The organism is Limosilactobacillus walteri (genome assembly GCF_014830205.1).
GTDB lineage: Bacteria > Bacillota > Bacilli > Lactobacillales > Lactobacillaceae > Limosilactobacillus > Limosilactobacillus walteri.
This window is the reverse complement of record NZ_QORN01000021.1, coordinates 1-54,168: the sequence shown is the minus strand read 5'-3', so window position 1 is coordinate 54,168 and position 54,168 is coordinate 1. Positions and strand designations below refer to the sequence as shown.

Sequence of the window (54,168 nt, the reverse complement as noted above, 5' to 3'; positions counted from 1 at the left end):
GCCATAAATATACCTTCTTTATTTCAGATCATGCATATCAACCATATCCATGTCATCATAAGTTTGGTTTTCACCACACATAGCCCAGATGAATGAATAGCTAGTTGTCCCTACACCACAGTGAATTGACCAACTAGGGTTTACAACTGCTTGTTCTGGTTCTAAGACAATATGCTTACTTTCATCTGGCTTACCCATAAAGTGAAAGACCCGCGTATCCTTTGAACCAAACTCACAATACATGTATGTTTCCATCCGCCGAGCGTGGGTATGACAAGGCATCGTATTCCAGCCATTACCTGGTTCAAGGACGGTGTAACCCATTTGCAGTTGACAAGTATCCATGCTTGAAGCATCAATATATTTGTAAATTGTCCGCTTATTCATATCCGTTTGACTACCCATCGGCATTGCAATAGCATCCTTAAACGGCAGCTTTTTATTTGGATAGGTCTTGTGGGCGGGAGTTGAAACAACATAGAACTTAGCAGGATCATCAGAATTATCCGATTCAAAAACCACATGTTTAGCGCCCATGCCAATATAATAGCCATCATGCTTGACAATTTTATCCTTCTTGCCGTCAATAGTCACCGATCCAGAACCACCAATATTGATAAAGCCCAATTCCCGACGTTGTAAGAAGTAATCAACACCAAGATCTTTATCAAGTTTAATTTCTAGGGGCTCACCAGCCTTGGGTGTCACACCACCAAAAATCATGCGATCATTGTAGGTGTACGTCAATAAAATATCACCCAACGAAAAAATCTTATCCATTAAAAATTCGTCCCGCAGTTCTTGTGTATCATAATGCTGAATATCCTTAGGACTATGAGCGTAACGAGTTACCATCTTAAAACTCACTTTTTCATTCCTCCGTTTCTTAATTAGAAATTTTATTTCCTTATTCACTTTTAATTATAATCTTATTGACACTTTTTGCAAGTGCTTTCATTAAATTATTTCTATTTAAGAAATTTTGTTTCTAATAAGTGTTTGAGTGCTATGATAAAAATATAGAGGTGATTACAAATGAGTATTAATATTGGAATTCGCGCCCATGATGTCAGTAAACATACCTTTAAGCATTTATTTAGCATAACTGCTAACTATGGCTTTACCAATGTTCAGTTTGCCCCGTTTAAATTCTTACCAAAAGAATTAATTACAGATAGTTCACAGTACTCCCCCGGCTTGTTAAATATAATCGATCAAAAGTTTAAGGAGGTCGGTGTTAATATTTCTGTCCTTGGTAACTATGTTAATATGATTGATTATGATCGTACTGTTCGCGAGAAGAATTTACAAAGTTACCAAAATAGCCTGATAGCAGAAAAATTCTTGCACGCGGCAGTTGTTGGCAGTGAAACTGGCAGCGTCCTTTCACCTAATGGTTATACACCACAGAACTTCACAGATTCAGCCTTATTACGCGTAATTGATTCTGTCAAACAAATAACCAGCGATGCAGAAAAATTAGGAGCATTATTTGCGATTGAACCAGGGATAAATCATCCGCTTTATGATAATTATGCGGTACGCCGAGTATTAGATGCCGTTCATAGTCCAAACTTATTCGTTATCTTCGACCTTGCCAACCTTATTTCAAGAGATAATTATAAGGATCAAAGTACTATTTTAAATGAAGCAGCACGCTTATATGGTCCGCGAATCTGCACTTTTCATTTAAAAGATATTGATTTTATTAACGGTAAAAAAGTTACAGTTCCATTTGGTTCTGGACTAATCGATGTTGAACGTTATATCCACTTTATTAATCAACTTAAACCCTATACTTTTGCAACCTTCGAGGCAACAAAAGAGGATCAACTAGATTCCGCATTAACTGCATTTCGGCAAGCAGAGAAGAAAGAAAAAACAATTATTATTTAATCCACCATAAAAAATTACCCGACAAATTTGATATTTGATGTAATCTACACACCAATATCAGAATTTATCGGGTATTATTTTTCTATTTTTTTAGCCATCGCTGTTTCAAGGACTGCACAATTTCTTTAGGCAGACGATTACGAGTAAAAATTCCCTTACGATTTTCGCCACCAATCCGAATCATTCCCGGTTCCGTTACAAAATCGGCAAAATTCCAAAGTTGTTCTCCCTGTACAAAATCAAATTTGTCAAAAATTGCGAAATTAGCCTTGTAATAGTCAACTTGGTATTCTTCAGAGTATGGCTCCCTTTGTGCCGAATGCATTCCGGCAATCGTATCAGCACCAAATTCTGTAAAGATAATCGGTTTGTCGGGAAATTTTTGGTGCCATTTCTTTAATTCAGCCGTTAGATCAGCTTGAGCTTTGCTTAAATCACCAAAGTCAATATACCAACCATAATACCGGTTTAAACAGATCACATCGACTAAATCCCCTACTAAGTCCTTGTCCGCATCAGCCGCCATAATATTTACAATCGTGACAGGACGCCGTTGCGGATCCAGTTTTTTTGCATATTCAACAATCCGCCTAAAGTACTCGTGAGCACCTTTTTCCTGACTAGCAGGCTCATTAGCTAATGACCACATAATCACACTTGGATGGTCACAATCACGATCAATCATTTCTGCTAATGCAGCTTTATGATTCTTTGCCGGGTGTAGGTCTTCCCATGTTTTACCTGCATGCACGTTATTATCAAGAGTGACCGCAAAACTTTCATATAGACCAACTGCAGGTACTTCATCAATCACTACAAACCCTAAATGATCCGCAAGACGCATCGTCTCTTCAGCGTATGGATAGTGAGATGTTCGAAATGAATTTGCACCCATCGACTTCATAATATTAAGGTCCATTACTACTTGAGGCAAATTAAGTCCGCCACCATGAGCAAGAGAATCTTCATGCCAACCAAATCCTTGGAAGTAAAACGGCTGATCATTAATGAATATTTGATGGTCTTTTACCTTAATTGTTCGCACCCCAAATTCCTTAGTATACGAATCAACTAAGTTCCCTTTATTGTAGACATTAATATTCAATCGGTAGAGATATGCAGCTAATGGTTGCCAACGATGAGTAGCCGCAATAATTAATTGACCATGCTCATTTCCGCTAGCAACTTCTTGGTCATCTTCGTCTAGAATCGTCAACTGCACACGATCATAGTCGCCATTAATTTTAATAGCGGGACTAACAGTAGTCTGATTATCAGTAACCTTATAATTGATATGAACATCGTCGATATATGTCAAAGCCGTCGTGTAAAGTTTTACTGGACGGTTAATACCAGCATAATTGAAAAAGTCAAACCGATTTTGCTGTTTGATATGCCCATCGACTGATTCTTGGTGCGCAGACGGGATAGTCGTATTATCCAGTAAATTATTAACCCGGAGCTTTAAATCGTTTCTACCAGCCTTAATGTAGGAACTGATTTCAAACTCAAATGGAGTATACCCGCCGATATGGCTGCCTACTAACTGACCATTAACATATACTTCGCAATTTTGCGTTACCGCGCCGAAATGTAAAACATTACGCTTGACAGCTTGTTCATTAGGGATGTTAAAAGTGGTCTCGTACCAAAAATAGCCCACATGGTTACGAACTTTCTTGTTAAATACCTGGTCATTAAAAGATGCAGGAACAGCAACTAGTTGAGGATTAGTTAGCTGGGTTGCTGGATCAACTTTCCCTTTTTCCACCTTAAATTTCCATAAACCCGAAAAGTCTTCTAGCGTCCGTGTCACTGTTTGTTTTGGATATAGCATTATGTGCGCCTCCTAAAATACCCGACAATTCACCACTCAGCGCTAGTTTAGCATTGATTATGTTTTTTTGTCGGGTAAGTGTTTTTATAAGGAAAAAACTTATTAAGAGAAAATACTTAATAAGTTTTACTGTAAGATATTATTTTATGTTGTAAAATCTATTTTTTATTCACCCCCTTACCCGGTGCATAATCGTCCATTAAATTAGCTGGATACGGATTTAACTTAAATTCTTCATCTTTACGTGGGGAGCTTTCATTAATTGGATTATTTGATTTATGAAGGGTTACCGTTCCATAAGCAGGAACAATAACATTTTGCCATTGGTTATTAAATCCGCTAATTGTAACAGTTGCTTTCAATGGCTTGTTCGTTGGATTATAGATATGTGCAGCAATTGATCCATCAGGTCCAATAAATGCAACTGATCCTAAGCCGCCTGTGTAACTATCTTGTGTATAGTTACTTGAACCAATTACTGTCGATCCTGGGATGATATCCTGGGTAAAATTACGTAACATGTAGTATTCAAGATTACGCTGAACTTTACCGGTTTTATGATCAATTGTTACTACTCCTCGACGTCCTGTAGAGCCAACCATATTAGGAAGCCCACGTTCATCAAGCGCTATATTCCACAGGTAAATTGAAGATAGTCCTTCTCGTACTAGCCAATTACCGATAAGTCCAAACATGATATGGGATGCATCGTCAACTGACTCTTCAAGCATACAACGACGCTCGGTCATCGCAAAATCCCATTTAGGGTTAAAACGACTTGCGTTGAATAGATTAGTATAAGGACCATCATAAGTATGGAAAGCAAAACCATCAAAAGCATTTGCTTCCTCAGGAGTAACAGAATCGCTTAGAGATTCATTAAGAACATTTAAACTACCATCCCAGAAATAAAGCTTTGTATCAGGGAATGATTGGTCTAATGCTGGACGAAGGTATTTATAGCCAAAATGAGCTAACTCTTTAATATTCCACATCATTGCTGGCCATTCAGCAGCATTAGATGGTTCATTTTGAATCGTAATGGCATAAATAGGAATACCTAGTTTTTTATATTCTGTCAAATAACGGATAAAGTATTGGGCATAGACGCCTTCAAAACGATCTTTGGTTGCATAACCATTTCCTGTAAATTCGTTGAAACGGAGATGACCACCCATTCGCATATTTCCGGTATTCTTCATCCACGCTGGTGCCGACCAAGGAGAAGCCATAATCTTAACAGCCGGATTAATCTTTAGAATTTCTTGGACAACCGGAACAATGTACTTTAAATCTTTGGTTGCATCGTTAGCCCCTGGTGTTCCCTCCCCAATTGAAAACTTGTTTAAACTTGAATCGTGTTCACCAAATGGAACGTCATCATAACTGTAGTAAGGTTGACTTGACGGTTCACATGCTCCTAATGGAATCCGAATATTTGAAAAGTTACCTTCATTAGGATCAAATAGCTCATGGAGGAGGGCACTACGTTGTTCAACACTTTGCTTCCAAATAAGTGAAGCGGCTGCATCTGTAATCGCTGCCCCAGCGCCAATCCAATTTTGCTTTTTTATTGATGGATCGATTACTATTTTGTAGCCATTGCCATTTGTCAAATGTTGTTCTGGAGTAGTCAGATGCTCTCTTTTCTGGGTTAAATCCCCAGATGTAGTAGTCCAAAACTCATTATTAAATTTAACCATTCCCGTTTCCCCCTATTTATTAATACCTTTTCCTGGCGCCCAGTCATCTTGAAGAGCTGCTGGACGAGGATTAAGTTTAAACTTCTCATCCGCTCGAGGAGAACTTGTATTAATCGAATTATTCGATTTATGAAGAGTAACTGTTCCATATGCCGGTACATCAATAGTCTGCCATTTTTCATCAAAGCCATTAATCTTAATAGTTGCTGTTAATGGCTTTGCAGTTGGGTTATAAATATGAGCAGTAATTGAGCCATTAGGACCCATGAAAGCAACGGATCCAAGGCCACCAGAATAACCATCTTGCGTATAATTGCTTGAGCCAATTACTACTGAACCAGCATCAACATCTTGGGTAAAATTACGTAACATATAATATTCCAAGTTACGTTGAACCTTACCTGTTTTATGATCAATAGTAATTACACCACGTCGTCCCGTTGATCCAGCAATGTTTGGAAGTCCTCGTTCATCTAAGGCAAGATTCCACAAGTAAATTGATGATAATCCCTGTCGTACTAGCCAATTACCAATAAGCCCAAACATGATGTGTGATGCATCGTCAACTGACTCTTCAAGCATACAACGCCGTTCAGTCATCGCTAAATCCCAGTTGGTGTTAAAACGACTCGCATTAAATAGATTGGTATAAGGTCCATCATAGGTATGGAATGCAAAACCATCAAAGGCCTTCGCTTCTTCAATTGTCATTAACTTATTAAGCGGTTCATTAAGAACGTTTAGACTACCATCCCAAAAGTAAAGTTTTGTATCAGGAAAAGCCTTATCCAGTGCTGGTCGAAGATACTTATAACCAAAGTAAGCGAGTTCCTTAATATTCCAGATCATAGCTGGCCATGCCGCTGCATTAGATGGTTCATTTTGGATTGTTAAGGCATAAATTGGAATACCCAACTTTTGATAGGCCTCGATGAATTTAATGAAGTAGTTTGCATAAACCCCTTCGAAGCGGTCCTTAGCAGCATATCCATTTCCAGTAAACTCACCAAAACGAAGGTGACCACCCATTTTCATACTACCTGTATTCTTCATCCAAGCAGGACCAGACCATGGAGAAGCAAGGACTTTAACTGCTGGATTAATTTTTAAGATTTCCTGAACTACAGGAACAACGTACTTTAAATCCTTTGTTGCATCTTTACTTCCCGGTTCACCTTCACCAATAGAAAACTTGATAAGGCTAGAGTCGTGTTCACCAAATGGAACATCATCATAGCTATAATATTCTTCTTCTGAAACTTCTCCAGATCCAAAATCACATGATCCAATTGGAATTCTAATTGCAGAAAAATTTCCTTGATTAGGATCAAACAGTTCATGTAATAAGGAATCGCGTTGCTCAGGTGATTGTTTCCAAATTAGCGAAGCAGTAGCATCAGTAACTGCAGCACCAGCACCAATCCAGTTTTGCTTACGAATTGAAGGATCAATTATGATTTTGCTGCCATTTCCAGGAGTTTTTGTCTTAATTGGAATGTCTAGTTTTTGTCGTTTTTGGGTTAAATCACCTGAAGTTGCTGTCCAAAATTCATTTTTAAAGTTCATATTACACACCTCTAACGTACACGCTTAATCGACCAAATTAAGAATCCACCAATTACTTCCATAAATACAGCAAAGATAAAAATAGATTTATATCCAAAGCCAGCAACAACAGCTGAAGCAAACATTGCCCCTAACATTTGGCCCAAAGTATTAGCAAGGTTAATTAATCCTAAATCTTTTCCTGCAGTATCAGCTGATGGCAAAACATCCATGTTTAGTGCTCCATCAACAGAGTTATATAGGCCATTACCGAAAGCTGCAATAATTGCGTACACAAACATTGCCCATGGTTTGGCAACAAATAGTGGGAATAACGCAGCGGCTCCTAATGCAAAAGTAGCTAAAACAACCGGTCCCTTAACACGTTTCATTTTATCTGCCAGTGGTCCACCAACAAGGGCGAAAATAACACCAATAATTAACATAATCATTGAGAAAATTGAAATTGAGTGTCCAGCGTCTTGTGTATTTTGACCAATATAATCAGTAAAAATATAAAGTTCAAACGTAGTAACAATCGTTGAACCAACAACCATACAGAATTTGCCGGCTAAAGCAAAGTAAAAGTCACGTGCACCTTTAGTTGGGAAAAAGAAATATTTCTTTAATGATTGCTTATTAAACTTAACTCTAGGTTCATCTAAATTACCTTTTTCTTGAATCAATAATTCATGAATAATTGCAAGAACAACGGTACAACCAGCCATAACATAAATACCGAATTTAACATTTCCCAAGAATTGAGCTGCTAGTAATGCAAAACCTTGTTGAGCAATTGTGAAACCAACACCATAAAATGTTGATACAGTTCCACGCCATTTTGGTGCTACTCGATCAGATATTTGTGGATAAATAGCTGCAGCAATTGCATTTTCCGCTGCAGCTGCAACAATCCATACGAGAATAATTCCTACGACAGAACGCATATTGGCAATAATACATAATGAAATGGCTATTGCTAATGTCCCTAATACAATGTAAGGCTTTCGTTTACCAAATCGAGTGCGGGTGACATCAGAAAACGCTCCAAAAAGCAAATTAGCAATTGCACCAGTAATAGACGCAACCGTAGCTAAAATACCTACAGCCCAAACCTTATTAGCAGGATCAATTTGACTAAATAATTGTGGAATTAAAACACTTCTCGTTGAACCAATTGGACCATACCAACAAAGCGGTGCTAAAAACATAGCAGATGAAATCATCCAAGGTAATTTAGGCTGCTCTGAGTCTTTAACTTTTGCGTTTGTAATTTCACCTATTACAGACGAAGTACCTTTTTCTTCTTTTTTATTATCATTAGAAATTTTACTATCCATAATACTCACTCCTTTTAGAAAGCGCTTTCAAATCAATGAATAAATATACTTAAAATTAATACAATAAGTAGTCCCACAACCGAATTTACTAGTTCTAATGCTCCCCACGTTTTGAAGGTGTCTTTTAAGGAAATTCCAAATGATTGTTGAAACAGTAGGAATCCTCCATCATACATTAAAGTCATTGTATTACTACCACAAGCACAGGCTAATACCATTAATACTGGACTAACATGCATAATAGTTACCATAGGAGCAACAATTCCTGCAGCTGTAATTGCAGCAACTGCTCCTTGCCCCGTTAATATCCGAATTAAAACTGTAATTAGCCAAGCTAAAATAAATGGAGACACTGGAAGTTTATCAAACATATTTACAATTATATTTCCAACTCCTGTATCAATAATTACCTCTTTCATAATTCCACCAGCTGCAATAACAAGTAGCACATTAGAGATACCTTTAATGGCCTTTGTTAGTGTATCTGTTACTTGTTTACCTGATTTACCACGAGCATAGCCAAACACTATCATTGCAACTAACACCGTGATTAACATACTAATATCTGCACTACCTATAAAAGCCATAATCTTATAGGTTATACTATTTCTACTGGTAAATGATTTAGTTATAGAAGAAATAATCATAATAATTGCTGGCATTAATGGAACAAGTAGGCTAATGCCAAAACTTGGTATTTAGCTTACTGGTTTTTTAGGTGCGGGCTTCATAACATTACCTAATGGCATTTGATCAAGTCCAGGAATAAATCGCCGAATTAAAATACCAGAACAGACTATTGAAGGAATAATTACTATAAGCCCAAAAATATAAACTTGGGCAATATCTGCATGAAAAGCTGTTACAAGTGCCATTGGACCAGGCTGAGGAGGAAAAATACTATGTCCCATAGTAGCACCAGCAATCGTTGGAATTATTAATCGCATATATGGAATTTTTGCTTCTTTAGCAATGCTTAACACTAGCGGAACTGCAATCAGGAATGCAACCTCATAAAACATAGACATTCCAAAAATCGTCCCTATTATTAAAAGAGCAACTGACAAATATTTTCTTCCCATTTTTTCAACAATTGTATCAGCAATTTGCTGTGAAGCTCCCGATTCAGTCATTAGTTGCCCAACAATTGCACCAAAAATAACAATTAATGCTAAGGTTGAGAGCACTCCTCCAATTCCTTTTTCTACTGTGGGAACAATTTTTGTGATTGGCATCCCTTCAGCAAAAGCAATAAATAACCCCGCAAGTAGTAAAGCAATAATATTATGCAACTTAAGACCAACAATCAAATATACTAGTAGTCCAATACCTACAAAAATGTAAATCAATGAAATAATATCAGCGGACATGTTTATTCACGTCTTTTCTTTGTGTCCTATTTTACCTACTTATTCTCCTTTGTAATCGCTTCCCAAAGACCATTCAAATAGGTAATTCCAAGCGCGCGGTCATATAGTCCATATCCTGGACGACCTTTTTCACCCCAAATATCACGACCATGGTCTGGACGAATGTAACCGTCAAAGCCGGTGTCATACAAGGCTTTCATGATTTCATACATATCTAATGATCCTTCTGAAGATAAGTGTGCGGACTCGTGGAAGTCGCCATTACCCATGAATTTAATATTGCGGGCATGAATAAAAGGTGCACGGTCTTTCTTAACAAATTCGCGAATAATGGCTGGAACATCGTTATTTGGATTTTCGCCAAGACTTCCAGTACAGATAGTAAAACCGTTATATTTCGATTCATGCATTTGCTCAATTTTGAGCATATCTTCCCTATTCTTATAAATCCGTGGTAAACCAAATAATGGCATTGGCGGATCATCAGGATGCATTGCCATCCGCACATCATATTTTTCACAGGTTGGAATAATTGCATCTAAGAAGTATTTTAGGTTTTCACGCAATTTCTGTTCATCAACATCCTTGTAAGCTTCAAATAGACGTTTAACTTCCGCTAACCGTTCAGGTTCCCATCCCGGAAGAACATATCCATTAGAATTCTTTTCGACCGATTTAATAATATCTTCCGGTGACCCTTCAACGTATTTATGCTGAAACGCCATGTCTGTTGAGCCGTCTGGCAACGGATAATGAAGGTCTGTCCGCACCCAGTCAAAAATTGGCATAAAGTTGTAACAAATAACCTTAATCCCGTATGCGGCTAAGTTCTTAATAGTTTCCTTATAATTTTCAATATATTTATCACGACTAGGAAGACCAATCTTAATGTCATCATGAATATTAACTGATTCAATGACTTCAAGCTTCAATCCGGCGTCTTCAACTTCTTGTTTTAATGCAGCAATTCGTTCCTTTGGCCATACCTCACCAACCGGAATATCAAATAGTGCACCAACTACTTGTGTTGTCCCTGGAATTTGGCGAATATCTGACAATTTAATGGAGTCATTATTATCGCCATACCAGCGAAATCCCATATTTTTCATTTTATTTTCCTTCTTCTAATATTTTCCTTTTTCAGTAACTGTCCGATGAATTGTTTCGCGCACAGCCCCTGGTTTGGTAATCATTTGTTTGAAGTAGTCTTCAACTTTGTCACCAAGACCGATTTCATAGAGGTCATTACCAAAAATTGACTTATTACTTAAAATTGGCTGCAATTTAGCATGTACGTCAACATCCGCATCCCCAAGCCTAATGTCTTTAACATAATCATGTAATTGTTCATATAGGGGATCTGGACTTGGGATAAATGAATTACCCTTGTCATCCACCGCCATCAGGTACCGACACCAGCCTGCAATTATCATTGGAATAAACTCAAGTTGCGCCGGATCGAGTTGTGGATCATCAACATAATGTTGAAGAGTAACCCCGTAACGAATACCAACCTTTTGCGATGTATCCGTAGCAATTCGTTGTGGTGTGTCCGGAATATTTTTATTCGGCAACCGTTTTTCAATTAACGTATCGATAAACTCTTTCGGGTTAATGATTCCGGGATCCTTAACGACTGGTAAGTCTTCCCCATAGCCAAGATTCTTAATCATCTTAAGTAAATCGGTATCCGTTGCTTCATCAGAAATAGCATGAAAATCAAGCAGACAGCCAAAAATTGCTAACGAAGTATGAAGCGGGTTCAAACAGGCAGTAACCTTCATTTGGTCAGCGTCATTAACCGTTTCGCGGTCTGTCATTAAGACGCCTGCATCTTCAAGCTTTGGCCGACCATTTGGAAAACTATCTTCAATCACGAGGTAGTGTGTTTCCTCAGTATTTCCAAACGGAGCAATATTAGTATGCTTATCTGTATGGATGATTGCAGCATCTTCAATTCCATCAGCGACAAGTTCTTTTGAGACTTCTTCTGATGGGTTTGGTGTAATGCGATCAATCATACTCCATGGGAATGATACCTGCGTCGGGTCACTGAGATACTCAACAAAAGCTTGGTCAACCAAGCCATTTTTTACCCAGCCGTTAGCAATCAATAGAACGGCCTCTTCTAATCTCTTCCCGTTTTGCGAGAAATTATCCGTGCTAACCATCGCAATCGGGAACGCGCCAGCCTTATAACGAGCTAGCAACAGGTTGGCAATAACCCCCATATTAGTAACAGCGGTGTCAGGATCATTTTTAATATCATGGTCGGCACCTTCTGTTAGGTTGCCATTCATATCCGTTAAGCTGTAACCCTTTTCTGTAATTGAAAATGTTGCGAATTGCAGTGAAGGATTACTAAAAATTTCCTTTAACGCCTTCAGCCCCGGTTTATTTTTACTGTTAGCGTAAATACTGTCAGCAACACTCGCTACTAACTCTTTATCAAAACCATCTTTCTTCATTACCACTGATAAAAAGCGGTTCTCATACGGCTTGTAAACATTATTAATAACTTCATCATCATAAGTATCAGCAACGATAATCCCACTATCCATTTCACCTTTATTTATTAATTCTTGGGCAATAACCGAGTGAAAACAGCGAAAGAGATTACCACCGCCAAAATGAACCCAAACAGGTGCTTCCTTGGTGTGTTCAATCAATTTATTTTGATCAAAATGTGGAACAGTAACACCTGCTTTTTTAAATGGTGTCGGGTCATTAAGGTAATCATCAGTTAATTTCACCATTAACAGCGCTTCCTTTCTAAGTAATATACTAATATATCAGTTGTCTTTATAGTAAACGCTTTCATAAGATTTGTCAATGTATTATCAGAAATTGCAATTTAGTAATCAAAAACGTTATAATAAAAATGTTAGAAAGGACGTTATAACAATGCCTAATTACTCACGAAATGATTTGACTGGACAAGCTTATGACATCATCTTAAAAAAGATTATTGATGCCGAATATGAACCTGGTCAAAAAATCTCTGAAAAGAAAATAGAAGATGACCTACAAATTGGTCGGACGCCAGTTAGAGAAGCACTGTTACAGTTACGACAAGAGCGACTTATCAATGTCATTCCCCAGTCGGGAACTTACATTTCAAAAATCGACTTAAAGGATGTATTAGACGCGCGTTTCGTTCGTGCTAGTGTCGAACGGCGGATTATGCGAGAGGCTGCAACCCTCAAATTAACTGCCGAACAGCTTGCTGACTTGGACCGAATTATTGAAAATGAAAAAAGGACCCGTGAAAATGATGATTTTCCTGCTTTCTTAGACAGTGATGACATCTTTCACGAGTACTTTTACAAGCTTACTAACCATCAACGGGTATGGGATTGGCTTAAAAAGATCAACATCCAGTTTAATCGTTTTCGTTTTTTGCGGCTTAAAATCCAAAAACTTTCCTGGCAAGGATTAATCGAAGAGCACGAAGCAATCTATGATGCAATTAAAGCTAATGACGTTAATGAAGCTGACCGCTTAACTGCTAATCATATGCACCGGATGTTAGACGAAGAGGAATCACTTATCAATTCATTTCCCGATTATTTTTCAAATATCGACTAAAAAAATACATTCAATGGGCTAATTAAGCTTGCTCACTGAATGTATTTTTATTTTTAGCGCGATACGCGAGTCCCCGCGCCGCCCTTCATAACAGCTTCAACATCTTCTTTTGTCGAAATATTTAGATCACCAAGAACGGTTAGTTTGAGAACACTAGCTGCGATGGCGTAATCGATCGTTTCTTGCGGATCATTATCATTTAATATTCCGTGCATTAATCCTGCACCGAAAGCATCCCCACCTGCGACACCTTCTAGTACATTGATGTCATATGCTGGACTCTCATAAATCTGACCATCTTTAATCATTAGCGCCATCCATGTTGACTTATCAACAGACTGAATATTCCGCAGTACGCTTGCGATAACCTTGATATTTGGATACCGCTTAATAATTTCCTGCATCCCGTTAATAAAGGTATCTTTTTGCTCAATTCCCCGTGACATATCACCATCAAAAGCATAGATACCAAGGCTCTGTTCAAAGTCCTCGTCATTAGCAATGCAGACAGTCAGGTACGGCATAATTTGCTTCATGTAGGCCTGTGCTTCTGCTGTTGTCCAGAGCTTTCCTCGGAAATTAAGGTCACAGGCAACTTTAATCCCGTGTTCCTTACAATACTCACAAGCATTTAAAATTGTCTTTCGCATTTCTTCAGATAGAGCAGCCGTAATCCCACTAAAGTAGAAATAATCAGCGCCTTTAAGCAAGGTTGGCCAGTCGTATTCGTCACTCTTTGAAGTAGCAAACGAACTGCCTGCTCGATCGTAAGTAACCTTCGTCGCCCGCACACTAGCCCCCTTTTCAAAGAAATAAAGGCCGAGACGTGGACCGCCATATTGAAGCAATGAGGTATCAACGCCATATTCACGAAGTTTATCTTTGGCTGCTTGGCCTAACACATTTTTAGGAAATTTTGATACAAAAGCTGCTGAATCGCCAAAAAGACTTAGTGAAACGGCTACATTTGCTTCTGATCCACCGTAATTGGCATCAAATTGGTCTGCTTGCAACATCCGCTTTTTAGCTGTTGGCTTCAGTCGCATCATCATTTCTCCAAAAGTTACAATTTTACTCATCACATGTCACCCCTTTTACTATTCAGTAACACCAGTCTTAAAAATTGCGATACCATGAACGTTATATTTTTCATTATTCGTTTTTTTACCGCTAGCAACGTCAATAATGAACTGAATGAATTCATCTGCTAAATCATCCATTGACTCATTCATTAATCGGCCAGCATCGAAATCTATCCACCGTGGCTTTAAGTTAGCAATATAAGAATTTGAAGAAACTTTTACGGTTGGTACATAGGTAGCAAATGGGGTACCACGCCCAGTCGTAAATAATACCATCTGGCAGTCAGCCGAGGCTTCTGCTGATGATGATACTAGGTCATTGCCAGGTGCCTGTAATAGGTTCAATCCCTTTGTCTTCAACTTATCACCATATTGCAAAACATCATTTACTGCTGACGAACCAGACTTCTGAGTACAGCCTAACGACTTATCTTCCAAGGTTGAAATCCCACCAGCCTTATTACCTGGTGACGGATTCTCATAGATTGGTTGATGAAAACTTTCAAAATATGCTTTGAAATTATTAATTAGGTTAACAATCTTGTCAAATGTCGCTTTATCCCGTGCTCGCGACATTAAAATCTGTTCTGCACCGAACATTTCTGGCACTTCTGATAAAACAGTTGTTCCGCCTTGAGCATCGACAAAATCAGAGAGCCGCCCAAGCAACGGGTTAGCTGTAACCCCGGATAGGCCATCTGAGCCCCCACACTTTAAGCCAATTTTTAATTCGCTTAATGGTTGCGGTGTCCGCTGATCATCAGCCACCGCATTATTCAGTTCCTCCAACATCGTCAGTCCATCTGCAAGTTCATCTTCACTGTCAGCAGACGAGAGAAACTTAATCCGTTGCGTATTAATTGGACCGGCAGTGGCAACTAACTCCTGCTTCATCTTCTCCAATTCACTATCATCAGCACAGTCTAGCCCGCAGATAAGGACGGCACCAGCGTTAGGTTGTAATGCAGCATCAACAAGAATCTTGCGCGCGTGTTTATAATTATCTTCGGGCGTGTCAAAACCATACGTATGTTTTAATGGAATTACATTATCAAAGTTGCCATTATCAGGGTGAAGCGCTTTGAATTGCTCAACAAGCGGGTCCAGAGTCTCGCTAACGGAACCTACTACCGGAATAATATAGAGGTCGTTACGAATCCCAACCTTTCCATTAGGCCGTCGGTAGCCCATAAAAGTCCGTTGATCTTTTTTTACTTTGGATTTTATTTCGATCGGATCATAGTGATACTGCAATTCACCGGATAAATTGGTTGCTAGATTGTTAACGTGCACATGTTCACCACGCTTAATAGCTTTCGTTGCATGACCAATTGGATACCCGTACTTAATAATGTCTTCACCTTCAGCAATATCTTCAAGCGCAATTTTATGCCCACGCGTGATATCTTCCAAAACGATCACATCCCCGTGGCGCTTTGTATGCAGAACAGACCCCTTTTTTATATCTTGGAGGGCAACGGCGACAACATCATGATCATCGAGAATAATAAAATTATTCACTAGTATCAAACTCCTTCTTATCGTCAAGAAGCTTATTAAATCTGCCTCTTGTCCAATCTAGTTTTGTCCCATGCCCGCTTTTTGAATCCGTTCAAATTCTGCATGAAACTTTTGCGCATTTTCCTTTACCTGAGCATAATCACCATCAGCACCAGGGCCAACTAAACTACCACCAGCGCCGACAACAAATGCCCCTGCTTTAAACCATTCAGCCATGTTATCAAGGGACACTCCGCCACTAGGCATGATATTAGCTTGCGGAAATGGACCTTGTAATTCCGGAATCATCTTTTGAGTAGCAATTGCACCAGGGAAAATCTTGATCACATCGGCACCAGTACTTAGCGCCTTTTGTACTTCACTCGGCGTAAAACACCCAGGCATATATGGAACGCAGTAAAGGTTACATAATTCTGCAACTTCTTCATTATAAGAAGGACTAACGATAAACTTGGCGCCAGCAATCATTGCCATTCGAGCAGTTGCCGGGTCAAGTACCGTTCCCGCCCCCACAACAACCGATGAATCATCCGCATATTCTTCACTAAGGCGCTTAATCGTTACATCGGCATTAGGGGAAGTGAAGGCTAATTCAATTGCCTTCACGCCGCCTTCAATACTAGCTTTTGAAATTTTATATGAATTTTCTTCGCTTCGTCCACGAACAACAGCTACAACACCAGCATTTTTAACAGCTTCTAAGGCTTCAAATTTTGGTAACATAATTAAATAATCTCCTTTTTTATGATAGACGCATTTCATATTGATATACTTGTGAACTGTTTGGCGGCAGGAATAAATTACCTTCCTTGTTCATCCAATCAACTGGTTCGCCAAGTATATCAGGTAAGCCGTTGAATGGTTCAATACATAAGAACGGGCAATCTTCATCTTCCTTTGTCCATAAGCAAACATTATTAAATTGATCAATATCTAGTTGAATTTGATGACTAGTTAATGGTGAGAAGAGCCGGATACTCTTTACTCCTGGATTGGTAATAATCCGTAGCCCTGGTTTAAATGTTTCATAGTTTAATTCAAACAGGTTGCCGTTGGAATTAGTTAACTGTTCCTGGTTGCCAGTTCGGTATGGTGCTGGTGTTTTGACAATCTCAGCAACGTTCAACGCATCCTCAGGGCCGCTAAATTCAACCCGGTAATTATCAAACTTACCAACGCCATTAATTGGCACATTAAATGCCGGATGAGAACCAAGAGAAAATGGCATTATTGCATCAGAATGATTATTAACGTCAAAACTAAGTGATAAGCCTGTGCTAAGCAGGGTAAACGTGATTTTTAATTCAAAATCAAAAGGATACATTTCCTTGGTTTTATCATTGGCCCGTAATCCTAAAGTAAGGATATTCCGTTCATGATTAACAACGGTAAAATCTTCATCTGACACAAAACCATGTTGGGGCATAGAATATGTCTGACCATTTAATACATATTCATCATTATTAGAGCGGCCGATTGCTGGAAAAAGAACTGGCGCATGCTTCCCCCATTCCTTACCGTTCCATATATAATCAAAGCCAGCTGCCTTATTAATAAGGTGGGTCAATTGCGCACCATGCTCATCGATTTCTGCTCGAAACTCTTTATTTTCAATAATTTGCATGTTAATCCTCCATTATTCGGTAACACCAATCTTAAAAATCGCTAAACCATGAAGACCTGATTTTTCATTATTGGTCTTAGTGCCATTTGCAACATCAATGATAAAGTTAACGAGTTCTGCACTACCGTTAGGGTCATTTGCTGCTTTTTCACCATCAAAGTCAACCCAGCGGTTCTTCTTTTCCGCCAGAGCCGAATTAGAAGCAACCTTAATTGTTGGAACATAAGTTGAATATGGGGTTCCCTTACCGGTACTAACAATCATCATTTGACAATCGGCAGAAGCTTCCGCCGATGAATCAATAAGGTCATTATCAGGACTTTCAATTAAGTTAATTCCATTGCTTGTTATCTTTTGACCATAAGGCAAACCAGTAGTAACTTGACCCTTTCCCGCAAGGCGCAAAAGGGTTAGTCCCCGTTCTTCAGCAGTTGAAATCCCAATATGGTCTTCTGCATCATCAGGAACCTTTTCCATTTGCGAATCAAAGTGAGCATAATAATGCTTAAAATTATTAAAGATCGTCGTCACCCGTGCGGCAGCTTGCTTATCCGATGCCCGAGCAATGATTTCCTTCTCTGCTCCAGCTAATGTCGGAATTCCCGCTAATGCTACCGTTCCATCATTGGCCGTAATATAACTGGCAGCATCGGCAATTAAGCGGTCAGCTGTAAATACACTCATGCCATCAGGCCGTACCCGCTGCAATCCGACCTTTAACTCACTCAAAGGTACCGGGACCCGCTGATCATTAGCGGCGGCCGTATTCAATTCTTCTAGCATTTGCTGGGCATTTGCGAATTCATCCTTTACTTCTTGCGCAACAAGGAACTTCATTCGTTGATTATCAATTCCAGCCATTTGCTTAATTTCAGCTTTCATCCCCGCCATTTGGTTATTCTCACAGCCAAGGCCAAATACTAGCACCCCACCTGCATTTGGATGTAATACTGCATCACAGAGGATATGGCGAGTTTGTTCAAAATCATCACCTAATTGCGAACAACCGTATGGATGCTTAAGCAAAATAATATTATCAAAAGAACCATTGTCAGGATGCTTGGCCTTAAACTGTTGAACCATCACATCCATTAACGGTGTAATACATCCAACTGTTGGTACAATATAGAGATCATTACGAATCCCAACTTTTCCATTCTTGCGTCGGTAGCCCATAAAAGTTTTACGGTTAAGGTTGGGAATATCAAAAGCTTCACTAACCTTGCCATTTATTTCATTGGTCTGATTTGTTGCAAGATTTTGTTTATTAACCAGTGAACCAGGAATTACATCAGCTGTCAGGTGTCCGATTGGCTGACCAAATTTAATGATATTAGCCCCGCTTTGTAAATTGGCTAAAGCTACTTTATTACCAACAGGAACATCATTATTAATAACAATTTTTTTATTCTTAACTTCAACAACTGTTTGGGCAGGAAGATTAACGGTCGCAACGGCCACGTTATCATTAGGGTTTAAGATAAGTAGCTTTTTCATAAAATTACTCCTCTGCGTTAATTTCTTGAACGATTTCACGCGTTCCCTTTTTTCCGATTTCGTTGTAATACTTGGTTACTAAGTCTTCCAGTCCTGGAATCTTAGTAAGATCTTCACCCCAAAAATCAGGGTTAGAAAGGGCGGCATGAATATAATCATCTGTGCCCTGAATCTTTGCGAAACCATCAACGATATCAGCGGTATCATTAATTTCAAATTCTGACTTACCGTTATAAATCCAAAGGTAGGCAGCTAATGCAAGCGTCATCCGCTGAGGAAGCTTGCCATACTTTTCGTAATAACGCTTATAGTTTGGTAATAACCGTGCACGATACTTTGAGATACTATTGAGGGCTAAAGCACTTAATTGGTGCTTAACATATGGATTCTCAAAACGTTCTTGAATCCCTTTAGCATAACTTTCCAATTCTTCTTTTGGTAATGGAACAACTGGAATAATTTCCTTATGCATTTCATCATCAATAAATTGGTAAAAATCCTTATCAGCCATTACCTGACCAACTGTTTGTAACCCAGCCAAACGGCCAATTGGTGACATTGTAGTATGCGGGCCATTAAGAATCGATACTTTTCGGTTACGGTATGGCTGCATATCATCAGTCACAACAAGGTTAATTCCTGCCTCTTTAAGCGGTAATACTTTTTCAATATCCTTATTGCCTTCAATAACAAAGATCAAGAATGGTTCTGTTTTAACCATGTTTTTGTCTTTATATCCCCATTCCTCTTCTAAGTCGGCAGCGCGGTCACGTGGGTATCCTGGGACAATCCGATCAACTAATGTGGAATAGAATTCATTATCTTTATTAATCCAATCAATAAATTCTTGGCCAAGCCCCCAGAGATCAGCGTATTGTAAGATAGTCTTCTTTAAGGCGTCACCATTATGATTAATTAATTCACACGGAATAATGTGAAAACCTTTCTTGCCAAGTTCAAAGCGATGATAAAGTAAAGCAGTCAGCTTTGCAGGATATGAACTCTTTTCGCCATTTTGAATTTTTTCACGAGTATCGTTTTCATCAAATGCAATCCCTGCTTCAGTCGTGTTAGAAAAGATAACTTCAATGTTGTCATCTTCAGCTAAAGCCATGTACTTATCGTATTCTGTATAAGGATTAACCGTCCCGTTAACGGACTCAATGATTTCGTGGCTTTGGATTTTCTTTCCGTTCAAAATTCCTTCAAGTAATACGGTATAAAGGTCATCTTGTTCATCAAGTTCCTTCACTCGACCAGTTGGTAGCGGTTGAACAATTTGTACTCCGCCCTTGAATAAATTTTGCTTATTCATTTGTTGAATTTGCCAATCAATGAATGCACGTAAAAAGTTCCCTTCACCAAATTGAATAACCTTATTGGGATATTGTGGCAACTTGCGAAAACTGTTATTTAGACTTTCCATCCTAAAACCCTCCAAATCAAATTAGCTACTGTTCAATCAGTTCAATTTGCTAAATTCAGCCATACCTGTGAGAGGATGATGTGCACTAACTTGCAAACCAAGCTGGTCTATTGAATACGTACTCATTACTATGGTTACAGCACCCCATGAATGCGCTATCAATCTAACTGTATTATAGAATGTTAACGTGAAAATTTCAATAGCAATCCAGAGTTTGTTTAGGATTGATCAAGTCGATTCAAAAGATAAGACCAACGTTGACGCCGGTCTATTAATGGTTTTCGCTATTTAGTTAATTGATAATCAATTAACTCTTTATTTTTTGTTACAATATTAATCATTTGCTGATTTAAGTTATGGCTGGTGCTATTCTGACTAGTCGTATAAATTGAACTAGCCTTGACACACCCTGCCAAAAGAATACTAGCAATAATAACAACAACAAAACTCTTAACAAGACTCATCAAAGTCTCTCCTCTCACACTTTTGGTCTTTAGTGTTCACGTGAACACTAAAATAACAACCAATATTCTACTACATATCTATTATGATGCAAGAGGATTTGTATATTTAACTAAGTCAAACTAGATACTAACATTTAACTGATATATTAGTATACTAGTAGTATAAACGCTTTCATCGGATTAGTCAATTAAGCTTGTTCTGGCCCACTCTACTTAAATTTCAAAATATACTCACACAGTAAGTCATGCATTGTTAGTATAACCGCCCGTCCCATTCGCTCTGCTGTATCATTGCCAACCATTGCAAAGGACAAATTAATCTGGCCATTATAAGTGCTAACGGCAACTTGGAACATGGGGTATTGACGATAAGTTCCCAGCATTGCAAAATCTGTCAGAGCGCACCCAGTAAAAGCAAACCGTTGCGAATCAATAACGCCAAAATTAGTATACGAAATGGATCGAACGTGATAGTTTGTTTCAACAATTTGCTGAAGTTCATTAAGTGTGTAATGATCATATTTACCAATCAACTCTTTGATTGACTGGAAACATTGAAATTCCCGTTTATTCTTTGTCATTGCTTGATGAACGGCTGCTACTACGGTTTCAAATGGCTGTTGTAAATCAGATTTGACTGCAATATTATATCGGGACGTATGATTAGCTATCCGTAATTGTTCCTGATTAGGAATAAATTGGCGCATATCTGTTGGACATGCTAACGCTATTTCATCAGTATTAGAATAACGCTGAACAGCTTGACCAAACGCTGCCATAAAAAGATCATTTAAGGTCACATTTTGACGGTGCGCTGCCTGATGTAATTGTTTTGTCTCCTCCTTGCTTAATCTAAAAGTTAGTGTCCGCCGCCGTTTCCCTTGATCACTCATAAGCGCAGGCATCGTTAATGGCTGGGTCGGATGATCTACTTGCGGATTAGCTTTAACGGGGTGTTCTTTAAGTAATTGCCGCAACCAATCAATGTCTTGATGGTTCACCACGTCAATTTTCCCGATATTATATGCTTTGGCTAGTAAGTACAGAAATTGCTTGGCCCCCGCTCCGTCAGTCAAAATATGACTAAGATAAATAACAATATGATAACTGTCTATTGTCTTATTTAGATAGACTCGTAATTGCGGATCTGCAAACAAGTCCCAGCGTTCACTATCAATATCAGGATCAAGCCCAATAAATAAGACGCCCTCCAAATCATCCGTCACTGGAACAAACGAATTGTCTTCAAGCACATATTTTGAGAAAAGCTCCGGAACAACTTTATTACATTGCATGATTGCCTTTTTAAACCGCTCCACCTTAAAGTGACGATCCACTACAAAACTAATACGAATAAGTGGGTATAATTCTTTTAATCCGATTGTATGTAAGATATTTAGTGGTTCCCCTGGGTATCTCATTGTCTACTTCCTCCTTCTAATCAAAAAAGAGCCATGACATTACCGCCATCGCCCCTAATTGTTCTTAAATTTTAATATTGAAATGGATTTTCGTGCTTAGTAAATAGCTCTTCTGGTGTAGCATCATCGAAGAATCCAAAGTATTCATATGCATTATTATAAGCAATATCTTGAACAATCTTACCAAGATACTTCTTGTCTTCAGGTGCCCGTCCCTGTTCAACTAAGTTCCCAATAAAGTTACATAATACTCGACGGAAGTACTCATGACGAGGGTATGAAAGGAAACTCCGTGAATCAGTTAACATCCCGACAAAATTAGGCAAAAGACTTTGTTGCGCAAAATCACGTAATTGAGTCGTCATACCTTCAGCAGTATCATTGAACCACCAAGCGGCTCCCAATTGCATCCGTTGCTTACCGCCTTCAAGGAAGCATCCCATTAATGTAACTAGTTGCATCCAATCATTGGGATTTAAGGAATAGAAGATTGTCTTTGGAATATCATTAGTATCACGCATCTTGGTGTAAAGTTGCTGCATATGCGAAACAATATCTGGTTGGGTTCCCATTGCATCATAACCTGTATCTTGACCAAGCTGCTTAAACATTGGGTGGTTAAGATCCCGGATTGAATTAATGTGGAACTGCATTGTCCAATTATACTTGGTATTGAGTTTCATCATTTCTTCAAGGAACATCGTAAGCCACTTGTCATATTCAATCCCTGTTACTTCTTCGTTTGCTTCGGCCTTCTTCATGATAGCATCAAGTTCATCATCAGTAGCTTCAGCATAATGATAAGTAAGCAGAGAATGATCTGAAAGACGGCCACCCATATCATTGAAGTATTGGAAACGTTGATCCATTGCCTTAATTAAGTCACGGAAGGAGTTGATTTCGATACCAGAGGCTTTGCCTAGCTTCTTAAGATATTCAGCAAATGTTGGCTTGTTAATCTGGATTAAATTATCAGGACGCATCGCAGGTAATGTTCGGAAGCCATTTTCCCGTTCATCTTTCTTCAAGAGCTTGTGGTAATGAAGGTCTGATGCCGGATCATCAGTCGTGCAGACAGCCTTAACGTTAGAAAGCTTAATAAGGTTACGGGGCTTAAAGTCGTCAGTTTGAAGCAAAGCATTTGCTTTCTTCCAAACCTCAGGAGCATTCTTGCGGGTCAACGGTTCATCAATTCCAAAGAAACGCCGCAATTCAAGGTGGGTCCATTCATAAACTGGATTACCAACCGCCTTTTCAATCGTCCCTGCCCAAGCTAAGAACTTTTCATAATCATCAGCATCACCCGTAATTAATTCCTCAGGTACGCCGTTAGCCCGCATTAACCGCCATTTGTAGTGGTCACCATAGTGGTCTTCATTAATCCATACTCGCGTAATATTTTCATAATTCTTGTTTTCATAGATTTCTTCCGGATTTAAATGACAGTGAAAGTCGATGATTGGCATGTCTTTTGCATAGTCAAAGAATAACTTTTTACCCCATTCATTAGTCAGCAAGAAATCTCTATCAAGTAATGTCATGATTGTTCCTCCTCTAATCCTTATCTTACATCAAAAATAAATTAACCTAGTCCTTAACGTCTTCATCACCAATAACACCATGTTCCCATTTACCATTATCAAGGTCGGTCGCAATTTGCTTAAACTTCTTATCGCTAATCTTATATAAGAAACCAATAATAATAGCGGCCATAATTAAACAGAATCCAGGGTAAAGCGTCATTGCAGCCTTAATCCCTTGTAATGTCCGGGCAGTCTGGTGCGCATTAGCTACATAACCGGTAACTGCTAATACACCTGCACTTACTAAGGCAGCAATTGACTGTGCGATCTTCCGAGAGAAGTTAAAGGCAGCATAGGTAATACCTTCCTTACGCATTCCCGTATGCCATTCACCATAATCAATTGCGTTGGAAACCATGGCCCAAGTAATCCCATTAGGAATCGCTAAAGCAGTATAACCAATAGTAACTAAGACAATAAAAGTAATTACGTTGCTTGGTAAGAAGAAGTTTAAGATGTTAGCAATTGCCCCAACAACAAATGACCACATGGCAGTCCGTTTTTGACCAAAACGTTTTGTTAATGCTGGAATCATAAAGACACCGACAATTGAGCAGCCCATCATTACAGCATTAATAACTGGCTGCAAACCAATGTTACCTAAGTTATATTGGGCATAGAAGACCATCATTTGATTGTTGGTATTCATGGCTGAAATCGTGAACAATGTCATTAAAATTAATGCACCAAGCGGACCATTAGTAAAGACAACCTTAATGTAATCCTTGAAGCCTTCACGCTTAGCATTCTTATCCCGGTGAACCTTAACGTTTTCTTTTGTCCCAAAGTAGCAAACAGCAAACATTGCAACCCCAATCACAGCAAACACCGCAGCAGCAAAGAAGTAACCATGAAGTTGGTCTTTACTACTCATGCCGCCGCCAACTAGTTCCATTAATGGAATAAAAGCAACTCCCGCAATGAACTGGGCCCCGACAGAACCAACTTGACGAGTGGTAGCCATAAAGCTTCGGTCTTGCGGGTTTCGCGACATAACCGACGCTAGCGAACCATATGGGTCGTTAGTAAATGAGTAAACAACACCCCAAATCATGTAAACAGCATAAGCATAAATTATCTTTTGTGTGGTCGTTAACCCCATCGGCATGGTAAACGTGATAACCGTCATAATACCAAGAATAATTGCAGAAACCATCATTACCGGACGGAACTTTCCACGTTTACCAATATTTTTTCGTCCATCAACAAAAGAACCAGCAATCGGATCCATGAATGCATCAAAAATCTTAGTAAAGGCAAAGATTCCGGCAACAGCACCAGCACCAATCCCAGCTGCATCAATCCAGAACTTAGTCAGATAAGCCTGACCCAAGTCAAACATAAAACCGTTACCAAAATCACCAAAGCCATAAAAAACCTTCTGATGAGTAGGAATTTGTTTATTAAAGTTATCCGTCTTTTCAACTTTATGATCATTGGCAGTAGCGTCTTTAACAGATGTGGTATCCAACGATATGACCTCCCTTAATTTACAAAGAGCAAAACGCACACGTGAACATTTATCTATAAAATTAAAAGCTGCTCTTTCACAACTTCTAAACAGTAATTACTGAGAATGATTGCAATCGCTAAGGACATTTCATCGCTCTTTCTTGAAAGCGATTTCCTTAACAACTTTATAATACCACATCTTTTTGAAAACGTTAACAATTTTTGTGAAAAAAAGAACTAATTCAGTTTTTTTACTGACTCCCGAACAACTAATGACGGCTTTATATTCATTGATTGCACTGTTTTAGGACTTTTATTGTTAATTAGATCATTTAATATTTTAATTCCATTGTTTGTAATTTCACGCATTGGCTTTTTGATTGTCGTGAGGCGCGGAATACAATAGTTAGAATAAGAACTATCGTCAAAGCCCATAAACGAAATTTGATTAGGAACATTAAAACCATAATCTTCGCACGCTCGCATTGCTCCCATTGCCATATCATCATTGGATGCAAATATACATGTTGGCAGGTCACCTGAATTTAGGATTTTTTCCATTGCATCATAACCTGACTTTACACTATAATCTCCTGCTACTATCCAATCATTATTACGAGAAATATTATGTTTTTGTAAGGTATCTAAGAAACCGGCTAACCGATTTTGAGAGGATGTAAACTCCTCTTTACCAGAAATAATTCCAATTTTTTGATGTCCCATTCGTAACAAGTATTCAACGGCAATTACCGTCCCAGAATAATCATCCGAAGCATAATTAAAAAGATCCGTCCGCTCAACCTTTCGATTTAAGATTACAATCGGTTTTCCTGTTTTTGCCAATTGTTCAATGTAAATATCATCCGAGGAAGACTGACTAACAACTAAGGCTCCATCGAATCTTAAATTAATTGCCTGCTTTGATTGACGCAAACTTGCAAAGCTGTCCACCGCAATCTCGTATCCCTTAGGCAGCATTTCTTTTATCTGATGCAGCATTTCCGACATAAAGCTCGGTGATGTCCCACTGTTTAGGTCTGTAAAGTAGACTGCAATAATAAAGGAACGGTGCTCTACTAACGCTTTAGCATTTAAATTTGGTGAATAATTCAGGCGTTCCGCGATTTCACGAATTTCCTTTTTAGTTTTCTCTTTTACTAAGGGGCTATCATTCAGCGCCCGTGATACAGTAGTGTGAGAAACGTTTGCGATTTTGGCAATTGTTTTTATTGTAACTTTATCATTCATTAGATATCCCTTCATTCAAATGATCTATTAATGTAAATAATAGCAAATAATGACACTATTTAACAATATAAAAGACAGTTATCTTGCTATAAGAGTAAGTTTCGCATCAATATTCACGTGTGCATTTTTTATAATTATTAAAGAATAATATTAAAATATCTTTGAATCGAATTAATTAATTTTTTATCAAGATTATTAGAAGACATTGCCCATCGTTGACTAACGATCTTCCCATTAGCCTGATAAACTCTGAAATCAGCATTTTGCACCGAAAGCGGGTCATTACCCCAATAATGCCAACCGTTGGCAAGTAAGTTTGCTGATATTTCACAACTAATAAACCAAGCTTTTGCAAACTCTCTCCATGGCCGACCCAAATAATTATCTTGCTGGCTGTTTTCACTATTAACAGTACACTGATAGAAAATAAATCCATACTCCCTTAATTGCTCAGTACATGGTGCACAAAGATAACTTTCACCCCCATCACTAAAAAGACTATTTATAGTGCACATCCTGAAGATAGCACTGCCTCCACCAAAGATATAGTCAATATTCCCTTGAATAGTACATCTTTGAAAAACATATCTTGCCTTTTTCAGTTGCTTATTTTTTACTGGAGTACTGGTGACCGATCGATCCCTATTAACCTGAATTACGGGTCCCAAACAGAGCGTATCTTGGTAAGAAAGTACTGTACAATGATCTAAGCAGATATTGTCGCCATTTAAATATAATGCAACAGATTGCCCAACTTCACTGCCTAATCCCGCATTATTAGAAATACATAAGTTGGTTATTTTTATATTGTCTCCTTCACACAAGAGCGTAGCAGTATAAAATGTTTTATTATGGCCTAATTGCTTAGCACCTAAATTATTATTAATAACAACAATCCCGTGCCCCAAAATATTAAGATTTTGACCAATAATATGGACACGTTGATTGTAAATCCCTGCATAAATATTAATAATCGTTTCTTCTGATGATACAATTTCGTTTTGAAATTGATTTAATACACTTTGAATATTCTGATTAGGAAAAATATTAATTATTTTCATGGTCCCACCTCAAGTAATAAAAAAGTTGAGTTTTCTCGTCAACTCAACTTTTTATTGGCTTAAATTTCGTTTTGAACTAATGAGTAGGGGAAACTTGATCAACAGGATCCGGCTTCTCTTGGTAACCGACATTATTGTTCCCATAACATTGGTCATACTTAAATCCAGTAAGATCTTCTACAACTGCTTTAGTCTTTGGATCCACATCTTCTGGCTTGCCACCTTCATGGCGACGCTTTGTTTCATCATTTAAGATCTTCAGCGTATCACGGTTGACATGCATGTGTTTAGAACTCCAAATACCAAGAAGTTCAAGACCACAAACACCAATTAAGAGAATCAAAACAATTCCCCATTGAGCACTTAACGGTTGAGTTGCACGCCCTTTAACAAAACCAGTTTCTGAAAGAACAAAGCCTAAGATAAGCATAATAGTAGCACGCATAATTTTACCCATCATAGTCATAGCACCAGAATAAATTCCTTCACGACGTCGATTCGTAATTGCTTCATCCACATCAGCCATGTACGAATAATTAGCCCATGGAATGTAATAAACAGCACCAGTACCAAGACCATAAACGATACTAATAGCAAAAATCAACCAAGTCATTGATGTTGCACCAGCAAACCATACGCAACACCAAGCAATCATTGAAATAATAACTGTAGTTAACGCTAGCATATAAGGCTTTGAAGCTTTTCCGTATTTTGCAAAAATCCACATAATAAAGAATGTTGAAATCAATTGTAAAATATTATTAATTGAATTAATCTCTGAAACAAAGACATTAGTTTGTGCTAATACAAAGATAAAGAAGTATGTATTAGTAGCAGCAAAGAGCCATTCGCCACCGAAACCAAATGCATACATTCCGATATGCCAACGGAAACTCTTATTACGCATAGTTGAAATAATGTCGACAAAAATCTTTTTAAATCCGTCCCAGAAACCTTTAACATGTTCAGATTTAACTGCATCTACTGGTAATTCCCAAGTAACAAGGTATACACATAGAGCCGCTAGAGCCATTACAGCAGCATATGTCAAAACGGCCATCTGATAAGAATGTGGATTATTCTTTCCCATTAAGACAAAGAATACCCCTGGTAATGCAGAAGTTACAAAACCAGCAACTTTACCAAAGACTGACATAAATCCTGTCAGTTGTGAACGTTCAGTATAATCCTTAGTCATTTCAACTGGTAACGTCTTAAATGGAACATTAAACATAGTATAGAACCATTCATAAATCAAATAAGTAATCAAGTAATACGCAAATGACTTACCTGTTTGCCATAACAGTGGATACCAAAACATTAATGGCACTGATAAAAGAATAAAGAATCGACGTCGACCAAACTTTCTACCAATATGAGTGTTATTAAAGTTATCAGTAATATAACCCATGAGTGGATTTTCAATAACATCTAGGTAAGTACCGATTGTAAAGATTAATGTTCCTTCCCAAACTGGAAGATTACAAAAAGTAGTATAGAAGAACAGTAACCACGCAGAAGAAATTGATAATGCTCCGCCCCCAATAAAGTTACCAAAACCATAACCGAGCTTTGTAATAATTGTAATTTTATGTTTGCCAGACGGCGAACTAGCAGCAGACCCGTTTGAAGCCATATTTATCCCTCCATAATGAGAAAACAAAAAATAATTGCAGAAACTGAATAAGGAAATATGGAATAAGGAAATATAAATGTTATCGTTAACATCTACGACTTCAATATACAACTATTGCATTTGTTAATCAATGAATTTATGGAAGCGTTTTCTAAAAATGCACTTCAATCCCCTTTATATCAACGTATTGGCAATTATAAAAATATTTTATCGTATTATTTAAACTAAAATTGACATACTATGATCAATTATTTACAATAGTTATGAAAGCGCTTTATTAAAATTTAATGTTAACGGTAAAATCATGGAGGCTAAAAAATGGTTGATAATGGAAAACCAATATTGCTTTCGGCTAATTCCCAAAACGACGATAAATACTATGTTCAAAGAGCTATTGATCAATTAAAAAGTAGTGGTGGTGGTCACTTGATATTATCTGGGGGAACTTTTTACACTGGATCACTTCAGCTTTGCAGTAATCTGCATTTAACAGTTGAAGCTGATGCAAAGTTAGTATTTTCCGATGACCGTCATTATTATCCAGTTATTACCTCTAGGTGGGAAGGAAAAGAAACTTCTTTATATCGAGCCTGCCTTTTTGCTGATCAAGTCAGTGATGTTATTCTTGATGGTTCAGGAGTTATTAATGGAAATGGGTTTTCTTGGTGGAAAGAATTTCACGAAAAGAACAAACAGGTCGATCATGCGCGCCCTTATCTTCTTTCAATTGAGCACTCACAGCGAATTAAAATAAAAGATTTGCAATTTATTAATTCACCATCTTGGACACTACATCCTTTTGATTGTAACGATTGCTTAATTGACGGAATTTCTGTAAAAAATCCTTTTGATTCTCCTAACACCGATGGCGTCGATCCTGAATCTTGTCATAATCTCCGGATTGTTAACTCCGTATTTGATGTTGGAGACGATTGTATTGCAATAAAAGCTGGGACAGAAGATGCATTTCAAAAGATTTCTTGCGAAAATATTGTTATTTCAAATTGTAATATGCTTTATGGTCACGGCGGAGTAGTTTTCGGGAGCGAAATGAGCGGTGACATTCGTAATGTTACCATCAGTAATTGTACTTTTACAAATACCGATCGTGGTATTAGATTCAAAACTCGTCGTGGTAGAGGCGGTACTATTGAAAATATTACAATTACTAATATTACAATGGATAATGTTCTTTGCCCCATCGTAATGAACCTTTATTACTTCTGTGGCGAAAAAGGAAAAGATAAAATTGTCTGGGATAAGAATCCCTATCCTATCTCAGCAATAACTCCAGCAATTAAGCATATTCGTATTTCCCAACTTAGTGTTATGCATATTCAGTCTTGCGTGGGCCTGATTTATGGTTTACCAGAAATGCCAATAGAAGATATAAGTATTTCAAATAGTTCCTTCTATCTTGATTCAAACTGCTCTCCCAAAAAACCTGCTATGTTTGCCGAGGCACCGAAGTTGTCACAAAAAGGCTTCTTTATTGAAAATACTAAAAACTGTAGACTATCTAATATTATTATTTCTAACAACAATGACAATGCAGTATTTCATAATACTGCTAACGAAAACTTAATGCTTAATTTATGATTAAAGGAGATATATATAATGATTAAAGAATATGGGAAGCCTAGTGATGACTGGGCAGTACAAACGGTTGAAACGTTATTAAAACGAGAGCCAGAAGTAAATCTAAAAGGCAAGTGGGAGTACGAAGATGGTTTAATGTTAGATGGTGTCATGGACGTCTTTGAACGAACTCATAATAATTCTTATTTAAACTATATTAAGCATTATTTTGATACTTATATAAACTCAAATGGCGATGTAAAAGGTTACAATACAAGCCTATTCCGCTTAGATGATATCAATAACGGGAAGGTCCTTCTAAGACTTTATAAACTGACTAATGATGAAAAATATAAAAAAGTATTGGACAAACAATTTTCTCAATTGCAGGACCAACCAAGAACTTCAAGCAATCTTTTTTGGCACAAAAATAGCTATCCTAATCAAGTATGGCTTGATGGTATATATATGGGTGATGTTTTTTACGCCGAATACTTAGAAAATTTTCAAGCTAGTCCCTCATATGATGATGTTATTCATCAATTCCTTAAATCATATGAAATTGCTTTAGATAAAAATACTGGTTTATGCTACCACGCTGTCGATGAATCCAAAAAAATGTATTGGGCAAACAAGGAAAATGGACATTCTCCTCATTTCTGGTTAAGAAGTATTGGTTGGTATGTAATGGCAATGACCGATGTTATAGAACATTTACCTAAGGATAACCCTGGTCGTGATCAAATTTTGCAAAACCTTAATAGTCTCTTGGACGCATTAAGAAATGTTGCTGATTCCAATACTAATCTTTGGTATCAAATTCCCGACGAAAGTGATCGCCCAATGAATTACCTAGAGTCTTCAGGAAGTTTAATGATCCTTAATGCTATTGCAAAATCATTGCGGATGGGTTATTTGAGTAAGAATAATTGGCAACAGTTTTTAGTCAAAGGATGGGAAAATGCCTTAAAACAATTCATCTCCATTACAAACGAAGGCTATGTTAACATTAACAAGATTGCTCATGTTGGTGGCTTAGGCGGTCCCAATCACCGAGATGGTTCATTTGCTTATTACATGAGTGAACCAATCGTTGCTAATGATCACAAAGGTACTGGACCTTTCATCATGCTTGCAAACGAAATGTACAAGTATTACTAAACGATATAGTAGTCACTGGCCTATTTTAGTCGGGTGGCTATTTTTATTCTAAGTAATAAATAACTGTTATAATTATTACCAGAAAGGAGTGTTCGATTAAATGAATCACAATCTTCAACCTAAAATTAAGTTAAACAATGGACTACTGATTCCTCAACTCGGTCTAGGCGTTTGGAAAACTTCGCTAAACGAAACTCGGCAAATGGTAAAAGATGCTCTTGAAAATGATTATGTGCTTATTGATACTGCCAAACAGTATGGGAATGAAGAAGCTGTTGGCCGCGGAATTCAAGAAGGATTGGCAGCAACTAATCGCCGTCGAAATAGCGTTTTTTTGACAACAAAGATATTCAATGGTGATCAAGGTAACTATGATAAGTTAAGAACAGCGTTCAACGAGCAGCTGCAAAAGCTTCACACTAACTATGTAGACCTTCTCCTCCTACATTGGCCGGTTAACGATAAATACAACGAAAGCTGGCGAGCACTTCAGGACATTTATGCTGACGGACAAGCTAAAGCAATTGGTGTTTGTAACTTTAATGTTGAACGAATGATGGATTTGCTTGACCATGCCAAAGTTGCTCCCGCTGTAAATCAGATTGAATTTAATCCTCTCATCCACCAGCCTGAAATTGTCGATTTTTGTCGCGAAAAAGGTATTCAGCTTGAAGCATGGTCTCCGCTTGGCAATGGTCGACTTTTATCAAATACTACCATTACTAAGATTGCTGAACACCACCATAAAACCCCAGCTCAAGTTATCCTTCGTTGGGAAGTTCAACAAGGTTTCATCATCCTCTCAAAGACAACGCACCCACAAAGAATGCGTGAGAATGCTAAAATTTTTGATTTTGAATTATCTGCTGATGAGATGGAGCAGATTAACCAATTGGACCAAGAAAAACATGCCATATGGTACGATAAGTTCAAGTGGTCCGGTAATCCCGATGGTGTCGATGATTATATCGCTAAGCCAGGAGCGTTTTAGAATATATGAAAAAGAACAGTTATCGACTCATTCGGATAGCCGTTCTTTTCTTTTAAATCGGCTTTTAGCTCTTTAATATTTAATTACATTCTCTTCATTTAACATTTCTCCCCAAAAAGCGAATGTTATCTAGCAATTATTCTTTTATTGTATTAGAATTTAAAGCATTAAACGAAAGCGAGGAAATAGGATGAAAGCCGTATTAACTGTTTTAGGAGAAGACCAAGTAGGAATTATTGCCCAAGTTAGTACTTTACTTGCGCAAAAGAAAATTAATATTTTAGATGTTTCGCAAACAATTATGGATGGCAATTTTGTTATGATGATGTCTGTAATGGTACCGCCTGAACTCGATAGTCACGAATTAAATACTGAGTTCACTGCTCTCGGTAAGAAGATTGGCGTTGAAATTAACCTGCGAAATGCCAAAATATACGATGCAATGCATAACCTTTAATTAAGGAGCGTATTTTAATGAACTCTCAACAAATATATGAAACCAGCCACATGATTTCAAATGAAAACCTTGATGTTCGAACGATAACCATGGGGATTTCATTACTAGATTGTATTGATAGCGATAGTGACGTTGCTTGCCAAAAAATTTACGATAAGATTACGACGAAAGCAAAAGATCTCGTTAAAGTTGGCCAACAAATTGAAACAGAATATGGGATTCCTATTGCTAACAAACGCGTAACCGTAACCCCTATCGCGTTAATTGCGGCAGCATCTCACGACCGCGATTACGTTAAATACGCGAAAACCTTAGACAAGGCAGCCAAAACTTTAGGAATTGATTTTATTGGTGGCTACAGTGCGCTTGTTCAAAAAGGCTATCAAAATGGTGACCGGACCCTTATTTCTTCATTACCTGAAGCCTTAGCTGAAACTGAGTTTGTCTGCGCCTCCGTTAATGTCGGTTCTACTCGGAGCGGAATTAACATGGATGCTGTTAGACAAATGGGTGACGTAGTCGTGCAAGGTTCTAAACTTGACATGATGACCAATGCAAAATTAGTCATCTTTTGTAATGCTGTTGAAGATAATCCTTTTATGGCTGGTGGCTTTCACGGTGTTAGCGAACCAGACGTGGTAATCAACGTTGGTGTTTCCGGACCCGGTGTTATTAAAACAGCTCTCGAAAAAGTAAAGGGTGCATCAATGGACGTGGTCGCTGAAACGATTAAAAAAACAGCCTTTAAGGTTACCCGAATGGGTCAATTAGTGGGAACCGTTGCCGCTGAAAAACTTGGGGTTCAGTTTGGGATTGTTGATCTTTCGCTTGCACCGACTGCTGCAGCTGGCGATTCAGTGGCAGAAGTTTTAGAAGAAATCGGGGTTGAACAAGTTGGAACCCATGGAACCACCGCCGCTTTGGCAATGTTAAATGATGCTGTGAAAAAAGGTGGAATTATGGCTTGTAGTCATGTCGGTGGATTATCTGGTGCTTTTATCCCTGTTTCTGAAGATGCTGGGATGATTAAAGCCGTTAATGCGGGAACATTAAATATTTCTAAATTAGAAGCAATGACCGCTGTTTGTTCCGTTGGGCTTGATATGATCGCAATTCCTGGTGATACACCAAAAGAAACAATTAGTGCAATGATCGCTGATGAAGCTGCGATTGGAATGATTAATAACAAAACAACTGCTGTTCGCGTTATTCCTGCACCTGGCAAAAAAGTCGGTGATACCGTTGAATTTGGCGGCCTCCTTGGCTATGCCCCTGTAATGGCCGTTAACAAGGCAACAAGCACAGCAATGATTAACCGTGGCGGTCTTATCCCTGCCCCTGTTCACAGTTTTAAGAATTAAAGAAAATCTTCTGAGAACTTGACTAGCTAGTTGAAGATGCAATTTGACATTTAATTTATTCTAAAAAAACAGCAGAGACTGGAAAAACTTTCCTTCGTCTCTGCTGTTTGCATTATGCTAACGTTAATTAGTTCCCTGTTAAAAGGGCGTAAACATAAGAATTTTCTTCTGGACGGTAAACCCCATGAAGTTCGCCAACCTTGGTAAAACCATTCTTGGCGATTAAATGTTGCATGATCTTATTATCAACATGAGTATCAATCCGAATCGTCTTAATATCTGTCCGGTTTTTCTTAATGTAATCAATTACACTAGTGAACAATTGAGAAGCATATCCCTTACCGGCATGGTTGGAGTGAATTGCTACACGATGGATAACAACGTACTTATCAGTATCAATTAACCAATCGCCATGAAGCTCATCATATGAGTGGTCTGGTGCTTCAACGATTGATAATGCTCCAACGGTCTCGTCATCATCTGATTGAACAAGGTATGCAAAACCCTTTTCAATATCTTCTTTAATGTGTTCTTCGTTCGGGTAATCGCCCTGCCATTGATCAATCCCCTGCTCAGCTAACTGGTTTCGACCATCTCGCAGAATTTCCATAATTTGATTTAAATCATCCATTTTGGCTTGTGTGATTTGCATCGTATTACCTTCCCTTCTCATTACATTATTTAAATATGTTATTCGTTAAACAACCCTAATACTGTAACATACTTTACGTTTTAAATACAACCGTTAATTATTAAAAGTTAGTCCTTTAATATGCTATGATAACACTAAACATTAAAAGAAGGCGCTAAAATGATTAGGCGAAAAAACTTTAATTTAATATTGATAATTACATTACTGGCAACTTTTATTTTCTTCGGTTTGACTGGCAAAACTGTCCATGCAGCAATATCGGGTAAATACGTACATTCCACTACACCAACCCTCTTTTTTCACGGATACGGCAGCGGTGCGCATGCTGAAGAATACATGGTAAACGGCTTCGTTAAAGCTGGCGTTTCCCAAACCGTCATTACTGCGGACGTAGCAGGTAATGGAACTGTTACCTTGAAGGGAAATATTCCTCATGGGGCGATTAACCCATTAGTTAAAGTAAACTTTGAAGATAATCATACCTCAGATTACGCGCTTCAAGGACAATGGGTCAAAAATGTGCTGGAAGAATTACAAGCCAAATACCATTTTAAAAAAGTAAATATCGAAGCCCATTCAATGGGAAACATGGCGGTTATGTATTACTTGCTTACTAATGCTGGTAACCGTAACTTACCCCAAATTCAAAAGCAAGTTGCCATGGCCGGAACTTTCGATGGCGCGATTGGCTGGAATGAGCCAGCTAATCTAACAGTTAATTCACAGACTGGTAAGCCGTCTGCAATGAATGATAGCTATCAACGGTTGCTCGCCCTCCGCCATCGGTATCCAAAGCAAATTAAATTATTAAATATCTACGGTGACCTAAGTAACGGCAATGATAGTCAAGTATCTAATGCATCTTGTAAGTCACTCAAATATTTAGTTAATAATCGACCTCGCTCCTACCGTGAAATCAAGATTACAGGGTCGAATGCTAAACACGAGTTATTACATCATAACCCGCAAGTTAATAAAATCCTAATGAATTTCTTCTGGGGAAAGTAAAATGGAATTAACTGTCTTACAACTATACCAAAAAATGCGCCAAAACATGGGGCCGTCTGGATGGTGGCCTGCAGAATCAAAAGAAGAAATCATTGTCGGTGCGGTATTAATTCAAAACACAAATTGGCAAAATGCTGACCGTGCACGTTTATTGTTTGAAGAAAAAACCAGCTTTAACCCGCAAAAAATTTTATCTCTTTCAGATCAAGAGTTACAAGAGTTAGTACGCCCAGCAGGATTTTATCGTAATAAAAGCAAGGCCATTAAAACTATCTTTTCGTGGTTAGCCCAATATGATTTTGACTATCCCGCGCTCGCCAAACGTTACCCTACGAACTTCCGCCAAGAATTGCTAAAACTTCATGGGGTCGGGCAAGAGACAGCTGACGTGTTACTAACTTATATTTTTGAAATTCCAACATTCATCAGTGATAAATATGCTCGGACCCTTTTCACCTTACTAGGGATTAAAGATTTAACTAACTACAATAGTTTGGCTAAACGCTACCAGTATGATGATCGTTTCACTGCATCCATCGCCAAAGACTTTCACGGTCTTATTGATGAATTTGGTAAAATTTATTTTCATCCGCTTAGCAAATTTAATGATAGTTTCCTCGCCGGTGACCGCTTAATCTTATCTTGATTAGTTTATTTACTGATGCCTTATCAAATAATTAATCACTAACCGTAATAAGGTTGATATATTCGATAAATTGTTGACGATAATAACAATTCAGTATTTAATAGTGAGAGAACCAATCAGAAAAAGAGGTATCGGAATGAAACGAGCAGACCAATTAGCAGCCGTAAAGAAGTATGCCCTCAGTAAACTCAGTCATGATAAAACCGGGCATGGAATGGATCACATTAACCGCGTTGTTAGGATGAGCAAACGACTAGCAATTGGTGAAAATGTTGATCCGTTTTTACCAATTGTAGCCGCCTATTTACACGATACAATTGACGAAAAATTAGTTACCAATGTTTCAACCGCAAAGCAAGAATTAGTAGCTTACTTACAAGAAAATAAATTTAATGCCGATCAGATTAACAACATTATGAACGTCATTAATAACATTTCTTTTGCACATACCCTCGATGGTGAGCAAATTAAATTATCAATTGTCGGTCAGATTGTCCGTGACGCTGACTGGCTAGATGCAATTGGTGCTATCGGAATCACTCGGGCAATTTATTACGGGGGTGGTCACCATGAAAAAATTTACGATCCGGCAATTAAACCTCGTCATAATATGTCCCGTGAAGAGTACCGTAACTTAGCCAACGAAACAATCATTAACCACTTTGATGAAAAACTCCTGCATTTAAAAGACATGATGAACACCACAACTGCCAAAAAGATTGCTACTCACCGTCAACAAGTCATGCTTAATTATCTCGATGAGTTTCATGCAGAATGGAATGCTGAAAAATAGAATAGTATTTTATTAAAATATGTCCCTAACACCAGGCAATAATCCTAATGCTAGGGACATATTATTTATTTATCTTCTTTTTTATTTTTTTGGTTACTTAAATCAACGATGATTGAACCTCCATGATTATTACTAGACCCATCATTTGAATCATCATGGTGATCATTAACATGCAAGGCTTTTCGTGCAACCCAGCGAAAGATTAATGATATTGGTGCAACCAAGAATCCATATAATAATCCAGTTAATAAAGCATTCGGAATAATTTGCTGGACAAAGGTTAAACCGCCTGCCGGACTACCAGTGAGGACTAGTCCAATCAAGCCATAAAAGATTGATATGAAGAATAATTGAACTAAGCCAGTAAAAATAGCTAACCATAGCAACTGCTGATGATTAAGATCTGTTGATAGCGGAACTTGTTTATTAAGGATTAACCCGACTACAATCAAAATGACAATAAAGTCAACAAGGACAACCCAGTCAGCAGTCCCAATAACAATCATGATAATTGTACTAATAATCGTCACAATAAGCGAGATATTAATCCCTAGCGCTACTGCTATACCGACTGTAATCACACCAGCTAATGGCATGAATGCCTCACCAGTTGGTAGGATCGTCTGAAAACCAGTAAATGAAATGAGAATCATTAACACTCCAGCAACAATCGTCAAGAGTGTTTTAGTTAAAATTTGTTTTTTCTTCATGCTAAAGGCTTCTTTGCTGTATCTTGCATCCATGCTAATGCCAATGCACCTTTACCCAAGTGGGCACCGATGACTGGACCAAAATAGCTTAATTCAAATGTGATATCTGGATGATCTTCTTGAAGTTTATCCATCCACTTTTGTCCTTCTTCAGGAACATCAGCATGAACAACCATTGCGCGAACAGGATAATCAAGTTTGGCAATATCTTCATTAAAGATTTGTTCACACCGTAGCTTAGCCTTTTTCATTGAACGTACCTTTTCAAAAGCTTCAATTGCATGTGTTGGCGTATGCATAGTTAGTAAAGGTTTGATTTTTAAAATCGAACCAACAAATGCCGATGCGTTAGAAAGGCGCCCGCCACGTACTAAGTTTTGCAAGTCATCAACTACAAAAACATTATTGAAAGTATCACGATACTCTGTAATTTTTTTGATAATGTCATCAAGGTCATCACCTTCGTTAGCCAATTTAGCAGCTTCTAGGGCTAAATGTCCCATCATCTTAACTGTCAAATGTGAATCAAAAGGAATAATCTTAATAGTATCTTTCATTTGTTCAGCAAGCTGCTCAACAGTGTCTAAATATCCTGTAATTGCTCTTGTCAGATGAATGCTAATTACAGCATCATAACCTTTATCAGCTAATCCTTGATAAACTTCCATTAGCTGACCAATTGGTGTTTGTGATGTACTAGGAAAAGAACTAGAATTTGCCATTTTTTCGTAAAAATCACTAGTAGAAATATCAACACCCTCACGGTATGTCTGACCGTCCAGCGTTACTGGGATTGGGACAACATGAATATTATTAGCCGCCGCCTCTTCTGGAGAAAGGTAGGCAGTGCTGTCAGTAACAACAGCAATTTTCATCTTATCAACTCCATGTTCTAAAAATTGTATAATTAAAAATAATAATTGCATTTTTTACGCGGATTTTACCCACATAATACAAAAAGCATACCACATCACCGACACTAAACCAACTAAAAATATGTTCACTAAAGCGACATTACTTTTCATTGATAGTTCAAAACTGTATAATTAATAATGCTATTTTCGTTTTACAAAAAACTATAATTATTAGGAGGATTAACTTATGTCTTTTGATGGTTTTTTTACTCATGCAATTGTTCATGAGCTAAATCAAAAATTAACAACTGGCCGGGTAGCCAAAGTTAGTCAGCCTTACCCTGCCGAATTAATAATCACTATCCGGGCTCACCGAAAAAATTATCCGTTATTGCTCTCCGCTAATCCAACCTATCCGCGAGTCCAAATAACAAATATTCCTTATAAAAACCCTGCAGTACCCACCAATTTCACAATGACAATGCGCAAATACCTTGAAGGAGCCCTTGTTAATAAAATTGAGCAAGTAGATAACGACCGAATTATCAAATTGACCTTTGATACCAGAGATGAGCTTGGGGATACTCAACAATTAGTTCTTATTATTGAAATAATGGCACGCCACAGCAACATCTCATTAGTTAATCAAAAAAATGGAAAAATCATTGATACAATTAAGCATGTTGGTTCTGACCAGAACCGTGTTCGTCTTTTATTGCCAGGAGCTACTTTTGTTATGCCTCCTCAACAAGGCAAAATTAATCCTTATCTACCAAATCAAGTTTATAGCGACCTCGTTAAACAAACAGCTGATTTACAAACTTTAGCACGTAATTTGCAACAGCATTATCAAGGCCTCGGTAAAGAGTCAGCACAAGAATTAGCACAAGAACTGTTACAAAGTGATAATTTACCAACGACCTACCAAAAGTTTTTGGATCATTTTAACAATCCGACTCCGGTAATTATTACTCATCCAAATGGCAAAAAACAATTTGCTGCTTTTCCCCCCGTTGATGTTTCTAAATCAATGCTACAACACTTTGATTCTATCTCTGCCTTATTGGATGCCTTTTATGCTAATAAGGCAGAGCAGGACCGGTCAAAAGAATTAGCTGGTCAAGTATTAAAAGTTATAAAAAATGAACTTAAAAAGGATCGACGGAAAGTCAAAAAACTACAGCAACAACTAAAGGACGCGGCTACCGCAGACCAATACCGCATCTGTGGAGAGATCCTTACTACTTATCTTAGTAAATTAACTCCTGGAATGAAAGAAATCGAACTTCCTAATTTTTACGATGATAATAAGTTGTTGAAAATTAAGCTTTCACCCGAACTGTCACCATCGCGAAATGCTCAAAAATATTTTACTAAGTATAATAAGCTAAAAACTTCTGTCGAGTATGTTAATAAACAGCTAAAGCTAACAGAAGATGAAATTCAATACTTTGAAAATATTGAAAGTCAAATCAAATTAGCGGCACCAGCAGATATTCAAGAGATCCGCCTTGAATTACAAGATCAAGGCTACATCAAAAAGAAGAAAAACGGTAAGAAGCAACGCAAAGTCAAGCCGAGTGCTCCTGATGAATTTCATACTAGCGACAGGACACTAGTATTGGTAGGTAAAAACAACCTCCAAAATGACCGTCTCAGCTTTAAGCTCGCAAATAAAAATGAAATTTGGCTACACGTTAAAGATATGCCCGGTTCACATGTAGTTATTCGTTCAACCAAGCCAAGCGACAAGACCCTTTTAGAAGCAGCCGAACTTGCCGCATATTTTTCCAAAGGACGCGACTCAGATAATGTTCCGGTTGATTACTTACCAGTTAAACAATTGCATAAGCCAAACGGTGCTAAACCAGGTTTTGTGATTTTTCGCGGGCAAAAGACTTTATATGTGACACCCCGTAAGCTTAATAAATAGCAAGAGCGTGTGAGGCATTTATCTTTTTATCTCTTTGTCAATTCTCACTACAGGAAGCATAAATAATAGGGCTCCAGAGTTCGGATTTTCCGAGCTTTAGAGCCCTCTTTGCGTACACGCTATTTGTATATAAATTGTCACAATATTTTTAATTTTCTAAAAATTGCATTTGCGCGCCAATCACACGATTCCGTGCTGGAATTCCACCCTTAACTCGTAATGCCTTAAAGGGAAAGGTCGCTCGATAAGTAACAGTTCCCGGCATCGGCTCGTATACTAGTAAATTACTAATATCGTTATTTACATTATCAGTAAATAACCTCGTAAAAATTCCCGGAAGATTTATATGGAGTACTTTTGACAAAAAGGCCACCTCTGGTAATGATAATGGCTGAGTTTTTAACAGCTTAAAACCATCATCTGCTTGCTCAAAAATAACCTGATATAAACCAGGTTTATCCACCTTTGATACTGCTGCGCTAGCCTGTTTTCCAATATTTTGATACATACTAGCTGGCAAATCTGCCGGATACCGAAGAGATGTTGATTGATATTTTAAAGCTAACGGTGAAAAAAGATTAGTTGTCGTTCCCAACGGATATGCATATTCCCCATCATAAACGTAATTAAATGCGTAACGTTGGCGATCGCTTCCCGCAGGATTTATCGGCAAGTCATCAGGAATAATAATCAACCTTGTATTCAACTCATAGTTCGCTAATGCAGATAATAAATGATTGTAGCTAGCGGGAATAAACAAATATTGTGGTTGCTCTACTTGTAAAATTTGCAAAATATTTTCGACAGCCGCTGGTTCAATATATCTTTTTTGTGCTAATTCTGGACTAAGGGTTACAGAGCTAGGATTAGAATTAATAATGATATTATTAAACCCTTCTTCTCGTAATTCCTGCAAAAGCATTGCAATAAAGTAGTCACCGGCATTGCTTAAACCTAACCGTAAGCCACCGGTTCCAACTACAAGCGCACTCGGTTGTGAAGTTTTCGCTATTTCATTTTCTTCCTCGTATGCTGAATAAAAAATTCCCGTATGCTGATCAAATTCCCCTGCGGAAGGTTCTACTTCTTTATACTTTGTTGTTAGCTGATGATCACGGCTCATTTGATAAACTTGCTCAGGTGAGGTTTTCCATAACTTCGCGATTAACTGATTGCTCAAACCATAACTCTTTGCTTTTTGCAAAATTGGTTCTTTATTTGGATGCTCTGCAATCTCGCGGATTAATAACCGCATTTTGTTAATTTGTGCAAAATAAAATGGCGCAATCTTTGTCATTTCGGACAATTCACTAACTGAATATCCTCGTTGCATTGCCTCAATTAGTACAAACAACCTTCCTGCTTCTGGATGGACGATTTTTGCAATAAGTTGGTCGTCAGTTAATTGCTTTTGCGCTGCTAAATGAAAATCTGTTGGCTCGTGATAACGGGACTCAATAGCCTTGAATAGTGCTTCAATCGTACTACGCCCAATACCAAAGACCGTTCCAACAGATCGTTTTTCAGTTCCTAATAGCTTACTGGCCTTTGGTAATTCACTAAATCCCCATACTGGTACCCGCGCTGCAATGTGGTCCATTGTTGGTTCAACAAGTGCTGCGTGATGAACATACTTATCACCCAAGTCAATATCCCGAAGACGTTTACCCGCATATAGCTGGGCAGTCACCTGCGCAATTGGATAACCCGTCGATTGTGCCGCAAAGGCAGTCATGCGGTCAAAATATGGACTGCTTTTAATAACGTAAAAACGGTCGCTATTAGTATCAAGCGCAAACTGGACATGGTTAGTCCCAACAATTCGTAATTTACGAGTGATTGCAAATGCTGTATCACGAATATCTTGAATTTGCCGATCAAGTAGCGTCTGCACCGGATTAAAAGCAATCGAATCACCCGCGTGAATACCAATGGGGTCCATATCTTCAATCATTGACAACATCATCATCGTTCCGGAGCTATCACGCTGCACAATAACTTCTATTTCTTTATATCCCGCCAGACTCTGTTGAACAAAAACCTGCTCTGCCCGTGACTGATTGAGACACTGTTTTACCGCGTCGGCAAGCTCGCTCCGGTCATGAACGATTTTTCGTGTACTACTGCTTTTAGGTAAAACAGACCTTATAATTACTGGATACCCTAGCTTATTTGCCTCATCTAACGCATCTTGATAATTATTGACTGTAACAATCTTTTTAGTCGGTGCATTCATTTGTCGAAGCGTCCGCTCAAGGAGGACCGCGCTATTCACTTGTCGGATAGTAGCTTCCGGAACTCCCAACAGCTGAATATTTTCCTTGCGAATAATTCCCTTTTCTAATAATTCTTGGGTTAGCTCAAATGCACGCCGATTTCCCAAAGTCGGTAAAATAGCATCCGGATGAAATTCATTAATGATGTTAACAAGGCTATCCACTTCTAATGGCACAATCCGCCCTTCATCAACTTTTTCTAGGCTCACAGAAAATGGATTATCATCAGCCAAGATTGTCTTAATCTTCATGTTTTTAAAAACACGTGATACTTGATAGATGGCAGAATCCAGTTCATCCCCATGCTGTACATCATTTGCACCAGCGCCGATAATTAACACAGATTTTAGGTTTGTCACTAATGATGAGCCTCCCTTCTATTCATCGTATCAACAAATTCATCAAATAAACCATCTGTTTCGTCTGGTCCAGGTGCCCCATCCGGAAAAAATTGTACCGAGAAAGCAGGGTAGCGTCGATGTCGTAATCCCTGAACACTGTCATCAATCATATCAACATACGTGATGAATAATTGCGATCGATCAACCGAATTACGATCAATAATATAGCCTTCGCCTTGCGTTGCATATACGATATGGTCCGTAATAATTTCATGAATTGGGTGGTTCATCCCGTGATGCTCAACAGGAATTGGCTTTACATTGGCGCCATTGGCAATTCCAAACAATTCATGTCCTAGACCAATTGCAAATAATGGCACCTTTGTTTGCACAGTACGAATCATTTCTAAAACTGACTTGCGGACATTTTGCGGATTCCCCGGACCACTAGATAAAACTACTCCATCAGGGTCTAGCCGCAAAATTTCTTCGGATGTAGCGGTATATGGTAAAACGGTAACATTGCATTTTCGCCGACTAAGTTCACGTAAAATTCCGTGTTTTAACCCAAAGTCAATGACAACAATACTTAAACCTGTCCCAGGATTAGGATACGGCTTCGGAGTGGATACCTGGGCTACTTGTTGGTTAGTTAGAACTGTCGCATGAAGCTGATCAAAAGCATGGTCATCTGGAACCGGAACAATACTCCCCTTTAATGGCTTGCCTGCTTTTCGCAATTTATGAACAACTGCCCTAGTATCAATATTAGTAATTCCAGGAATATTCATTTGTTGAAGATATTTATCTAGTGTCAGTTGCCGTCCGTTATCGATTGCTGCATCTGAAAGTGAGCGAACGATAACTCCTTTAATCGTCGGCACAATTGTTTCGTATATATTTCGTTGAATTCCATAACTACCAATATTAGGCTGCGTAAAAACAACAATTTGATTATTATAGATTTGATTAGTAATAATTTCTTGGTAACCAGTCATACTCGTATTGAATACAACTTCCCCGAAAGTCACCGCTGGAGAGCCAAAACCCTCTCCTGCAAAGACCGAACCATCTTCAAATATTAGGTATCGTGCTGCCACTTTACCACTCTCCTAAAACAACTTTGTTACTAACTGATCAATGTTATTATGAACGTTCTTACTACTAAACACAAGTGAATTATTGGTCAGTTTTACGTAAATGCTCCACCATCTTCTTAAAGTATGACGGCAGCGGCGCGGTAAAAACCATTTCTTTGCCAGTGCGGGGGTGCTTAAATCCCAATAAACGGGCATGGAGGTACTGTCCATTACCTGGAAGCGTCTTTCGCGGTCCATATAGCGGATCCCCTGCTAATGGATGACCAATATATTTCATATGTACACGAATTTGGTGTGTACGGCCAGTTTCGAGTTGACACGAGACTAAGGTATAATCCTTAAATCGTTCTAAAACAGTAAAGTGAGTAACCGCATGTCGTCCATCCGCTACTACTGCCTGTTTTTTTCGGTCTTTTAATGATCTGCCTAATGGAGCATCGATTGTCCCTTTATCTTCCTTGATAACTCCATGAACTAATGCCACGTACTCACGCTTATTAGTTTTCGCCTTTAGTTGTGCTGTTAAAGAGCGGTGAGCCATATCATTTTTAGCAACCATCAGTAATCCAGAAGTATCCTTGTCAATCCGATGAACGATTCCTGGACGAAACTCCCCATTAATCGTTGATAGCGGCGAATGATATAGTAAGGCATTTACAAGGGTATGGTCAGGGTGTCCTGGTGCTGGATGAACCACCATTCCTTGCGGTTTGTTAACAACGATAACATCATCATCTTCATAAACAATGTCTAAGGGGATGTTTTCCGGTGCTAGGTCAATTTTTTGTGGCTCTTCTGGAAATACTTTTACGACATCACCAACCACTAATTTATATTTAGGTTTTACTTGCCTATCATTAACTAATACATGCCCGTTTTCAATCCAATGTTGAAGTTGTGAGCGTGAGAATTGTTCAAAATGATGACTTAACTGTTTATCAATTCGTCCTGTCAGTTCATTGTCAATTGTTAGTTCTAATCGTTCTGGCATATCCTAGTCTTTCTCCCTTAAAATACACACTATTAGCCATAAAACGCCAATAGTTAAGCACATATCTGCAATGTTAAATACCGGAAAGCTGATAAATGTCGTTTCAAACATATCAACTACATAGCCTTGAGTAGCACGGTCAATAAAGTTACCAATGGTCCCTGCCATAATCAAGGCAAGCCCCACTAACATTGATACATTTCGGCGATAATGCCAGATAAAATAGCCAATAACAATAATTGCAATAATTGTTATGATAGTAAAAAAAGTTTGCTGGCCTTCAAATAAACTCCATGCCGCCCCAGTATTCCGCAGATTTGTCAACTCAATTATTCCAGGAATAAGCGGCTTAGTTCCACCAATCGCAATCGTTGTTGCAACCCAATGTTTTAATAATTGGTCACAGATTGTTAAAATTAAGATAATTACTGCAGTCAAACTAAGTAGCAATTATTGTACCTCCTGTTGCTTAAGAGCTAATTTTAAACGAGCAATTGCTTTAGATGTAAACGTAAAGTTTAAAACTTCTCCATTAACTGTCATTGTTACAGTGTGCTTAGTAAATTGTGGCTGCCGAATGTCGGCTATCGGAATAATTAAATAATTTTTTTGCAGCAGCCGGTTAAACACCATTTTTGTCGGCGTAATTACCACTGTCCGTCTTCGCCATTCTAATAATGCTAATATAGCAAAAATAGCAAAGAAAAGTGCGCTCAACCACTGGAAATGTGTTATTTCAAGCCAAGTTACCAATCCGGCAATAAAAAATAGAAAAGTCCAACACCAGCAAATAATTGTTCCGGTTAAATCCGGCTGATAAAAGTAACGAGTTTCTTCTTCCATAATATCTACACAGTTAAATCCTTTCAGAAAAGAGGTATGTTTATGATTAAAATTTATACAGATGCAGCAACTAAAGGTAACCCCGGTCCAACAGGGATTGGCGCTGTAATCATCGCAGACCACAAACAGGTTCAACTTTCTATTCCTACAACCATAATGGATAATCATCATGGCGAATTCGCCGCTGCACAATTTGGGTTTAAGTACCTAATTAATCATTTCAGTAAAAATGAAACAATTTTATTTTATACTGATAGTCGCATTCTTAGTGATGCAATTGGCAAAAATTATACAAAACATTACAAAAAAGAATTAGACGACCTAAATCGCCTAATGGCTTTTTTCAATATAGTAATTACCCAATGGATTCCAGAAAGTCAAAATAACGGGGCTCATAACCTTGCTAACCAAGCTTTACATAAGCTTAATTAAAATTCCTGTGCCCTCTCGGACTAGCTTAACAGCTTGAAAACCTTGCTATTTCAGCGCTTTGATCTTGGAGCGATCTTTTTTGCCCCAGTATTGAAAAAGGTCTGTTCGCAAAGCACCATTATAAAGTTTACGGCGTTTAGTAGCTTTTGCACCATAGTATTTTTCAAACTCCATGTCTGCTGTCAAAATGTACTTACTCCATGTTGTCATTGGGCGGTATAATTCACCCATTTGTCGATATAATTCATGAACCGACTCTTTATCACTTAACCGTTCTCCATATGGTGGATTAGCAACAATCACCCCGTTAACTTTCTCTGTATGCCAATCTTTAACCGCTAATTGTTTAAACTGAATATCATGAGTTAATCCGGCAGCGCGCGAATTTTCTTGTGCAATATCAATCATATTTTGATCAATATCATATCCATGGATGTCAAGCTCGATGTCATAATCAGCCTCAGCATCAGCCTCATCACGAACTTCATCGGATAATCCATCCGGCACTAAGTTAACCCACTGTTCACAAATAAATGAACGGTTAATACCTGGAGCAATATTATGACCATAGAGCGCCGCTTCGATCGGAATGGTTCCTGAACCACATACAGGATCAACAAATGGATTATCCGGGAACCAATGGGCGAGTAAGACTAATGCCGCTGCCATATTTTCTTTAAGCGGCGCCCCACCTTTATTTTTTCGGTAACCACGTTTAAATAATCCCTCACCACTAGTATCAAGCGTCAATAGGACATGATCCTTATTAATCGCTACTTCGAGGGGATAGGTTGCACCTGACTCTGCTAGTTTTGTCCGGCGATGATATACTTTGCTTAGTCGCTGAACAATTGCCTTTTTAGTAATAGCTTGGACACTAGGAACATTATGTAACTGAGAATTATGGCTTTTCCCTTCTACAGGAAACTTAGCATCTAATGGGAGTAAATCTTCCCAAGCGATATTTTCTGTTCGATCAAACAACTCTTCAAAGGTTCGCGCATCAAATTCGCCAACAATAATCTTAACGCGATCCGCAGTCCGCAACCACAAATTCGTTCTGATTACATCTTTCATTGTTCCTTGGAAACGAACACGCCCATTCTCAACTTTAGTTTCATATCCTAAATCACGTAATTCTTTGCCAACCAGTGCTTCAATTCCTGCAGCTGCTGTAGCAATTAACTGATATGTTTGCACATTAAACTCTCCTCGCGTTTATATTCTAATATTTATTCTACCTTAAGTTATAGAAAAGTAAAAAGAAGCTACATAAAAAAAGCATCTGAAAATTATTTTTCAAATGCCTTATCTGTTAAAATTTTATAAATCCGCTCAATATCACGCGTGGTGCCTCGAGATTCAAAAGCGGCTAGTAAAGGTAAATCATAGTCATAAGCATAAGTTTTAGCTGTAACAACATACATTTTACCTAATGTTAAATTTCCACTTCCAATAAAACCCAAACATTTATCAAGATTATTATCTGTTTCCAAATAATCTCTCATTGGATTGGTCAATATTTCTGTCAAAGTTGGCGTAAATCTACTCCCTCCAACCATATAAGTAGGAAGAATTACAAAGAAATCTGTTTTACTCTCCGTTGGTATCGTCTGTTCAGAAATTTCAAGTAATTCAATAACAGGATTGTCGTTATTTAAGTGGTTTTGTTGTGCAGCATATTCCTGAAGACGATAAACAAATGACCGAACATTTCCAGAAAATGACATATATACAATCGTAATCTTCTTATTCATAATTCCCTAATATCTGATATTGTTGCATTAACTAATCTAGTGATAACCAAGCCTAACAGTAGTATAGTAGCAGTACCAAAAGCCTTTGAAAGTTCAATAGAAATTTAACTTAATTCAACAAATCTAATCAAATTCATTCTTTTCTCTCCTTTTCTTATACTATTATAAACTGTTTACTCATTAATTAAAATAACTATTTTTTGTTCACTACAATTTTTTATATTTAACCATTAGCAGCTAGCAGGTTGATATCATATACCTACTATGGATAAAGCAATTATCTAAAAATATTTTTAATAAATTTTCTTTAAAATTGATTATCAAGTTATAACTACAATGCTTTATTTTCAAATTTTAGGCAATAAAAAAACCCGAGCGAACTCGGGCACCTGTATGCAAGAATCTGTAGGCCATGTTTTGTCATAATATAATTATCAGGCATAATTATATCGAGGTAATCATCTATCTCAGAGTATCTAAATACTCTCCCCTGGAATCACTTCAATTTGTTATCCAAAGCTCCCCTACCGTAGTTTGGGTTTACCGCTTGAGGGGTTTACCGCGTTCCACCAGTACTGTTTCCAATACTGTATCGTCACTGTGGCACTTTTCAGGAATACTAAGACATAGTAAAACCTTAGTCTGTTTTTCCGCCGTCGCCAAATTAATGGCGCCCCGCCTTATCTTTTCAGCGAGCACAAACACTACAAGCATCGCAGCTTGTGCGAGCATGGACCTTCCTAACACAACATAAAGCTGTGCTCAATTACCCAAAACTTGCATAATATTATAAACTAAATCTTATACGACACGCACTAAAGCAAATGTGAATCATTATTATTATCGTTACCATCCAATTGGGAACCAAATACCCGCCGTTCAAGGTTAGACAAACGTTTCAAAATATCCATATTTGTGGCACTAGATACTGGTTGCCGTGAAGTTGTCTGGTTGCTCATCGAAGAACCTACCTCAACTTGACGGTTTAACTCATCAACTTTTGCTCTCAAACGTTCATTTTCATCATTTAAACGTTCAATTTCTTTATTATAGGTGTCGTAGTCTTTAATAACATCATCTAAGAAAGCATCAACATCCGCTTCATCATAGCCTTTGCCAATATTTCTCTCCTTAAATTGCTTATGCAAAATATCTTGTGGAGTAAATTTTATGTTATCCAACTTAAACACCTCAATTGTTTAGTTTGCGTAATCCAATAACTATAATACCAAACCTAGGCGTAATTGCAAGTCTATTTATTCATAATTTTCTCTTTGGCGTTCTTCCCACTCATTGGCTTCTTCTTGTAGCTCATCAAAGTCAATTATCCTTAATTGGTAATTACTATTTTCCAAAAATTTCTGAATTGCTACGTAATCATACTTCGTCTTCCCCTCATGTTCTGGGTCATAAAGCAAAAGCGCTTCATCAGTATGAGTTAGCATAAATTGTTGATAATTTCGTAATTGCTGTGGTGACTGATATGGTTTTGCAGAAACATTCGCAAAAAAATCTACTTTTTGAGTGGCACTAGTAAGTTTTACTTGATTTTCTTCATTCCACTGCTTGCCAAACTCAGCAAAGGGTAACATCATTGCAACTTTCAATTGCGGAAAATCACTTTTTAGTTGTGCTGCCACTTCAACTGCCCATCGCTCGACACCCATTTGCGGTCCAGTAATCACCCATAATTCTTCTTCACTTTGTTCTAACAATGCTCTTAAATGCCTTTCAAGAACCGCCAAGATCACTTTGACTTTCGGATCATCATCTTTGAAAACATTTAATTCATAACTTCGATAACCAGTTATCCATATACGTTTCATAAACTCCTCCATAATTATCATTATTTTATTCAACTAACAAAATACGTCTTCCATCATGATTTCAAAAAGCATTGGTAATAAACATCGTTATGGCGGTACTTATATCCAACTTTGTAATCATCTTGTATCACTCATTAGGCAAGTAGTCTGGTATAATAGGTCTCTAGTTAGGAGAGTGATCAATGTGACCATTCACTATCCCAATGGTCAGCAACCTGTACAACACTATAATACACATAAAGAATTACCGACACCACATCAATCAATCTATGCCAAACGTGGGATGTCGTTAGAGGATGAGATTAATCATAGTAATCAATATTATCTTGCACGTCATATTGCAGTTATCCATAAAAAGCCGACTCCTGTTCAGCTTGTAAAAGTCGACTACCCTAAGCGGAGCGCAGCTGTTATTCGTGAAGCCTATTTCCGTCGTCCTTCGACAACTGATTATAATGGCGTGTATCGGGGTTATTATATTGATTTTGATGCCAAAGAAACCCGTAACAAAAATTCTTTTCCATTAAAGAATTTTCATCCTCACCAAATTCAACATATGCGTGAATGTGTAGCACAGGGTGGAATTTGTTTTGCCTTCATAAAGTTTACAGAGCTTGATTTACTCTACCTTCTCCCGGCTTCAAACCTTTTCAAATATTGGGACCAACAGCAGAGTGGCGGTCGTAAGTCAATTCTACGAACAGACATCGCCAAAGAAGGCTTTCAAATTCATTATCAACTTAATCCGCGCCTACCATACCTAAGCGCCGTTGATAAAATAATTGCTGCAAAAGCGTAAAGGAGTTTACTATGTCAAATGATAATCGGCCAACGCGTAGTGAGCGTCATAATAATGATGACAATCAACAACGCAATGTTGGCGGCTTAATAAAAAAGATCCTGCTCTGGGCAGTAGGAATCGCCGTTCTACTAATTGTTGCCTCAGCAGCACTATTTTTCTACTACGCTTCCAGTGCTCCTAAAATTAGTAGAAATGATCTAACAAGTCAAAGTATTACGACAATTTATGATGATCAAAATCGAGTAATTTCTCGTTTGGGAGCACAGAAACGAGAGTATGCTAAAAATAATCAGATTCCCAAGCAGCTAAAAGAAGCTGTTGTTTCTATTGAGGATCGGCGGTTCTATAAACACCACGGGGTTGACACTATTCGAATCATGGGAGCGGCAACCTCGAATCTTTTCGGTCGTTCATCTGGGATGCAAGGGGGAAGCACGTTAACTCAACAGTTAGTTAAATTATCGGTTTTCTCTACAGCAGCTTCTGACCGGACCTTAAAACGCAAAGCCCAAGAAGCATGGTTGGCAACTAATGTTGAGCGACACTTTAGCAAAAACCAAATTCTCGAGTTTTATATTAATAAAGTTTATATGGGGAATGGTGTTTACGGCATGCAAACAGCGGCCCAATATTATTATGGTAAGGATTTAGATGAGCTAGACCTTTCACAACTTGCTCTCCTCGCCGGAATGCCGCAATCGCCAACCTACTATAATCCATTAGTAAATAATACTAAGTATGCAACACAACGGCGAAATGAAGTATTAAATGCAATGGTTCGGAGCAAATATATTAGTCAAGCTCAAGCAAACCAAGCAGCTAGTGAAAGTGTCACTGCTGGATTAGACCCCGATCACGGCAACATTTCTGGCAGTGGAACAGCAGCGAAGGCTAAAGTTGTCGATCCTTATGTAAAACAAGTTCTAGCAGACTTACAAGCTCAAGGATATAACCCATACAGTGATGGATTAAAAGTGCATACTAACCTTGATTTAGACGCCCAGCAACATTTATACGATGCGGCTAATGGCGGCGTGCAATTCCAAAATGATAAAATGCAGGCCGGGGTAGCGGTTACCGATCCACATAACGGGCAAATTATAGCTATGCTCGGTGGTCGTCATACCGGAAATGTTGTCTATGGCCTTAACCGGGCCGTGCAAAGTAACCGAAGCTCTGGTTCAACGGCTAAGCCTTTAATGGATTATGGTCCTGCAATTGAATATCTGCAATGGCCTACATTTAAGCCCCTTGCTGATACAAAGTTTGTTTTCCCGGGAACAAATACTGTTCTTCATGACTTTGATAAAAAATACAAGGGGACGATGACAATGCGTGAAGCACTCGTCCAATCTCGAAATGTTCCTGCTATTCGTGCACTACAAGCAGTTGGAATTAAGCGGGCAACTACCTTCCTTGATGGCCTTGGTATCTCACAAAAGCAACCTTACACATTACAAAATGGGATTGCTTTGTATATTTCGCCACTTCAAGTTTCGGCTGCTTATGCTGCTTTTGCTAATGGCGGAACATACTACAAGCCTTACTATATCAATTCGATTACAACTCAAGACGGTAATGTAAAACAATTTAATCCTAAAGGTAGCCGTGCAATGAATAAAGCTACTGCATATATGATTACCGATATGCTAAAAGGCGTCTTTACTGATTCGCAAGGTAGCGCCACTGCTGCTAAGATTGACGGGGTTAACCAAGCTGGTAAGACTGGTACTACCAACTACCCAGGAAATTCAGGTCAATCTGGTGTAATGGATTCATGGATGGCTGGATATACTAAAAACTACTCGATTGCCGTATGGACTGGTTATGATCACCCTCTCGAACCTGGTGGCAGCATCTCTGAACAGTACGTCAAGTCAGCACAGCTACTTTACAAAGACCTTATGCAATATCTTGATAGTCAAAACCATGCTTCTGACTGGACAATGCCTGATACTGTCGAAGCCGTCCGTGTAAAAGGTAAACGGCAATTAGTAATTCGTGATTCTAAATGGGCATTTGAATATACCGAAGATACATCAGATAGCCATTCTGATAGTTCATCATCGAGTTCTTCGGAATCATCTTCATCAAGTTCGTCTTCTAGTAGTAGCAGTGAAAGCAGACCAGAAGATCATAACAATGGCGAAAACAATCGTAATGAACCATCTTCGTCAAGCAGTGCCCCGGCTAGTTCTAGTTCATCAGCCCCAGCAGCAAGCTCTAGCTCTGCTTCTTCGGCTCCAGCTACACAACCAAGTACTGCTCCTCAACCATAATAATTTAAGATAGAAAACGACCAAAGCATTATTCTTAATTAGAATAGCTTTGGTCGTTTTTTCGGCTCTACAATATTAAGTAC

General features: G+C 38.2%; 46 protein-coding genes, 1 other RNA gene and 1 pseudogene. 14 read left to right on the top strand and 34 right to left on the bottom strand.

Going from position 1 to position 54,168, the window contains the following annotated elements:
* Positions 1–18 precede the first annotated feature (18 nt).
* Complete coding sequence (kduI, locus tag DTK66_RS06370; RefSeq protein ID WP_191668131.1) at positions 19–867, bottom strand: 5-dehydro-4-deoxy-D-glucuronate isomerase; 849 nt, start codon at positions 865–867, stop codon at positions 19–21.
* A gap of 168 nt (positions 868–1,035) precedes the next feature.
* Here kduI and DTK66_RS06365 point away from each other — a divergent pair, with 168 nt between their 5' ends.
* Positions 1,036–1,896, top strand: coding sequence for a sugar phosphate isomerase/epimerase family protein (locus DTK66_RS06365; RefSeq protein WP_191668130.1), 861 nt, complete (start codon positions 1,036–1,038; stop codon positions 1,894–1,896).
* 82 nt (positions 1,897–1,978) lie between these two features.
* Here the strand turns inward: DTK66_RS06365 and uidA are convergent, their stop codons facing one another.
* The 7 genes and pseudogenes from uidA to DTK66_RS06330 form a co-directional block, all read right to left on the bottom strand.
* Positions 1,979–3,733, bottom strand: a complete 1,755-nt coding sequence (gene uidA, locus DTK66_RS06360) for a beta-glucuronidase (protein WP_191668129.1) — start codon at positions 3,731–3,733, stop codon at positions 1,979–1,981.
* 158 nt (positions 3,734–3,891) lie between these two features.
* Entirely contained in the window at positions 3,892–5,436 is a 1,545-nt protein-coding gene (locus DTK66_RS06355; protein ID WP_191668128.1) for a glycoside hydrolase family 30 protein, read from the bottom strand.
* A gap of 12 nt (positions 5,437–5,448) precedes the next feature.
* Positions 5,449–7,002, bottom strand: coding sequence for a glycoside hydrolase family 30 protein (locus tag DTK66_RS06350; protein WP_153930114.1), 1,554 nt, complete (start codon positions 7,000–7,002; stop codon positions 5,449–5,451).
* An 11-nt stretch (positions 7,003–7,013) separates the two neighbouring features.
* Positions 7,014–8,321, bottom strand: a complete 1,308-nt coding sequence (locus DTK66_RS06345) for an MFS transporter (RefSeq protein WP_191668127.1) — start codon at positions 8,319–8,321, stop codon at positions 7,014–7,016.
* Positions 8,322–8,353: 32 nt separating this feature from the next.
* Positions 8,354–9,691: pseudogene (locus DTK66_RS06340) on the bottom strand (gluconate:H+ symporter).
* A 35-nt stretch (positions 9,692–9,726) separates the two neighbouring features.
* Positions 9,727–10,800, bottom strand: coding sequence for a mannonate dehydratase (gene uxuA, locus DTK66_RS06335; RefSeq protein WP_153930117.1), 1,074 nt, complete (start codon positions 10,798–10,800; stop codon positions 9,727–9,729).
* 15 nt (positions 10,801–10,815) lie between these two features.
* Entirely contained in the window at positions 10,816–12,447 is a 1,632-nt protein-coding gene (locus DTK66_RS06330) for a mannitol dehydrogenase family protein (RefSeq protein WP_191668126.1), read from the bottom strand.
* A gap of 148 nt (positions 12,448–12,595) precedes the next feature.
* On the opposite strand from DTK66_RS06330, the gene DTK66_RS06325 reads away from it, so the two are divergent.
* Positions 12,596–13,279, top strand: a complete 684-nt coding sequence (locus DTK66_RS06325) for a GntR family transcriptional regulator (RefSeq protein WP_191668125.1) — start codon at positions 12,596–12,598, stop codon at positions 13,277–13,279.
* Between the two features lie 53 nt (positions 13,280–13,332).
* Here DTK66_RS06325 and DTK66_RS06320 read toward each other — a convergent pair whose 3' ends face one another.
* The 13 genes from DTK66_RS06320 to DTK66_RS06260 form a co-directional block, all read right to left on the bottom strand.
* Positions 13,333–14,358 carry a sugar kinase gene (locus DTK66_RS06320; protein ID WP_191668124.1) on the bottom strand — a complete coding sequence of 342 codons (1,026 nt, stop codon included), beginning with the start codon at positions 14,356–14,358 and terminating at the stop codon, positions 13,333–13,335.
* Positions 14,359–14,376: 18 nt separating this feature from the next.
* The gene (locus tag DTK66_RS06315; protein ID WP_191668123.1) at positions 14,377–15,882 is read right to left on the bottom strand and encodes a UxaA family hydrolase; all 1,506 of its coding nucleotides are present in this window, start codon (positions 15,880–15,882) and stop codon (positions 14,377–14,379) included.
* Between the two features lie 57 nt (positions 15,883–15,939).
* Positions 15,940–16,605: a bifunctional 2-keto-4-hydroxyglutarate aldolase/2-keto-3-deoxy-6-phosphogluconate aldolase gene (locus DTK66_RS06310; RefSeq protein WP_153929910.1), complete on the bottom strand. Its 666-nt coding sequence runs from the start codon at positions 16,603–16,605 to the stop codon at positions 15,940–15,942.
* A 19-nt stretch (positions 16,606–16,624) separates the two neighbouring features.
* Entirely contained in the window at positions 16,625–17,506 is an 882-nt protein-coding gene (locus DTK66_RS06305) for an aldose 1-epimerase family protein (RefSeq protein WP_191668122.1), read from the bottom strand.
* A gap of 12 nt (positions 17,507–17,518) precedes the next feature.
* On the bottom strand, positions 17,519–19,003 hold the full coding sequence (locus tag DTK66_RS06300) for a UxaA family hydrolase (protein WP_191668121.1): 1,485 nt from the start codon (positions 19,001–19,003) through the stop codon (positions 17,519–17,521).
* A gap of 4 nt (positions 19,004–19,007) precedes the next feature.
* Positions 19,008–20,429, bottom strand: a complete 1,422-nt coding sequence (locus DTK66_RS06295) for a tagaturonate reductase (protein ID WP_191668120.1) — start codon at positions 20,427–20,429, stop codon at positions 19,008–19,010.
* 284 nt (positions 20,430–20,713) lie between these two features.
* Positions 20,714–20,893, bottom strand: coding sequence for a hypothetical protein (locus DTK66_RS06290; protein ID WP_191668119.1), 180 nt, complete (start codon positions 20,891–20,893; stop codon positions 20,714–20,716).
* A gap of 209 nt (positions 20,894–21,102) precedes the next feature.
* Positions 21,103–22,314 carry a condensation domain-containing protein gene (locus tag DTK66_RS06285; RefSeq protein ID WP_191668118.1) on the bottom strand — a complete coding sequence of 404 codons (1,212 nt, stop codon included), beginning with the start codon at positions 22,312–22,314 and terminating at the stop codon, positions 21,103–21,105.
* Positions 22,315–22,385: 71 nt separating this feature from the next.
* Positions 22,386–23,855 carry a glucuronate isomerase gene (uxaC, locus tag DTK66_RS06280; RefSeq protein ID WP_153929900.1) on the bottom strand — a complete coding sequence of 490 codons (1,470 nt, stop codon included), beginning with the start codon at positions 23,853–23,855 and terminating at the stop codon, positions 22,386–22,388.
* Between the two features lie 46 nt (positions 23,856–23,901).
* A complete protein-coding gene (locus DTK66_RS06275; RefSeq protein WP_153929899.1) occupies positions 23,902–25,368 on the bottom strand; it encodes a glycoside-pentoside-hexuronide (GPH):cation symporter in 1,467 nt (488 codons plus the stop codon).
* Positions 25,369–25,586: 218 nt separating this feature from the next.
* Positions 25,587–26,597, bottom strand: coding sequence for a LacI family DNA-binding transcriptional regulator (locus tag DTK66_RS06270; protein ID WP_191668117.1), 1,011 nt, complete (start codon positions 26,595–26,597; stop codon positions 25,587–25,589).
* Positions 26,598–26,734: 137 nt separating this feature from the next.
* Positions 26,735–27,658, bottom strand: coding sequence for a pectinesterase family protein (locus DTK66_RS06265; protein WP_191668116.1), 924 nt, complete (start codon positions 27,656–27,658; stop codon positions 26,735–26,737).
* A gap of 76 nt (positions 27,659–27,734) precedes the next feature.
* Entirely contained in the window at positions 27,735–29,294 is a 1,560-nt protein-coding gene (locus DTK66_RS06260; RefSeq protein ID WP_191668115.1) for an MFS transporter, read from the bottom strand.
* A gap of 318 nt (positions 29,295–29,612) precedes the next feature.
* Here DTK66_RS06260 and DTK66_RS06255 point away from each other — a divergent pair, with 318 nt between their 5' ends.
* The 5 genes from DTK66_RS06255 (at position 29,613) to DTK66_RS06235 (ending at position 34,842) form a co-directional block, all read left to right on the top strand.
* On the top strand, positions 29,613–30,893 hold the full coding sequence (locus DTK66_RS06255) for a glycoside hydrolase family 28 protein (RefSeq protein ID WP_191668114.1): 1,281 nt from the start codon (positions 29,613–29,615) through the stop codon (positions 30,891–30,893).
* An 18-nt stretch (positions 30,894–30,911) separates the two neighbouring features.
* Positions 30,912–32,033 (top strand): glycoside hydrolase family 88/105 protein, encoded by a 1,122-nt coding sequence (locus tag DTK66_RS06250; protein ID WP_191668113.1) that lies wholly within the window; start codon positions 30,912–30,914, stop codon positions 32,031–32,033.
* A 100-nt stretch (positions 32,034–32,133) separates the two neighbouring features.
* Entirely contained in the window at positions 32,134–33,024 is an 891-nt protein-coding gene (locus DTK66_RS06245; RefSeq protein WP_191668112.1) for an aldo/keto reductase, read from the top strand.
* Between the two features lie 190 nt (positions 33,025–33,214).
* A complete protein-coding gene (locus DTK66_RS06240; protein WP_153929885.1) occupies positions 33,215–33,481 on the top strand; it encodes an ACT domain-containing protein in 267 nt (88 codons plus the stop codon).
* 17 nt (positions 33,482–33,498) lie between these two features.
* Positions 33,499–34,842 carry a PFL family protein gene (locus tag DTK66_RS06235; RefSeq protein ID WP_191668111.1) on the top strand — a complete coding sequence of 448 codons (1,344 nt, stop codon included), beginning with the start codon at positions 33,499–33,501 and terminating at the stop codon, positions 34,840–34,842.
* Positions 34,843–34,969: 127 nt separating this feature from the next.
* Here the strand turns inward: DTK66_RS06235 and DTK66_RS06230 are convergent, their stop codons facing one another.
* Positions 34,970–35,494 carry a GNAT family N-acetyltransferase gene (locus tag DTK66_RS06230; protein ID WP_191668110.1) on the bottom strand — a complete coding sequence of 175 codons (525 nt, stop codon included), beginning with the start codon at positions 35,492–35,494 and terminating at the stop codon, positions 34,970–34,972.
* Positions 35,495–35,653: 159 nt separating this feature from the next.
* On the opposite strand from DTK66_RS06230, the gene DTK66_RS06225 reads away from it, so the two are divergent.
* From DTK66_RS06225 to DTK66_RS06215, 3 genes are all read left to right on the top strand, one after another.
* Positions 35,654–36,502, top strand: a complete 849-nt coding sequence (locus DTK66_RS06225) for an alpha/beta hydrolase (RefSeq protein WP_191668109.1) — start codon at positions 35,654–35,656, stop codon at positions 36,500–36,502.
* A gap of 1 nt (position 36,503) precedes the next feature.
* The gene (locus DTK66_RS06220; RefSeq protein WP_191668108.1) at positions 36,504–37,148 is read left to right on the top strand and encodes an endonuclease III domain-containing protein; all 645 of its coding nucleotides are present in this window, start codon (positions 36,504–36,506) and stop codon (positions 37,146–37,148) included.
* A 136-nt stretch (positions 37,149–37,284) separates the two neighbouring features.
* Complete coding sequence (locus DTK66_RS06215; protein WP_191668107.1) at positions 37,285–37,941, top strand: HD domain-containing protein; 657 nt, start codon at positions 37,285–37,287, stop codon at positions 37,939–37,941.
* Positions 37,942–38,006: 65 nt separating this feature from the next.
* On the opposite strand, the gene DTK66_RS06210 is transcribed toward DTK66_RS06215, so the two are convergent.
* Both DTK66_RS06210 and DTK66_RS06205 read right to left on the bottom strand, forming a co-directional pair.
* A complete protein-coding gene (locus tag DTK66_RS06210) occupies positions 38,007–38,651 on the bottom strand; it encodes a hypothetical protein (protein ID WP_225209015.1) in 645 nt (214 codons plus the stop codon).
* Complete coding sequence (locus tag DTK66_RS06205) at positions 38,648–39,526, bottom strand: DegV family protein (RefSeq protein WP_153929873.1); 879 nt, start codon at positions 39,524–39,526, stop codon at positions 38,648–38,650. The genes DTK66_RS06210 and DTK66_RS06205 overlap by 4 nt, the downstream gene beginning before the upstream one ends.
* A 226-nt stretch (positions 39,527–39,752) precedes the next feature.
* Here DTK66_RS06205 and DTK66_RS06200 point away from each other — a divergent pair, with 226 nt between their 5' ends.
* Entirely contained in the window at positions 39,753–41,438 is a 1,686-nt protein-coding gene (locus DTK66_RS06200; RefSeq protein WP_191668105.1) for an NFACT RNA binding domain-containing protein, read from the top strand.
* A gap of 148 nt (positions 41,439–41,586) precedes the next feature.
* Here the strand turns inward: DTK66_RS06200 and DTK66_RS06195 are convergent, their stop codons facing one another.
* From DTK66_RS06195 to DTK66_RS06175, 5 genes are all read right to left on the bottom strand, one after another.
* Positions 41,587–44,073, bottom strand: coding sequence for an ATP-binding protein (locus tag DTK66_RS06195; RefSeq protein WP_191668104.1), 2,487 nt, complete (start codon positions 44,071–44,073; stop codon positions 41,587–41,589).
* A complete protein-coding gene (locus DTK66_RS06190) occupies positions 44,073–45,155 on the bottom strand; it encodes a carbamoyl phosphate synthase small subunit (protein WP_191668103.1) in 1,083 nt (360 codons plus the stop codon). The genes DTK66_RS06195 and DTK66_RS06190 overlap by 1 nt, the downstream gene beginning before the upstream one ends.
* A gap of 79 nt (positions 45,156–45,234) precedes the next feature.
* Entirely contained in the window at positions 45,235–46,146 is a 912-nt protein-coding gene (locus tag DTK66_RS06185; protein WP_191668102.1) for an RluA family pseudouridine synthase, read from the bottom strand.
* Positions 46,147–46,149: 3 nt separating this feature from the next.
* Entirely contained in the window at positions 46,150–46,596 is a 447-nt protein-coding gene (gene lspA, locus DTK66_RS06180) for a signal peptidase II (protein WP_191668101.1), read from the bottom strand.
* Entirely contained in the window at positions 46,597–46,989 is a 393-nt protein-coding gene (locus DTK66_RS06175) for an EbsA family protein (RefSeq protein WP_153929868.1), read from the bottom strand.
* Between the two features lie 42 nt (positions 46,990–47,031).
* Here DTK66_RS06175 and DTK66_RS06170 point away from each other — a divergent pair, with 42 nt between their 5' ends.
* Positions 47,032–47,421 carry a ribonuclease HI family protein gene (locus tag DTK66_RS06170; protein WP_153929867.1) on the top strand — a complete coding sequence of 130 codons (390 nt, stop codon included), beginning with the start codon at positions 47,032–47,034 and terminating at the stop codon, positions 47,419–47,421.
* A gap of 45 nt (positions 47,422–47,466) precedes the next feature.
* On the opposite strand, the gene DTK66_RS06165 is transcribed toward DTK66_RS06170, so the two are convergent.
* From DTK66_RS06165 to DTK66_RS06145, 5 genes are all read right to left on the bottom strand, one after another.
* The gene (locus DTK66_RS06165) at positions 47,467–48,621 is read right to left on the bottom strand and encodes a THUMP domain-containing class I SAM-dependent RNA methyltransferase (protein ID WP_191668100.1); all 1,155 of its coding nucleotides are present in this window, start codon (positions 48,619–48,621) and stop codon (positions 47,467–47,469) included.
* Between the two features lie 92 nt (positions 48,622–48,713).
* Positions 48,714–49,178 carry a class Ib ribonucleoside-diphosphate reductase assembly flavoprotein NrdI gene (locus DTK66_RS06160; RefSeq protein WP_153929865.1) on the bottom strand — a complete coding sequence of 155 codons (465 nt, stop codon included), beginning with the start codon at positions 49,176–49,178 and terminating at the stop codon, positions 48,714–48,716.
* A gap of 401 nt (positions 49,179–49,579) precedes the next feature.
* Positions 49,580–49,956: RNase P RNA component class B (gene rnpB, locus DTK66_RS06155), an RNA gene on the bottom strand.
* A gap of 37 nt (positions 49,957–49,993) precedes the next feature.
* Positions 49,994–50,359: a cell division regulator GpsB gene (gene gpsB / locus DTK66_RS06150; protein WP_153929864.1), complete on the bottom strand. Its 366-nt coding sequence runs from the start codon at positions 50,357–50,359 to the stop codon at positions 49,994–49,996.
* Positions 50,360–50,434: 75 nt separating this feature from the next.
* Entirely contained in the window at positions 50,435–51,004 is a 570-nt protein-coding gene (locus DTK66_RS06145; protein WP_191668099.1) for an SLOG family protein, read from the bottom strand.
* 184 nt (positions 51,005–51,188) lie between these two features.
* Between DTK66_RS06145 and recU the strand changes: the two genes are divergently transcribed.
* Entirely contained in the window at positions 51,189–51,803 is a 615-nt protein-coding gene (gene recU, locus DTK66_RS06140; protein ID WP_191668098.1) for a Holliday junction resolvase RecU, read from the top strand.
* 11 nt (positions 51,804–51,814) lie between these two features.
* Positions 51,815–54,085, top strand: a complete 2,271-nt coding sequence (locus DTK66_RS06135) for a PBP1A family penicillin-binding protein (protein WP_191668097.1) — start codon at positions 51,815–51,817, stop codon at positions 54,083–54,085.
* Positions 54,086–54,168: the final 83 nt, after the last annotated feature.

Excerpts from the sequence above, each read along its gene's own strand:
- DTK66_RS06365 (WP_191668130.1), top strand. The coding sequence starts at position 1,036 with ATGAGTATTAATATTGGAATTCGCGCCCATGATGTCAGTAAACATACC.
- uidA (WP_191668129.1), bottom strand. The coding sequence starts at position 3,733 with ATGCTATATCCAAAACAAACAGTGACACGGACGCTAGAAGACTTTTCG.
- DTK66_RS06355 (WP_191668128.1), bottom strand. The coding sequence starts at position 5,436 with ATGGTTAAATTTAATAATGAGTTTTGGACTACTACATCTGGGGATTTA.
- DTK66_RS06350 (WP_153930114.1), bottom strand. The coding sequence starts at position 7,002 with ATGAACTTTAAAAATGAATTTTGGACAGCAACTTCAGGTGATTTAACC.
- DTK66_RS06345 (WP_191668127.1), bottom strand. The coding sequence starts at position 8,321 with ATGGATAGTAAAATTTCTAATGATAATAAAAAAGAAGAAAAAGGTACT.
- uxuA (WP_153930117.1), bottom strand. The coding sequence starts at position 10,800 with ATGAAAAATATGGGATTTCGCTGGTATGGCGATAATAATGACTCCATT.
- DTK66_RS06330 (WP_191668126.1), bottom strand. The coding sequence starts at position 12,447 with ATGGTGAAATTAACTGATGATTACCTTAATGACCCGACACCATTTAAA.
- DTK66_RS06325 (WP_191668125.1), top strand. The coding sequence starts at position 12,596 with ATGCCTAATTACTCACGAAATGATTTGACTGGACAAGCTTATGACATC.
- DTK66_RS06320 (WP_191668124.1), bottom strand. The coding sequence starts at position 14,358 with ATGAGTAAAATTGTAACTTTTGGAGAAATGATGATGCGACTGAAGCCA.
- DTK66_RS06310 (WP_153929910.1), bottom strand. The coding sequence starts at position 16,605 with ATGTTACCAAAATTTGAAGCCTTAGAAGCTGTTAAAAATGCTGGTGTT.
- DTK66_RS06305 (WP_191668122.1), bottom strand. The coding sequence starts at position 17,506 with ATGCAAATTATTGAAAATAAAGAGTTTCGAGCAGAAATCGATGAGCAT.
- DTK66_RS06300 (WP_191668121.1), bottom strand. The coding sequence starts at position 19,003 with ATGAAAAAGCTACTTATCTTAAACCCTAATGATAACGTGGCCGTTGCG.
- DTK66_RS06295 (WP_191668120.1), bottom strand. The coding sequence starts at position 20,429 with ATGGAAAGTCTAAATAACAGTTTTCGCAAGTTGCCACAATATCCCAAT.
- DTK66_RS06290 (WP_191668119.1), bottom strand. The coding sequence starts at position 20,893 with ATGAGTCTTGTTAAGAGTTTTGTTGTTGTTATTATTGCTAGTATTCTT.
- DTK66_RS06285 (WP_191668118.1), bottom strand. The coding sequence starts at position 22,314 with ATGAGATACCCAGGGGAACCACTAAATATCTTACATACAATCGGATTA.
- uxaC (WP_153929900.1), bottom strand. The coding sequence starts at position 23,855 with ATGACATTACTTGATAGAGATTTCTTGCTGACTAATGAATGGGGTAAA.
- DTK66_RS06270 (WP_191668117.1), bottom strand. The coding sequence starts at position 26,597 with ATGAATGATAAAGTTACAATAAAAACAATTGCCAAAATCGCAAACGTT.
- DTK66_RS06265 (WP_191668116.1), bottom strand. The coding sequence starts at position 27,658 with ATGAAAATAATTAATATTTTTCCTAATCAGAATATTCAAAGTGTATTA.
- DTK66_RS06260 (WP_191668115.1), bottom strand. The coding sequence starts at position 29,294 with ATGGCTTCAAACGGGTCTGCTGCTAGTTCGCCGTCTGGCAAACATAAA.
- DTK66_RS06255 (WP_191668114.1), top strand. The coding sequence starts at position 29,613 with ATGGTTGATAATGGAAAACCAATATTGCTTTCGGCTAATTCCCAAAAC.
- DTK66_RS06250 (WP_191668113.1), top strand. The coding sequence starts at position 30,912 with ATGATTAAAGAATATGGGAAGCCTAGTGATGACTGGGCAGTACAAACG.
- DTK66_RS06245 (WP_191668112.1), top strand. The coding sequence starts at position 32,134 with ATGAATCACAATCTTCAACCTAAAATTAAGTTAAACAATGGACTACTG.
- DTK66_RS06240 (WP_153929885.1), top strand. The coding sequence starts at position 33,215 with ATGAAAGCCGTATTAACTGTTTTAGGAGAAGACCAAGTAGGAATTATT.
- DTK66_RS06235 (WP_191668111.1), top strand. The coding sequence starts at position 33,499 with ATGAACTCTCAACAAATATATGAAACCAGCCACATGATTTCAAATGAA.
- DTK66_RS06230 (WP_191668110.1), bottom strand. The coding sequence starts at position 35,494 with ATGCAAATCACACAAGCCAAAATGGATGATTTAAATCAAATTATGGAA.
- DTK66_RS06225 (WP_191668109.1), top strand. The coding sequence starts at position 35,654 with ATGATTAGGCGAAAAAACTTTAATTTAATATTGATAATTACATTACTG.
- DTK66_RS06220 (WP_191668108.1), top strand. The coding sequence starts at position 36,504 with ATGGAATTAACTGTCTTACAACTATACCAAAAAATGCGCCAAAACATG.
- DTK66_RS06215 (WP_191668107.1), top strand. The coding sequence starts at position 37,285 with ATGAAACGAGCAGACCAATTAGCAGCCGTAAAGAAGTATGCCCTCAGT.
- DTK66_RS06210 (WP_225209015.1), bottom strand. The coding sequence starts at position 38,651 with ATGAAGAAAAAACAAATTTTAACTAAAACACTCTTGACGATTGTTGCT.
- DTK66_RS06205 (WP_153929873.1), bottom strand. The coding sequence starts at position 39,526 with ATGAAAATTGCTGTTGTTACTGACAGCACTGCCTACCTTTCTCCAGAA.
- DTK66_RS06200 (WP_191668105.1), top strand. The coding sequence starts at position 39,753 with ATGTCTTTTGATGGTTTTTTTACTCATGCAATTGTTCATGAGCTAAAT.
- DTK66_RS06185 (WP_191668102.1), bottom strand. The coding sequence starts at position 46,146 with ATGCCAGAACGATTAGAACTAACAATTGACAATGAACTGACAGGACGA.
- DTK66_RS06175 (WP_153929868.1), bottom strand. The coding sequence starts at position 46,989 with ATGGAAGAAGAAACTCGTTACTTTTATCAGCCGGATTTAACCGGAACA.
- DTK66_RS06170 (WP_153929867.1), top strand. The coding sequence starts at position 47,032 with ATGATTAAAATTTATACAGATGCAGCAACTAAAGGTAACCCCGGTCCA.
- DTK66_RS06160 (WP_153929865.1), bottom strand. The coding sequence starts at position 49,178 with ATGAATAAGAAGATTACGATTGTATATATGTCATTTTCTGGAAATGTT.
- DTK66_RS06145 (WP_191668099.1), bottom strand. The coding sequence starts at position 51,004 with ATGAAACGTATATGGATAACTGGTTATCGAAGTTATGAATTAAATGTT.
- DTK66_RS06135 (WP_191668097.1), top strand. The coding sequence starts at position 51,815 with ATGTCAAATGATAATCGGCCAACGCGTAGTGAGCGTCATAATAATGAT.